The following is a 50,369-nucleotide window of genomic DNA, read 5'->3' as shown; positions in this document are numbered from 1 at the left end:
GTTGGGGGATAACGATGCAGCCTCACTGCTCTGCGGCCCGCACGACGCCCGCTGGGAGGCCGCCCTGGCAGCCCAACCGGCCGAGTTCGCGCTGGTAGACACGCTGGCCGACGACCCCGCTGTGCTGATTTACACCAGCGGCACCACCGGCAACCCCAAAGGGGCGCTGATTCCGCACCGCGCGCTGATTGGCAACCTCAGCGGCTTTGTGGCCAGCCAGAACTGGTTCGGGTTTGACGGCGTCACCAATCGCAGCTCCCGGGCGGTGTTCTGGTCGCCCGCAGACTGGGCCTGGACGGGCGGGCTGATGGACGCTCTCTTGCCCACGCTCTACTTCGGGCGGCCCATCGTCGCCTTCAGGGGGCGCTTTAGCCCGCAAGTCGCGCTGGAGCTGATGCGCGATTGCGGCGTCACGCACACGTTTTTGTTTCCCACCGCGCTCAAGGCCATGATGAAGGCGTATCCGGGGGCCACAGGCCGCACCGTGCGCCGCCAGTTCGGGTTGAAGCTCGACGCCATCATGAGCGCGGGCGAGGCGGTGGGCGATGCGGTTTTTGGCTACTGCGTGCAGCAGCTTGGCGTCACGCCCAATGAGATGTTTGGCCAGACCGAGATGAACTACATCGTCGGCAACTCCAGCCGCCACTGGCCCGCCAAGCCCGGCAGCATGGGCATGGGCTACCCCGGCCATCGGGTCGCGGTGATTGACGAGGCGGGCCGGGAATGCCCGGCAGGCGTGCCCGGCGACGTGGCGCTGCACCGCTTTGATGTGCATGGCGACCCCGACCCCATCTTCTTTTTAGGCTACTGGAAGAACCCCGCCGCCACCGCCGCCAAATTCACCGGCGACTGGTGCCGTACCGGCGATCTGGCGGTGCGCGACGCCGAGGGCTACCTGTGGTACCAGGGCCGCAGCGACGATGTGTTCAAGTCTGCCGGCTACCGCATCGGGCCCGGCGAGATAGAGAACTGCCTGGTGAAACACCCCGCCGTCGTCAACGCCGCCGTGGTGCCCAAGCCCGACGCCGAGCGCGGCGCGCTGGTCAAGGCTTATGTGGTGATTGCTCCTGATTTTGTAGCTGCTTGCGCAGGCAGTGAAAGCGCTACAGCCGTATTTCATGCCCAACTCACCCTGGACCTGCAAGCCCACGTCAAGGGGCAGCTTGCGCCCTACGAGTACCCCAAAGAGATTGAATTCGTGGACGCCCTGCCCATGACCACCACCGGCAAAGTGCAGCGCAGGGTGTTGCGTTTGCAGGAGGAGGCGCGTTACGCTGCTGCCCGCGCTTGAGCAAAACCCCGCAACCGAACCTCACCCCGCCACCCCCTAAACTGAACGCCATGAACACCATCCAACTCGGTTGCAGCGACCTGCACGTCACCCCCATCTGCCTGGGCACCATGACCTTCGGTGAGCAGGTGGATGAGCCCACCTCCCACGCCATCCTGAGCCGCTCTCTGGAGCGGGGCGTGAACTTTATTGACACCGCGGAGATGTACTCGGTGCCGCCGCGTGCCGAGACCTTCAACCTCACCGAAAAAATCATCGGCAACTGGATCAAGGCCAACCCCGGCGCCCGCGAGAAGCTGGTGATTGCCACCAAGGTCGCCGGCCCCTCGCGCGCCATGCCCTGGGTGCGCAACGGCAGCAGCAACCTCACGGCTGAGGACATCATCGGCGCCTGCGAAGGCAGCCTGCAGCGCATGAACATTGAGGTCATCGACCTGTACCAGATCCACTGGCCGGTGCGCCAGGTGCCGATGTTCGGCGGCATGTACTACAACCCCGCCAACGAAAACACCGGCCTCAGCACCATCGAGGAGCAGCTTCGCGCCATGGACACCCTGGTGCGAGCCGGCAAGGTGCGCGCCATCGGCCTCTCCAATGAAACGCCGTATGGCGTGCACGAATTCGTGCGCCTGGCCGAGCAGCATGGTCTGCCGCGCATTGCGACCGTGCAAAACAACTATGGCCTGCTGGCCCGCACGGTAGAAAACGGGCTGGACGAAACCATGCACCGGCTCGGCGTCTCGCTGCTGCCCTACTCGCCGCTGGCCTTTGGCCTGCTCACCGGCAAGTACGACGACGAGGGCCTTCTGGGCGACAGCGTTCCCCAGGAGTGGCGCCTGCGTAAGTTCGAGTCGACCCGCAAGCAGCGCTGGGGCCGCCCCGACGCCCTCAAAGCCGCCCGCCGCTACAACGCCCTGGCACGCGAATACGGCCTTACCCCCACCCAGATGGCGCTGGCTTTTTGCTACACCAAGTGGCAGGTAGCCAGCACCATCATTGGTGTGCGCACGCTGGAGCAGCTCGACGAAAACCTCGACGCCTGGGGCACCGTGCTGCCCGAGGAGCTACTGCAAAAGATTGATGCAGTGCGCTGGGAGATTCGCGACCCCGCGGTGTAAGCCACGACACCTGCGGTTCAAGCCACGGCACCTTCGGTGTAAAGCGCAAGCCAGCGCGCTGAGCGCAGCGCCCCGCCAGAGCGCGCGAACGGGTTTCAAATAGATTTTTTATTTCTTTGATACATTGGTTTGGTTCGTTCAAATGGGCTGGAGGCGTTATGAAGTTGAGTATGAAGCTGCCGTTGGCATTTGCCATCTCCTTGTTTCTGCTGTTTTCGGGGGGCATGTTCGGCATCTGGCGCCTGAACGTATCTGTCAACCAGTACCAGAACGAGGTGCTGCACCAGGTGGCGGGACACAAAAAGGCCGCTGAGATCTCTGCTCATTTCGCAACCGCCATCCAGGAGTGGAAGAACGTGCTCCTGCGCGGCAAGGAACAGAAGGAACAAGACCGGTACTGGACCGCCCACCTCAAAGAAATGAACGAGGTGCAAGTCCTGATTGACGAGCTTGAAGCGCTCTTGGTCAACGACCCCGCCAACAAAGCCGTGCTGGGTAATTTGCGGACGCAAATGCGCGCTGCGCAAGACGGCTACAAGGCCGCTTTTGACGCCTACAAGGCTGCAGGCAACGAATTCAGTGTCGGCGACCAGGCCGCCAGGGGCAAAGACCGCGGCGCTGCGGCCCTTCTGATGGAGCTGCGGGAGTCTCTCTCCAAGGCCGAAGTCACTGCATCCCTGGATGCCGCGCAAGCCGCCAAATGGGCCACCAAGCTCGCCTTGGTGGTCATGCTGGTGGTGACTTCGCTGGCTGTGGCCGGCAGCTTCTGGCTCACCCGCCAGATCGTCCATCCCCTGCAGCGGGCGGTGGAGGTGGCCGACCGGGTGGCCCAGGGCGACCTGACCTCACGCATTGAAATCAACGGCCGCGACGAGATTGCCGCTCTGCTCACCTCGTTGCAGTCGATGCAACAGAACCTGGTTTCGCTGGTGGACTCGGTGCGCGAAGGCTCCAACTCTGTGGCCAACGCCAGCTCCGAAATCGCCCACGGCAACCACGACCTCTCCCAACGCACCGAGCAGCAGGCCAGCGCCCTGCAACAAACTGCCTCCAGCATGGAGCAGCTCAACGCTACCGTGCGCCAGAGCGCCGACAACGCCCGTCAGGCCAGCCAGTTGGCCACCAGCGCCTCCCTGATCGCCACCCGCGGCGGCGAGGTGGTTGGCGAAGTGGTGGAAACCATGAAGGGCATCAACGAATCCAGCCGCAAGATCTCAGACATCATTAGCGTGATCGACGGCATTGCCTTCCAGACCAACATCCTCGCCCTGAACGCCGCGGTCGAAGCCGCCCGCGCGGGCGACCAGGGCCGCGGCTTTGCGGTGGTGGCCTCGGAAGTGCGGGCGTTGGCCGGCCGCTCCGCCACAGCCGCCAAGGAAATCAAGACCCTGATTGGCGCCAGCGTCGAGCGTGTGGAATCCGGCTCCTCGCTCGTCGACCAGGCGGGTGCGACCATGGCCGAAGTGGTTGCCGCGATCAAGAAGGTCAACGACATGGTGGCCGAAATCAGCGCCGCCAGCATCGAGCAAAACGCCGGCGTCTCGCAGGTGGGTCAAGCGGTCAATCAAATCGACCAGGCCACCCAGCAAAACGCCGCGTTGGTGGAAGAAATGGCCGCCGCAGCCAGCGGCCTCAAATCGCGCGCGGAAGACCTGGTCGAAACCGTCAGCGTGTTCCGCCTGGCCCAGGGTGGTGCGTCCTCCGGAGCTCCGCGACTCTCTGCCTCAAAAAGCCGGGCACTCGCCGCAGGCTGAACGATAGCCGTGGCCTGGTTTGCCCGATGGCAACGCGCGGCGCTGGCAGTACTGGCGCTGTGCTTGCAGTGTTTGATCGCGCCGGGCTCGCTCGCATCGGAGGCACTTACGCCGGCTGGCGCCGGCAGCATCGTTGATGTCAGCACAACGTCCGGGCGCTTTCAAATCACACCCTACCTCGAATTTTTCGAGGACACCGGCAGCACACTCACCTTTGCTGACATTCAAAAGCCGGACATTGCGGCCCGCTTTCAGCCGGTTGGCGCGGTGGAGTCCCTGAACCTGGGCCGCACCCGCAGCACTTATTGGGTCCGTTGGAGCTGGCGCAACGCCTCCACGCAGCCGGTCGACCGGCTCATTGAAATGGAGCCGCACAAAGAAGTTGACTTCTATATTCAGGCGCCCGACGGCCGGTTCGACTCCTTGCTGTTAGGCACCAACAGACCCCACGCCAACCAGCCCTACGCCAACCGCAAACCCGTCGTTCACGCGCATCTAGAGCCCGGTCAGACCCAGGCGGTCTACATGCGCGTTCAATCGAATTACGTCGTCCTCAGTGTCAATCTCTGGCAGCCCGATGTCTTTAGCCAAGAGCAGAAACTCGACTACATCTTTCACGCGCTGTACTACGGCATGGTGCTGGGCCTGGCAGCCTACAACTTGCTTTTGTTTTTGGTGCTGCAACGGCGCGAGTACCTCATGTATGTCGGCTATGTGCTGTCGCTGACGCTGCTGTTAGCCGCACATAGTGGTTTGGCCCGGGAGTTTTTGTGGCCCCATGAACCGTGGCCGGACGGCTTTGTGCTGGAGTTAGCGATAATTTTAAGTATGTCCTTGGGGCTGCAGTTCGCACGACAAATGTTGCAGACCGCCACCTTGTTGCCCAATATGGACCGGGTGATGAAGGCCGCTGCCTGGGGGATGGTGCTCCTCATGGGGGTGTTGCCGTTCGACGCTTCCATCATCATCCGCAACAGCACACTGATCTCTGGCGTGGGAATGCTAGTCATCTTGAGCGCCAGCGCGTGGTTGGTCGTCTTGCGCGATCGCGTTGCCGGGTTCTTTTTGGTGGCGTTTGCCATGCCGATTGTCGGCACAGTGCTCTTGCTTTTGCAGAACGAGAAGCTTCTTTCTGGCGGCTTTATCGTCGAAAACGGCTTGCAAATCGGCTCCGGGATTGAAATGCTTTTGCTGGCCTTTGCGCTGGCTGATCGCTTCAACACCGCCCGCAAAGAGAAAGAACTTGCGCAGCGCGACGCCTTGCGCGCCGAACAGGCGGCCTCGCGCATTCAGCATGAGGCCCTTCAGGCAGAGCAGCGGCTGGTTTCCGAACTCAAGGCCTCACAGGTAGAACTGGCGCGTGCCCTTGAGACGGCCGAGCGCGCCTCGCAGGCCAAGAGCGAGTTTCTCTCGCTCATCAGCCACGAGTTACGTACCCCTTTGGCCGGCGTGCTGGGTATGCTTAATTTGAGCCTGCGCGACACCATGCCTTCGGGGCTGCGCGAGCGATTGCTCACCGCACAAAGCAGCGCCCAAATGCTGCACCAGATCGTGGACGACCTGCTGGATATCACCATGCTCGACACCGGGCGCTTGCAGACCCAGGTTACGCCCTATCCGCTGCGTCCCATGCTGGAAGTGTTAAGGCAGACATTTGGCGAACGCGCGCAGGCTAAGGGTTTGTCTTTGCATGTGGAGATTGCTCCCGGCGTGCCGGCCTGGCTCGCGGGTGACGCGAAGCGCATCCAGCAAATCGTCATGAATTTGCTGAGTAACGCCGTCAAATTCACCGAGCAGGGCGCCATTACCTTGCGGGTCGCCTGCCCCGGCTTGCCCGATGGGGCGGAGCCGGGTACCGGGTTTGCCATGCACATCGAGGTGCGTGACACCGGCCTGGGCATGGATGCAGCCACACAGGCCAAACTGTTCCAGAGCTTCGAGCAGGCCGACCGCTCCAGTACCCGCAAGTTCGAAGGACTGGGCCTGGGGCTGGCCATTTGCCAGCAGCTGGCTGGCGTGATGGGCGGTCATATCGCGGTCAGTAGCGCGCCGGGTGAGGGCAGTGTGTTCACCGTAGTGCTACCGCAAACCTTGGCCGCCGAACCTGCCGGTGTCGCACCGGCTGCGGCCGAGGCCGGCCCGGACGTGGGGCAGGGGGCGACTCAGGGGTTGCGGATTCTGGTGGCGGAAGACGTGCCGACCAACCAGATGATTGTGGAAGAAATGCTTCGGGATTTGGGCCACCAGGTGATGCTGGCCGACGATGGTGAGCAATGCCTGAAGGCGCTCATGGCCGCCCCTTTCGATCTGATTTTGATGGATGGCCGTATGCCGGTGATGGATGGTTTGAGCGCCACCCGCCACATCCGGGCCGGAAACTATGCGGGCCAAACCATCGGGGATAAGACCATCCCCATCATCGCGCTGACTGCCAACGTGTCGGAGAAAGACCGCGCCAACTTCCTGCAAGCCGGCGCCAACGACTTTTTGGGCAAGCCGATTGACGAAGAGGCACTACGCATCACAGTGAACGCTGTGTTTGCCCAGGCCATGTCGGAGGGCCGGGCGCCTTGCGGGACGACACACCCTGAGGCGGAGGTGGCCTCCCCTGCTGCCGAGGCTGACTCTGAACTTGATGTCTTGGCTGATTTGGCGGGCTTAGATGCTTTGGCAGGATTGGATGCCTTGGACGCGTTGCTGGAGGGCACCCCAGCCGTAGCGCCGCCGCAAGTGACCAGCATGCCCGCGCCCCCATCCAGCGCTGACAGGGAAGCCAAAGCCGAGACCTTGCGCAACAAAATGCTCGCCGTTTTCAAGGCGCAGGTTCCGCTGCGCATCAGCGAGATCGAAGCTGCCATCGCCGACGACGACTGGAACACCGCCGCCATCGTGGTGCACGGCATCAAGGGCAGCGTGGCCTACATATGGCCGGATAGCGAGGTTTACCACCTGTCGGGCGAGATGGAGGTGCTGGCCGACGCGCGCAATGCGGCCGCGTTTGCCCCTAAGTTGGAGCGGTTGCGGCAGTTGCTTTTGGCGCTCACGCCTTAATTGCGCTCGTGGTTTGACCCCGCGCAACCTGTACAGTGCGGGCTCAAAGCGTCTTTGGAGAACCTGTCGTGAATTCTTTGCTTTCCCTCGTGCTGGTGGCTGTGGCGGCCTATCTGGTGGGTTCCTTGTCGTTTGCGGTGATTGTGAGCCGCGTGATGGGCCTGAACGACCCGCGCACCTATGGCAGCAAGAACCCCGGCGCCACCAACGTCCTGCGCTCGGGTTCCAAAGCCGCGGCGGTGGCGACCTTGCTGCTGGATGCGGTGAAGGGCTGGCTGCCGGTGGCTGCGGTGCAATGGTGGGGCCAGCCTTATGGCCTGGGCGAGGGGGCCATGGCAGTGGCCGGGCTGGCTGCTTTTCTCGGGCACTTGTTCCCGGTGTATTTCCGGTTTGCCGGTGGCAAAGGCGTGGCCACTGCGCTGGGCGTTCTGGTGGCAACCAGCGGCTGGCTGGCATTGGCCACCGGCCTCACCTGGCTGATCGTGGCTTATGCGTTCCGTTATTCGTCATTGGCGGCACTGGTAGCGGCCTTGTTTGCGCCGGCCTATTACGCGTTTGGCGACGGCGTGGCCTGGGTGGCAGATGGCAGCCTGCTGCTGTCGACGTCCATCATGTGCCTCTTGCTGATCTGGCGGCACGCGCCCAATATCTCCCGGCTGGTCAAAGGGACCGAAACCAAGCTGGGCGTTAAAAAAGACCCTGCCGCTTAGGGCGGCGCCTGTAGTCGCCGAGCGGCTTCGCCGCCCTGGCGCAGCAGCTCGACATGGTTAATCGGCGTGCGCACCGCAGACGCCGGCAGGGCAGATCGAATACGCGGGGCGCAGTGGCTGGTGGCGTGCATGCGCGGCGGGCGGTGCCACTCGCCGTTGGACTTGCCGATGATGCCGACCAGCGGCTGGTTAATGCTGGCGGTGCGCCGCACCACCAAAGCCAGTTCGTCGTTATCCAGCCGCACATAGGTGCCCGGCGGGCACAGCCCCACCGCCCGCACCAGCGCTTGCGCCATGTCGCTGCTGCCGCCCGTGCTACCGAGCAGTGCGCGTGCCGACTCCATGCTGCTGCGCCCCCCGCGGGAAGCGCGCGGACTGATCATGGCGGCGTAGCGGTCAACCAGCTGCAGGATGCCGGTGAGGCGCCGGATGCTGCCTTCGCTGGCGGTTGAGGGGTTTGAGGATTCTTCGTGGTGGCCGGTGACGATGTCCAGCCAGTCATCGTCCGATACGCCCAGATTGGTGAGCATCATGGAGCCTTGCAGCGGGTGGGCGCGAATGGCGGCCTGCTGGGCCGGGTCGGGACGGCTGGTCTGCTGGGCCAGTTGGTCCTGCAGGGCAGTCATGGCCACGTTCATCGTGAAGGCGGCGCGCACCAGGCTGTTGCGCTGCTTTGCGGGCAGGTCCAATTGTTGCGCCACCAGATGGCAAAGCACCGCGCACACCAGCGCGTGCGATGCGCTGTAGCCCACATGCGAAGTGCCGGCCAGCTGGAAGAGCAGGTACAGCCCCACATCGGCATCGCGCTGCATCAGGTCCTGCATCCAGCGGTCGTACTGCACCACGCGGCGGACAAATTGCTGTGCGCTGGCAGGCTTGCTGAGGATGATGCTCAGGCCGGATTCGAGGTCCGACCACTGGCCGAGCACGTCTTGGTAGTCGTTTTCGTCCTGCACGGCCTTCGGAGCGCTTAGCGCCGCTGGAGTCGGATCCGGCGGGCAGAGGGGCGCATTAGTCGCGGAAGTTGTTGAAGTCGAGCGGGATGTCGGTGATTTCTTTGCGCAGCAGGGCCATGGTGGCCTGCAGGTCGTCGCGCTTGGCGCCGGTGATGCGCACTTTGTCTTCCTGAATCGCGGCCTGCACCTTGATCTTGCTGTCTTTCACCAAACGCTGGATTTTCTTGGCCAGTTCGGACTCGATGCCGTTGCGCACCTTGATGACTTGCTTGACCTTGTCACCGCCGATTTTCTGCACATCGCCATAGTCCAGAAAGCGCACGTCCAGGCTTTGCTTGGTGAGCTTGTTGCGCAGGACATCGGCAATCTGGTCGAGCTGAAAGTCGGCGTCCCCGATGAGGGTGATGTCTTTGTCCTTGATCTCAATGCTGGCGGCAGTACCCTTAAAGTCAAAGCGGGTGCCGATTTCTTTGGCGGTGTTTTCTACGCCGTTTTTGACCTTGACCAGGTCGGCTTCGCATACGGTATCAAATGAGGGCATGGGCTTCGCTCTAAAAAGTGGCAGTGAGACAATGCAATGATGTTAGTCGAGAAAAACATTCCGCTGCAGGCCTTTAACACCTTCCGCATCGTGGCCAAGGCCCATGCCATGGTCCGCATCACCCGCGAGCAGGACGTGCTGGACGTGCTGGCAGACCCCGAGTGGGCCGACAGCCCGAAGTTTGTGCTGGGCGGCGGCAGCAATATCGTGCTCACCGGTGATGTGAAGCCCCTTGTCCTCAAGGTCGAGGTGCGCGGCCTGCAGGTGGTGGGCGAGACATCGAAGGCCATTATTGTGGAGGCCGGCGCCGGCGAAGGCTGGCACGATCTGGTGGCCTGGACACTGGACCAGAACCTGCCCGGCTTGGAAAACATGGCCCTCATCCCCGGCACGGTGGGGGCCTCTCCGGTGCAAAACGTGGGCGCTTATGGTGTGGAGTTGCAAGACCGCTTTGAGTCGCTCGACGCCATCGACCTGCACACCGGCCAGGTGTTCAGCCTGAACTCGGCCCAGTGCGCTTTCGGCTACCGTGACTCGGTCTTCAAACACGCCAGCAGTGCAACGCCGGATCTGCACCAGCCCCTGGGCCTGAAAGACCGCGCGTTGATTTTGCGGGTGCGTTTTGCGCTGCCCAAGGTGTGGAAGCCGGTGCTGGGCTACGCTGACATTGAGCGCAAGATGGAGCAGTACGGCGTGACCGCGCCCACGCCCCGCCAGATTTTTGACTGGGTCTGTGAGGTGCGCCGCGCCAAGCTGCCCGACCCGGCAGAAATCGGCAATGCGGGCAGTTTCTTCAAGAACCCCACCGTGACCCCTGAACAGTGCGAAGACATCATCGCCCGCGACCCCAAGGTGGTGCATTACCGGCTGGACAATGGCTCGGTCAAGCTGGCTGCCGGCTGGCTGATTGACTCTTGCGCCTGGAAGGGCAAGTCGGTGGGGCAGGCCGGCGTGTACGAAAAGCAGGCGCTGGTGCTGGTGAACCGCGGTGCCGGTGTGGATGGCAATGGCGCCACTGGCGGCGAGGTGATGACCTTGGCCAAGGCGATACAAACCAGCGTGTACGAACGCTTCGGCATCCTGCTGGAGCCGGAACCCGTGGTGATTTAAGCTCCCACAAGAAGCCCCAGCGTTGTGCCGGGGTTAGGCAGCAGCTAACCTGTGACTATGAAAAATATCTTTGTTCTTGGCGGCACCGGCTTTGTGGGCCGGCATGTGCTGCAAAAACTGGTCCGGCAGGGCTACAACGTGACCGTGGCAACGCGGCGCGCCATCAACGCCCGCGAGGTGCAGACCCTGCCCACGGTCACCGTGGCAGAGCTCGATGTACACAACCCCGCGCAGCTGCAGCTGGCCTTAGCAGGGCACGACGCGGTGGTGAACCTGGTGGCCATCCTGCATGGCAGCGATGCCGCGTTTCAAAAAGTGCATGTGGATCTGCCCGTCAGCCTGGCGCGCTGCGCTGCCGCCGCGGGCGTGGGCCGGGTGGTACACATCAGCGCGCTGGGCGCGGACCCGGGCGCGCCAGAGTCTGCGCCTTCGCGCTATTTGCGGTCGAAGTCGCGCGGCGAGCTGGCTTTGCGGCACTCCGCGCTTTCGGTGTCGGTGCTTCGCCCCAGCGTCATTTTTGGCGCGGAGGACAAGTTCTTGAACATGTTCGCAAGCCTGCAGCAGGTGTTTCCGTTTATGCCGCTGGCGGGGGCTGCAGCGCGCTTTCAGCCGGTGTGGGTGGAAGACGTGGCGGCTGCGGTGGTGTGCCTGCTGCAAAGGCGCGCCTCAGCGGGGTCGAGCGAAGTGTGGGAAGCCTGCGGTCCCAAGGTCTATACCCTGGGTGAGCTGGTTCATGGTGCCGGGGTCTGGGCCGGTATTGCTGAAGGGCGCGGGCGGCCGGTCATCCCTCTGCCGCAATGGGCGGGGCGCTTGCAGGCGGCCCTCATGGAGCTGGCCCCTGGCGAGCCGCTCATGAGCCGCGACAACCTGGATTCCATGAAGACGGACAACATCGCAAGCGGCACAGAAGCCGGCCTTGCGGACCTCGGCATTCACCCCGCCGCCTTGGAGCCTATCGCGATGGACTACTTGCAGCGCAGCCGGCCGGGCTACGGGCTACCGGGCTTGCGACGCCGGGTCTGACGTTCTGAGTTTCAGGCGCCGAATTGAAGCGGCGAATTTAAGCGCCGTATTCAGGCGCCAGCTGGCGCAAAGGCGTCTGGCAAGCAGGCTTGCATGGCAGCCTGCAATTCCCCCATCTGCACCGGCTTGGTGATAAAGCCGTTTACTCCTGCTGCCTGCGCTTGCTCGCGCGCATCCGTCACCACGTCTGCCGTTAAGGCAATCACAGGCACGCGGCCCATGGGTCCCGCCATGGCGCGCAGGGTGCGGGTGGCGGTGAGTCCATCCATTACCGGCATGTGGATGTCCATCAGCACCAGATCGAAAACCTCGCGCTCAGCCGCTTCGACAGCGAGCTGGCCGTTTTCGCAAAACGTAGCCACGCAGCCCATTTTGGCGAGCAGGATGGCAACAAATTTGCGGTTGACTGGGTGGTCCTCCGCCACCAGTACGCGCAGGGCAGGTCGCTCCGGGGTGGGGTTCGAGGGAGCGTGCGTGGCGGCATGGGGGCCAGTAGCGGGCTGCGGAATATGGGGTGTCAGCGGTGCCGCCTCCGCCGGGGGTACGGGCGCCTCGCAGGTGCTGAGTGGCAGGTACAGGGTGAATGTCGAGCCCTGTTGCGGCACGCTGGTCACCACAATCGAGCCGCCCATCATGCCCGCCATGGTCTGCGAAATCTCAAGCCCCAGCCCGGTGCCTCCGGTCTTTCGAGCCAGTCCGCCATCGACCTGGTAAAAGCGTTGAAACAAGCGGGACAGCGCTTGCGCATCCATACCAATGCCGGTGTCTTGCAAGGCAAAGCTCATGCACGGTGCGCCATCGCGGGTGTCCTGCGTGTTCACGGTGAAGGTGATCCCGCCTTGCTCGGTGAACTTGATGGCGTTATTCACCAGGTTAAACAGTATTTGCTTGAGGCGGGTTCCATCGGCCATGACCCACGGCGCATCCCCCTGCAGCACCAGGGCAAAGCCCAGCTGCCGCTCTGCGGCAAGCGGCTGCATCAGCGCATGTACCTCGTTCAGCAAGGCCCCCAGGTTCACGGGGGCGGGTTTGAGCGTCATCTTTCCGGACTCCAGGGCCGAGACGTCCAAGATGTCGTTCAGCAAAGTCAGCAGGTGCTGTGCCGAGCCCTTGGCGGTGATGAGGTAGTCCGACTGCTCGGGGCTGAGAGGTGTCGACTCCAGAAGGCTCATCATGCCGAGCATGCCGTTGAAGGGCGTACGCAGTTCGTGGCTCATGTTCGCCAAAAACTGGCTCTTGCCGCGGTTGGCTGATTCGGCGCGGAATTGCGCCTCGCGCAACTCGTGGGTCAGGTCCTCGAGGGCACGGCGCTCTTGCTCCATGCGGCGCTGGCGCAGGGCAAGGGCCATGGCAGCCAGCAGCAGGAAAATCAGCTGGCCAAGTGTCAGCCAAATGATCTGCTGGTTTTGCTCCACCAGAGCCTGTTCCTGACTTTCGACCAGCGCAGAGATCTCAGAAGTCGCCGACATGCTCAGGGCCTGCATGTCCCGACCGAGCCGGTTCAACTCGGCCAGCAGTTCGCGCAGCGCCTGCCTGTCGGGCCTCTCGGCGCCCAGAGCGGCATCGGCTTGCGCCACCAGCGGGTCCATGCGGGGCATGACATTGCGGTATTCAGGCCGGTGCGCAATCAGATCGGTGGTGGGGTTGTCGCGCAGCAGGTTGAGACGGCTGAGAAAAACGTCATAGCGCAGCTGGATGGCGGCGGTGTCTGGCGCACCGTTGCGTATGACTTCTGTCTCCACCGTCTGACGCAGGCGCAAAAACTCGCGCTCAAACTGGAACACCAGCGACGCGATGGAGTCCACCCGCAGCTCGTTTGCTTTTTGGATGGCACGCTGCTGCATCACCTGCAGCGCTAACAGGACCGCCATCGCCAAAGCCAGCACGCCCGTGCCGACCGCCAGCCACAACAGGTAGCGCTTGTTTTTGTTGACGCCAGCCAATAGAACTCCTTGGGGGATGCGAGAGGGTGTTGATTACGCCCGCAGGTTGCTCAACGACAGGCTTCTTTCCATTCCTGGTGTCATTCAGCCGGGCTTTACTGCAGCTGCCGGGTGATTATGGGTCAGGCTACGCCGCCGCGCCCCACCGCCTCACTGCGGTTAGGCCATCTCTCTGCGGAACACATCTTCCTGTTCGCGTCGGAACGCCACCGCCTGCTTGCTTGCGTCGCAGTCCACATCGTCCCAAGTGACCACAGCCCCCTGCGCAATATCGCGCTTGAGCACCATGTTGTGCGCAAGTCCAATGGGCAGTGCCTTGATGCGCAGGGAATCAGCGGTTTGCATCAATTTGCCGTACACCGTGAAGCCACCTTCCCCGTCCAGCTTTTCGCCTTTCTTGAGCGCACGCTTGGCCGTGGCGCCCACATCACCGAGCCATTCGCCTGTCGCACCGGTCGCCTCCTGGCGTACAGCAATACTCGCCACCGAAATACCCAGTTCCAGCCCAATCAGGTGATACGGCTTGTACACGGCGGCATATCTGCCGGTTGCATCGGTCTTCAATCCGTACTGCTGAAAGCAGTCCATCACATATTTGCTGGGCGCTTCAAACACGGCATACACGCCCCAACGAAGATCGCGAAACACGGGGCGCCCATCGCGCTCTATGGATGACACCACCTCGACCGTTCCCTTTTGCGACAAGATGCCGCCGTCAGAATGGGGACGCAAGATATGCGGCAAATCGTCCACCCCGCACGGCGGGAAATACAAGCCTTCTTTGGGTGGCATGAGCTCGCAACCATTCGCCACTGCCGCCATTTCGAGCGCAGACTTGGTGCCGTCCAAAAAGCTGTTGAACATTTGTGCATTGAAGTCGCCGCCGGCCACTTGCTCGGCACTAAAGCCGTAGTGGCCCCACACCGTGTCGGGGGTGCTTTGGTGATAGACCGGCAAATATTTGGTGCCCTTGCCGGCGCACACCACCTCCATGCCGATGGTCCGTGCCCAGTCCACCATCTCTGCAATGAGCGCAGGTTGGTCGCCCGAAGCCATCGAATAAATGATGCCGGCCTCTTTGGCACGACGTGCGAGCAGCGGCCCGGCCAACACATCCGCTTCCACATTCACCATGATGATGTGCTTGCGGTATTCGCAGCACAACAGTGCGTGGGCAATGCCAGCTGCCGGGCTGCCGGTGGCATCAATCACGATGTCAATAAATTCACTGGCAATCACAGCGGCCGCATCGTCCGTAACAAACGTGCTGCCGTCTCTGGCGGCTTGGGCAAGCGATGTTGCAGACAGCCGATGGGCGTCCCAGTCCACGCGGGCCAGAGAACCGCGCGCGCGGTCGGGGGACAGATCAGCCACCGCCACAACATGGATGCCCGGCGTGCGCGGCGCCTGCGACAAGTACATCGAACCGAACTTGCCCACACCAATCACCGCTACGCGTACTGGGCGGCTTTCGGCGGCGCGAGCCTTGAGTTTTTGAAACAACGACATGGGGTCTCTCTCTTGTGTTTTTGACAACGCCTCAGTGCATCAGGCCTTCAAAAGCTCGGGCACGATGTCGGTGTTCGCCATATTGACTATCAGTGTCTCTCTCGCCAGGTCGGTGTGTTTTTCCGACAGCATTGCCGCCAGGTCTGCATGGCCGTCGTGAATGGCCTGAACAATTGCGGCGTGTTCATCCCAGATGCCGGTGCGGCCGAGTTGGTATTGATGCACAGCCCCCATCACCCGGCGCAGGTGGATCCAATGCAACATGGCGGATTCCACAATGAAAGGGTTGCCCGAAGCCTCGTATATGGCTTTGTGAAATGCGGTGTCCGCGTCGATCAGCGCGTTGACATCATCACCTTCGGCGGCTTTACGGCCGGCTTCAATCAAGGACAGCGGGATCTTGGCTTTCCTGGTGGAGGCCAGGCGGGCGGCCAAGGCATCTAAGGAGCCCCGAACCTGGTAGAGGTGGCCAAAGCGGGTGGGGTCAAGTTGGGCGACGACCAAACCACGCCCTGGCGCCTCTTCGAGCAGCCCATCTTTTTTCAGAAGCCGCAGCGCCTGAAGGACAGGGGAGCGGGACACATTGAGCTTTTCTGCCAAATCTTCCTGGGTGATCCGCTCACCAGGCGCCAGGGTCCCTGCGCTGATGGCATCTAGCAAAGATTTGTAGACCTCATCCACATAGTCAGTGCGGCTCGGGATCTTGGCCAAACTCATGGGTAACTCCACTGCGTCAGAGCGCTGTGCCTCACGTACAAATACGCCAAGGCGCTCAGGCGAACATGTCCGGCTGGGTGGCAACCAAGTGCTCGTAAATCGGTTGGAAATGCAACCAACCGATGTACTCAGAGCCCACGTGTTCACGGCTGTAGCGGGCGCGCTCCGGTGCGACCAACACGGGTTTATGGCCGGAGGCCTCCACCAGCATTTGCTGGCGGCAGCAACGCTCCAGGGCGATGAACCAGAACGCAGCAGCCTCGATGCTGTGGCGGCTGGCCGTTAAGAGACCGTGATTCTGGTGAATCGCAGCCTTCACACCCTTGAACCAATCGCACACCGCCAAGCCCGCCTTCTCTTCGACGGCCACCTGGCCCGCCTCATCTTTGATCACGATGTGGTCTTCAAAGAAGGCGGCGGCATCTTGCGAAATCGGCTCCAGTGGGCGACCCAATGCCGCAAACGCCGTGCCGTAGACGGTGTGGGCGTGGCACATGGAAATGATGTCAGGGTGTGCCTCATGCACAGCGGCATGCAGCACAAATCCAGCCCGGTTGATGGCGTGGCGCCCTTCAACCACCTGGCCCTTGTGGTCCGCGAGGATCAGGTTTGACACTTTTACCTGTGCGAAGTGCACACACATGGGATTGGTCCAATACAGCTCCGGATGCTCGGGGTCGCGAATGGTCAAGTGCCCCGCAAATCCGTAATCAAAACCTTCGAGCGCAAAAGCCCTGCATGCCGCGACGAGCCGCTGTTTGCGGTGCTGGCGCTCTGCCGCGAAGTTGTCGAACGAAGGCATTTCGGGATAGATCAGCCCGCTTTGCGTTGGTTCATAGATGGACTTCTTCTGCGCATTCAACTGAGGTGTTTTTACTTTATCCAGCATAGGGTTCTCCTGATAAAAATTACAGATTCAATGACAAGCTTTTTCCTTTGGCTCGCGAGACACACACTGTGAGGCAATGCGTCCGCTCTTCGTCGTTCAGTATGTAGTCACGGTGATCCACTTCTCCGTCGACATAACCGACCTTGCACGCCCCGCACAAGCCTGACAGGCAAGACGTTGAAACCCGTCTTCCTGTCAACTCAATCGCACGCACGATGGTCTGATCAGGCCCGACTTGGATGGTGACGCCGCTTTTGACCAGGTGCACTTCAAAAGCGCCGTCCGGCATGTCCGGGGGTGCCACCTCTGGTGCTTTGAAGTGTTCGCAGTGCACCGCATCTTTGGGCCAGTGGCTGGTTGCCTCCGAGCAGGCAGACATGAAACCTGCCGGACCGCAGTAATACACGTGCGTGCCAGGCTGGTGGTCTTGCAGCAGGGCTTGGATGTTCAAGCCCTTGCCGGGGTCGCCCTCATCAAAGTGAAAGTGCAGCCGGCCCGCCGGAGCGATGGTTTTCAGCTCTTTCACGAATGCCGCATGGTTGGGGCTGCGCGCGCAGTAATGAAGCTCAAAAGAGGCACCGGATGCGGACAGCGTGTGCGCCATGGCCTTCAGGGGGGTGATGCCGATGCCGCCCGCCAGCAGCACCGAGTGGTGGGCCTGGTTGGACAATGCAAACGCATTTCGCACCGGCCCGACTTCTATCAGATCACCCACGCGCACCTGATCGTGCATTGCTATGGAGCCGCCCTTGCTCTTGGCTTCACGCAACACACCCAACAACCAGTGCGTCGAGTCCTTCGGGTCACCGGCCAGCGAGTAAGAGCGAACCAGGCCGCCGGACAGATGCACATCCACATGGGCACCGGCCTCCACCTCGGGAAGCGGGGCGCCGCTCGGGTCGGTCAACTCGTAAGAGCACACGCCCTGCGCCTGCCAACGAATGGCCTGCACCCGCAGCTGTGGGTTCGTCAACGCATTGCTCATGCGTTTCGCTTGGCCAGCACGTCTTGTTGCAACGCTTCCATCTTGGTGCGAACAAAATCTGCGCGCGCCTCGCCTTGGAGCTTGTCCGCTTCGGTGATGATGGCCACCACCTGTTTGGCCAGATGGCGGCGCAGGGTAACTTCTTCCTCGGTGGTTCGACCCACAGGCAGTTCGAAGACGTTGCCTGAGCAATAGCTATTGGGCTGGCCTGCGGAGTCACGCAGCCATTGCGCAAATTGCTCCGGGCCGGCGTTGGGGTTTGAACCACGCACGGCGTCACGCAGCAACTTGCGGAACATGTAGAGCCCGGCATCAAATTTGGTGGGGTTCTCCAAGGCGTGCACAGCAATCGGACGTTGGCTGATGATGGCCTCGTAGTCGCCCGGTGCGTATTGGCAATCTTTGTAGTTGGCACGTGCGCGGTGGTCGGTCGGGATAGGCGGCATGTCTTTGAGCTCGTACTTGCCAAAGCGCTCGGGCCGGCGCATCGCCACCTGGCCTTCCAGGAAGTCAATCGCTTCGTAGCCCACCATGCCCTTGTCGCCCACCCCGCGAGTATCAATACCGGGACCCATGACGCGCCAGCCCATCATCTTGCTGTTGTGGTCATCGACCGGCACGGTCCAGCGGATCATGTGGAAGCGGCTGAAGAGCTTCTTCTTTTTGCCATCTTCCGAGGTGTAGGCATGCAAGCTGAAGTTGGGCAGCACCTGGTGCTGCACACGGATAAACATGTGGCCATCATCTGCCCGGCGTGCGCCCGCGGCAGCCAAGCCCCGGCCTTGATGCACCGGCATAAAGTGCATATCGGGCGGCACCTCCATAGAGGCTGCGCCAACTTCGTCGAAGGTTGTGCCCTGGTAGTGTTCGCCTGTGACTTGGCGCTTGGCATGCAGGGCCATGGTGTGGTAGTTGTCGGCCGAGTTGTCTTGCACCTGCAGCCAGTTGCAATGTTGAAAGTTGCTGTAAGGCACCAACTCATCAGTCTCTGCCACGGTGAAGTTGGACTCCCACTCGGGGAATGGCGGCTCCTGGTCGGGCGGCCCCATGTAGGCGAACACCAGGCCATGGCGCTCAAACGCCTTGTAGGCGCCTTGCCGGATGGAGCAACGGTAGCGCTCGCCCTCTTCCTCTTCGCCTTGAGGGAACGGCACTCTCAGGCAGGTGCCATCGATGTCAAAGACCATGCCGTGGTAGCAGCAGGAGATGCCGTTGTGCTCAATTTTTCCGTACTCCAGCGACGCACCACGGTGCACGCAGTGCGCATGCAGCAAACCAATCCGCCCGGCTCCATCGCGAAACGCCACCAATTCTTCACCCAGGATTTTGAGAAAGCGGGGGGTGTCGGTGAGCTCCATCGACATGCACACGGGATGCCAGAAGCGCCGCATGTATTCGCCCAGCGGCGTGCCGGCTCCGCATTCTGTGAGTTCCGGATCGTGGCCGGGAACCCGGTTGGCGTAGTAACCGCCGAAGGGAACGAGCTTCTTCTCGGATGCTTCTTCAATATGGGATGTTTTGTCGCGCGTGTTCATGAGCTTGCCTTTCAACCAAAAACAGCGCCCCCGATGTGTGAACACTGTAGTCTGTATACAGAGATTAAGCGGAAGCGGACAGCGCCTGCCTAGGGGTTTACCCCAGAGATCAAAAAACCCGCCTGTCCAACGTGCGCCAGGGGCTGGCACCTAGCTTCCCCCCCGCTACAGCAGCAGTCAAGCTGCGGGATGATTTTGGCATCGTCACCGAGCTAACCGGGCAGTAGAAAAACCGAAGCTACAGTTACGTTGCGTACATTGCGTAGCTGGCTGAAAAAAGAGAAATTCCAAGAATTTGTGGTTTCATAGTTCGATGCATTGTTGTCAGCGCCGCGCCATCGCGGTTGCCTCGATCCAATTACCAGTTTCATAAATGACATTGATAGCAACAAGAGATTGCCTATGATCAACTGAGGCTTAGAAACGACAGACAGCCAGTGCTTCCCAGAAGGCTCGTTAACGCAGGCTCGTTCGCAACTGTCTGGAATTTGCGGCGCAGTTCATCCAGCGTGCTCGCTTGGTATTTGAAGGTCTTCTGCTGGAAAATCTGCCCGTTCATGGTCAGGCGGGTTTCCTTCTGCCCGGCATGGAACGCTTGGTGATTGGCCAGCATCCAGGGCAAAAAGCGTGTTGCCATTTCCTGTTTGAGGATGGGCGTGAGCGTAGCCTGCAGTGTCTTTAATGACTCAAAGGGACCTTCGGCCTTGGGCGTCAGCATGCGATGGATGTATCTGGTCAGGTTCGGTGCTTTTTGTTCGATGTAAGCCTTTGCGGTCGGGTCGGTCCAGGCTTCGTACAAATTGCACCAGAGCCCAAAATCTCCGAACGACGGCCGTCCACCCAGCAGATAAGACCGAGCCTGGAAATGCAAGTCAAGCATTGCAACGAGATCTTCGAACGATTGCTTGAGCTGCGGTATGTTCGTCGCATTGCCGCCCGAATAGGAAAGCCGGGGCACCATGCGCTTGACCATCAGATGCGCGACGATGGGTCCCGCAATCGCCGCATACCATTTGCCCTCCAGCCGATCCCGCGCCAGGCGTGCGCCCGTCGCCTTTGCGTCGGCCTCATAAAACCAGCGCTGGAAGAACATCAGTTTGTTGCACCACTCATCGCCAAATTCTTCAAAAAGACACGACAGGAACCACAACGTCTTGTCTTCCGGATGGATTGAAATGCCGCCCTTCTCCTGTTCAAGCCGTTCGATGATCAGAGTGGAGTCCTGCATCGTTTCCCCATTTGGGAAGAAAAGCAAAGGGATCAGCTGAACCTTCGCGTATTTTTGAAAGAGTGGCTCGTTCGCTAGGCTGCGCGTGATCCACTCAAAAGGCAAACCCTTGTACTTCAGGTACGACTTGACCTTCATCGTGTAAGGGGATGCCTCCAAGCCAAGCAGCTGGAAGGGAGATGTAACAAGTGCCATCAATATATCCTTAGGTCTCGGACGCAATTGGTCAGCGCTGCACAATCTTTAGCGCATCCTTGGCGAACTCGTCCGCAGCTTTCTTATCCTCAGTATTGGGCAGCACGAATGGCACCTCAATACCGCGGCGGCAAGCTGGGCGCTCCTTGATGGCATCTCTCCAGCGTGCCAAGTGTGGCAAACCTTCAACATTGATACCGGACCAACGGTAGGTGCGTACCCAGCACCAGTTGGCGATGTCGGCAATGGAAAAATCACCCGCCAGCCACTCGTTGTCAGCCAGATGCCCGTCGAGCACCTCGAACAGCCGCCGACTTTCATTCTGGTAGCGATCAATGGCGGGTTGGATTTTCTCAGGCATGTAACGGAAAAACACATTGGCCTGCCCCATCATGGGCCCAACGCCCCCCATCTGGAACATTAGCCACTGGATTACCCGAGAGCGACCCTTCGCATCCGTCGGTAGCAGCTTACCGGCTTTCTCGGCCAGGTAAATCATGATCGCGCCGGATTCGAAGACCGCGAAATTGTCGGCATTGCGGTCCACGATGGCAGGAATTCGGCCATTAGGATTAATCTTCAGGTAATCCGGCTTCTTCTGCTCATCTTTGGCGATGTTTACGAAATGCGTTTCATAGGGAATCGCCAGTTCTTCAAGGGTGACTGAGGCTTTCCATCCGTTGGGGGTCGGCGCTGTATAAAGATCGATCATTTGCCTCACTCCTTTTTGATAACTGCTTTATCCCGCAATTGCTGCGAGACGACCCGTGATGATGGCTCGCGCATCAGCAACGATGCGAGAAACAACCTCCTTGCAGGTGGGCACGTCGTTGACAAAAGCGCCGGACATTCCTGCAGTCACCATGCCTGCATCGATATTGCCGGTGCTCCAAGCCTCTTCCTGCTTTTCGCCGGAGACAAAGGCGTGCACATCCTTAAATTCGCCGCCAGCAGCTTCGATCTCAGCCACCTTCATAGCAACTGAGTTCTTGTAAACGCGCGCGGTGTTGCGGAACTTGCGAAAGATGATCTGGGTCTGGTTCTCATCCATCTCCACAATTTTTTGCTTGATGCCATCGTGGACTGGAGCCTCTTGCGTAGCCAGAAACCGGGTTCCCATGTTCACCCCCTCGCAACCGAGCGCAAGCGCTGCGGCTAGGCCCCGCCCATCAGCGATACCGCCCGAAGCAACCACCGGAATACTTAAAGCCTGCGCTGTAGCTGGGAACAGCACCAAACCGCCCACATCCTGCTCGCCGGGGTGACCGGCGCATTCGAACCCGTCAATGCTGACCACGTCTACGCCGACCCGCTCAGCGGCCAGTGCATGGCGCACGGTCACAGCCTTATGGATTACTTTGATTCCAGCGGCTTTGAAAAACGGCATAAATGGCTCAGGGCTGCGACCGGCAGTCTCCACAATTTTGACGCCGCTCTTGATAATGACCTCAACAATGGCGTTGTAGTCCACTTGGGTCGTAACAACACCGACCGTGATATTTACGCCGAAGGGCTTGTCGGTGAGCGCTTGGCATTTTTCGATTTCGGCCTTCAGGCGTTCCGGCGTGGGCTGTGTCAACGCCGTCAAGATGCCAAGTGCACCGGCATTGGACACGGCCGCAGCCAGTTCGGCCGTACCGACGCGCATCATGCCTCCACAAATGATAGGCACCTCAATGCCCAAGAGTTCAGTCAGTCTGGTTTTCATGCGTTTTCTCAGTTAAATGTTGAGGCGCCAAGCGTAAAGAACATTCTCAGAACCATTGAAGCAGCTGAATTCAAGCGGCGCCGATGGGGCCGATCAGCGTGTCAGCAAGCTTGCGGCGCTGGTACACACCGTCGCCGTACAGGGCCTGGTTGTGCATGTTGCGCTTGAAGTAAATGTGCAAGGCATGTTCCCACGTAAACCCTATGCCGCCATGCAGCTGAATAGCCCGATTGGAAATGAACGCTGCCGCGTCCGAGGCCGCACTCTTGGCCATCCGCGCCGCGGTGATAGCGCCAGGCGACTTCACATCCAACTCGGCCGCGGCGTGGTAGAACAACGAGCGGGCACGGTCGATATCAACCATGGCGTCCACCAGCGGGTGCTTCACTGCTTGAAAGAAACCGATCGGCCGGTCGAATTGAACACGCTCCTTGGCGTAGTCGACCGTAGTCTGCAAGAGCCATTCGGCCGCACCGCAGAGGTCGGCGGCCACCAGCGTCAGAAATGCGGGCCAAACTGCCTCCAGTACCCCGGCGGCATCGCGAGAGACGATGGCATCAACACCGACCCTTACCTCGTTGAAGTGCACGGTCGCTTGATCGCGGGTCAGATCGTGGATGTGGTCCTGCTCCAGCGTCAATCCCGGCGCATCCACCTGTACCGCGCACAGCACCACCTTGTCGTCGAGCCGGGCGCTCGCGACCAAAAACTGCACCTTGAATGCGTCTTGCACAAAGTGGGCGCTGCCTGAGAGAAGCAGATCCTGCCCGTCCTGACGGGCAGTCAGCGGCGCGTCGGCGGGCTCCCAGCTTCCATCGGCATTGGTCAAGGCAAGACTCGCCGTAGCGCTCTCGCCAGCTATCAAGGCCATCATCCGCTTTGCTACGTCGCCTCCGGCATGCCGCAACAAGAGACTCGCCGACAACGTGGGAATCAGCGGTGAGGGCAGCGCTGCGCGCCCAAGCTCTTCGGCAATACCCGCGATACCAACCATGGAAATGTCAGCCCCACCGGCCTCTTCGTTAACGGCGAGACCTGACCAGCCCAGAGCGACGATATCGGACCACAGCTCAGCGTCCCATGGCGCCCGTCCTCCATGGTCGTAGACCGGTTCGGGGGCTTTGGCCACCAGGCGGCTAAGTGTGTAAGTGGAGAGTTTTTCGGACAGGAACTTGCGCACCGCGTCGCGCATCATGGCTTCGTCTTCGCCGAAGCCAAAGTCTTTCGGGGCACTTTTTTGCTCGAGCATGATCTTCCCTTCTATTTAGATTTCGGCAGGCCAAGCACGCGCTCGCCCAGAATGTTGCGTTGGATTTCGTTGGTTCCCGCGGCAATCGTGTTACCGAACGAATTGAGATACGCCAGCGGCCAATGCCCGGCAGCGGGCGCACGCGGGTCGAGCTTGTACAACGTGGAGTGCGCTCCGGCAATCTCGAAGCCAAGGCGGGCATTGCCCTGGTCAAACTCAGTCACCACCAGTTTGGTCTGCAAGGCCAGGCGCATGGGGTTGTCGCACAAGGCTGGGACGCGCGCGCGCTTGGCACTTTGCCGCAAGCCCTCGGCCAATATTGCGCGCTGGACAATTGCGTCGCGGGTTACCGGATCATTTGCCGCAAGACCACCGCCGCGCTTGGTGCCGCGTGCGAGCTCAATAAGCTTGTGGATGGTCACAGCCGGATCGCCAAACCCGGACCCGGCGCTGCCAGCCCCTTCGGCCGCACCGCGTTCTGCTGAGAGCGTCGTCATCGCCACGGTCCAGCCCTTGCCGATGTCGTCGAGGCGATGGGCATCCGGAACCCGCACATTCTCAAACAGCACCTCATTGAAGCCTGTTTCGCCGGTCATCTTGATCAGCGGGCGAACCGTTACTCCCGGGTGGCCGGCGATGGGGCACAGGAAATAGGTCAACCCCTCGTAGCGATGTTCCGTGCTGGTGCGGGTGATCAGAATCATCCACTTGGCGAAGTGCCCCAGACTTGTCCAGACCTTGTGGCCGTTAACGATCCAGCCGTCGCCGTCGGGCACGGCCATCGTGCGTTGATTGGACAGGTCCGAGCCAGCGCCCGGCTCCGAGAAACCCTGACACCAGATTTCTTCACCCGAGAGGCATCCGGGCAGGAACTTACGTTTCTGCGCGTCAGTACCATGCTTCATGATGGTGGGAGCAACCATACTGAGCCCGACAATGTTGATCAGGTACGGCACCCCGGCGTGCTCGAGTTCCTGGTTGGCAATGCGCTGAAGGCCACTCTGCCCGTGGCCGCCGTATTCCACTGGGTAGTCGGTGCCGATAAGCCCCGCTTCGTAGCACTTGCGCTGCCAAGCCTGGAGATAGTCGCGCTGCGGCACCGTCATCACTTCAATGGGGGTTATCGGCAAGCGTTCCGGCGGCGGGGGTGGAGCATTCTCGGCGAGCCACTTGCGTGCATAGCTGCGAAACTCTTGTGGCTCCATTTTTCTATCAAATGCATTCATCGTTTTTTCCTCATCAAAACTTCAAACGTTGGCCATGCCAACGCGGCGGTTGTTCTCTCATTTGCAGTGTCAATCCGTGCGAGTGACAGCAACCTGCGTGTCCCAGTTAAGGTCATCACGCGGATCGGTCAAGTGACCGGCGGGAAATCGAATCGAGACTGCAGGGTCTGCGACATCGAGACAAAGTGCATGGTTGTTATCACCATCGCCAAGATCGGCCAGCGCCATTGGCTTCACTAAGCGTGTCTTTCCGTCCGGACCGATGACTGTCACCTCGTACAGCATGCCGACACCCGCATCCGCATCGCCACCAACCCGCTTTTTGACTCCCCCGTCCCAAGTAACGCGCACCACTTGCGCCGTCCCTACCGGACAGCCATCGCCGCCGCCCCAGGGCAAGCGCGTCGCTTTGCGCCCGAGCGCCCATTCCGCTTGGGGCACGCGCTCGGCCCAGACCAGGCTGGGGCCGTTCTCCAGAGGGGTGACTTTTACCGACGCGCCGTGGAAATTCACCAGATGATCCTTCGACAGCACATTGCCCACGATCTCTACACGTGTGGGCTGGTTTTTGGCGCTGCCGTACTCCCCAATCAGCAGGGCGGTACGCAATTCACCAGGATCGTCGGCGGGTGCCAGCGTGAGACAGACCACCTTGCCAACCTGGCCTGATGCGGTCGTTATACGGAAGTCTCCTGGCTCCAGTGTGGCGATATCAACTTCATGGGAAAAGATGACCGGCATGCCGTCCATGCCGCCGGCGCCTTTGCACGATGCCAGGCTAAACAAATGGGGCAGCCCGTTGTCGAGGCCGAAGAAAGCCGACACCATGCCAGCTCCCCGCCCACGCGCATCGGCCCGCGCGGTCACCTTCGTCACTGTGGTGTCGGTCTGGGCATAGGTATCAAGCGTGCGCTCGTAGCCTATGAGGAAAACTAGGTTGCGCACGACGACGTTTTGCGAGGCCAAGGCAGCAAGTCCTGCTGCAATGAGGGCAATGGCAATCAGCACATAGCGCTTGCGTGTGCCCATCTCAGGCGCTCTCTTGAATTTTTCGCGACACCAGCCAGAGCCGATCCTGGCCCCAGACGCTGAGTACCGAATGCCCATTTTTGTCGAGTAGTCGGTAGCTGGGCACGCCCCAGATACCACAGTTGTACATCGCCTGTTGGTTGTTTTCCACCATGCTCTGCCAGTTGTCGTCTGCCAGATGCTTTTGCGCCTCCTCCCAATCTAGCCCCGCCATCTCGACCACACGGCGCATACCCGCGCGGCTGTTGGTGTTGATGCCCTTGGCAAAGGCGGCTTGCAAGAAGGCCCCCAAGAAGTGATTGCCACGCCCCTGACCCAGCGCCCACATGTACAGGCTGTAGCCTTGCTCTATGGGTTTGCCGATCGGGTCAAAGAAATGCCCGAACTCGACGCCCAAGTCGCGCGCTTCCCGGCTGGCATCTTTCCACACATAAAAGGCTTTTTGGAAAGTCGCTGGAACACCGCGCATGACCATGGGCAAAACGGGGCGGACACTGAGCTTGACGCCAGAGGCGGCGGCCAGTGCCAAGGTCGGTTGCCAAGAGATGGCTGTGTAGGGGCTGCGCAGCGACACGAAATACTCCAGCGTCATTTCCGCCGCGCAGCTTGGAAATGTTGTTGCAATGCTGGGCTTGGGCGCGATGCGTGGGATGTGATCGGTTCGCACGGTCGATCCTGCACGCAAGCGTTGCTCAAGATGACTCAAGCGACCCACGCCCCAGTACCACTCACCTTCGTAATAAAACATGGCGCCGCTGTAGTGTTTTAGCTCAGAGCGGCGTGCCACACCTTTCTCAAGCGCAGCTGCCACAGCTTCCTTGGGGGCAATCCCCCATTTGATGGCCAGCGCACGCAATCCTGCTTCGTCTGAGCGCCAAAGGCAATCGCTGATGCGCACGCCATCAGTCATGAAAGCCTGCGTAGTCAGTCCGGTAAATATCGACAATGCCAAGTCAACCAACTGCTGGTTCGGAACTGAAGTGCTATCTGGAAAGCTGAGGCCGAAATACGGCGCAATAGCCGCTGAATCCCATCGGGACATGTCTTGGAGCAGTTGGGGTTCTGGAGTGTTGGCGTCATGCAGCCCCCGCACCAAATGCACCACCAAATTGATGTCGTAGGTGGCTGTCAATTTCTCAAGCACTTGTATGGCCAGATGGGAATAGCCGTCATCGACTTGGTGGAAGTACTCCACGACACGGCGGCGGCCTTGCCTTTGGCGCAGGTTTTCTGTGCGATTGCGCTCCCGCGCTTGCCGTCTATCGCTAACGAGGTGAGTCATCAGTTGCGACTGCAACCACCGCTTGAGAGCCGATGGGTTGCTGTCAGCCGCACCTTTTTGCCGCGTAATGTTCATGAACTGCCTTGTTCAAAAACCACCGCATTGCCATTGGAATTAGGGCGGGCAACCACATCTTTGTATTTCTTCTCTATCAAGTTGCGCTTGGTTTTCATGGTTGGCGTCAGCAAACCGTTTTCGATAGTCCAAGGGTCCCTAGCCACGAAGAAGTGACTGAGTTTTTCATGAGACTCGAGACGGGCGTTGACCTTTTTGAGGGTTTCTCCCAATCCAGTTAATTCTTCGGACATCTGCGCAACCTTTCCGGCTCCTGGGCCCATTACTACGACAGCTACAGGCTGAGGCAGACCGCTTCCCATGACGCAAATTTGTTCAACGTATGGGTTCTCTGCAATCAGACTTTCAATCGGCACTGGGGCAACATACTTACCTTTGGCAGTCTTGAAAAGCTCTTTGACTCGTCCTGTAATTTTGAGGCAACCGTCGGTATCGATCTCTCCCATGTCGCCTGTATGGAGCCATCCGTCACGGAAAGTTGCAGCTGTAGTTTCTGCCGCTTTGTAATAACCCTTAACGATGCAGTCGCCGCTGACCAAAAGCTCCCCTTCCTCAGAAATCTTGATCTTTGCGCCTTTTGCTGGCCCACCGACCGTGCCGATCTTGGAAAGCTGGAATGGATAATTGACCGTGACAAGGCCAGAGGTTTCGCTCATGCCGAAACCTTCTGTGATGTTGATACCAAGTCGCGCGAACCATGCCAATACGGCCGGCGAGATCGGCGCTGCGCCCGAGCCAGCGATACGCACATTCTTAAAACCCAGCAGCGTTTTAATCTTGTTTTTGACGACACTGCGCAAGATCGGGATCCGCAGCAGCCGATCCAGCTTTGCCTGCGGCATTTTTGCGAGAATACCGCTTTGGAACTTCATCCACAGACGAGGCACTGAAATGAAGATGGTAGGTGCGGCGTTGCGCACGTCCTCGGCAAAGGTCTCCAGACTCTCGACGAATGCGACCGAACAGCCATGGTAGAGACCCACGTGTTGCACCATAGCTCTCTCGGTGATGTGCGCGAGTGGAAGGTAAGAGATCAGTCGATCATGTTCGGTGTATTTGAGGGCCTCGACCGCCGTCGTTGAACTGTATCCAATATTGCGAAACGTGACCACAATACCCTTAGGCTCACCCGTCGTGCCAGATGTGTAAAGCAGCGAGAAGGTATCCTCCATTGTCGGGACATTGACGTCTTTCAGCGGCCCATGCTTAGCGATCAGATCCGTCATCTGGTGGTCGCAGGGCAAAGTTTTGTAGGGCTGAGCAATGGTGATGATGCCCTCGGGAATGCCCTCGCTTGCCGGTTTCAAATCATCCAGCTTGCCCAATATGATGGCTTTGGCCTCACTGTGCTCGAGCACATAACGAATCGTGTCGGCCCCGGCAGTGAAGTAGATGGGAGCGGGAATGAGGCCAGCGGCCGCGCAGGCGAAATCCGCGATAAACCATTCGGACGTGTTCTTGCCGAGAATGGCAACAACGTCGCCTTTCTTCAGGCCCAGCGCACGGAACGCAGAGGCAAGGCGCAGAACTTCATCGTGGACTTGCGCCCATGTTTTCTCGCGATACACGCGGTTCACGGGTTGACGGAGATAAACCTTGTTCGGGGTTTTCTGCGCCCATTGGCGCAGCATTTCATAAGGCACCGCGTAGGTGGTTTCAGCCATAACTTTGTCTCCTATGCATCGCCCGCTGTATGCGTCGATGACTGTTTTTGAAAAATTACCTTTCTATTGTTTTGTGCTGTTCGTCCCAAGTCTGTCCACAAGTGGACAGACTTGGTTCTAACCAGTCGATACGCTAGAAAAAAATTTAAAGGAAGACAAGCCCATGGTCGGACAACTCGAACAGGTGCTCTCGGCAATCGTCGTGGGTTTTGTAATGCTGGGAATGGGCGCATCGCTCTCGCTCGGTGACTTCAAGCGGTGCTTGCAGCAGCCGCACGGAGTCGGAATTGGCCTTGCCTGCCAGTATGGAATCATGCCCTTGTTGGGGTTTACCCTTGTCAAGACTTTGAACCTTCCAGACGCGGTGGCGGTTGGCGTATTGATCATTGCCTGCATGCCCGGCGGCACGACCTCGAACATGTTCACGTACTTTGCACGGGGAAATCTCGCACTGTCGGTGCTGATGACCGTGGCCTCAACCGTTTGTGGCGTTTTTGCGGTCCCGCTGCTCATTGGCATTTATGCCGGCGCGCTCAACCTTAAGATTCCGAATGAAAACATCGCCATTGCGCTGGTGATCATGTTGGTGCCGGTTGTCATTGGCATGTTCATACGGCACCGCAGTGCGCGGGCCGGCGAGATCACCGAACGGGCTGGCTCGATGCTGGGCATTTTTTTCATCCTCTTTTTGATTGGCGCTTGGGTGCCCCGCAACTGGCAGTTCCTCATGGAGACCCAAGGCGGCGTCTACGTTGCTGCCATCACACTGGGCCTCGCCGGCATCATCCTGGGGTACGGCGCGGCGCGGCTCTTGCGCATGAACCGCACTGATGCCCGCACCGTGGGCATCGAAACAGGCCTGCAGAACGGCCCGTTGGCTTTCAGCATCATCGCATTCACTTTTTCCGGGCCAGAACAGCAAAGTTACATGGCGGTGCCGGCGCTCTATTCATTTTTCATTGTGATCACTGCATCTATCGTGACTCTGTATTTCAGGGCAACACATAAGGAAGGTGCTGTGGCTGCATAGGTACAGGTGAACACAGCAGCTGTGACTAACGACGCGGGGCAAAAGAATGGGCAATGTGCATGAATTTCGGATCGTCGGTGTAGGCGCTTCGCCCTACACCCGAAAGCTGCGGGCTGCGCTGCGGTTTCGCAGATTGCCATTTCGATTTGTAGTATCCGGGAGCAAAGAGGCACGGGCCTTGCCGGACAGGCCTTTGCCATTGATCCCCTACCTGATTGCACCGGATGCCGACGGTAACCTAGCCGTGGCGAAGTCCGACACCACCCCGATTCTCACCTACCTCGATGATGCTTACCCGGAACGTCGCCTGCGGCCATCCGACCCCGCTCTTCGCCTCCTGGACCTTCTTGTGGAGGATTTTGGCGATGAATGGCTGACCAAGTGCATGTTCCACTATCGCTGGTCTAAAGAAGCGGATGCTCGTTGTGCAGGGGCCTATTTGCCGTTTTCCATGAACATGCAGATGACCGCCGAAGAAAGCGCCGCTGCCAGCGCCAGTTTCTCAAAGCGCCAGATTGCCAGACTGCGAGTGGTGGGGTCCAACGCGACGACCGCACCGGTTATTGAGGCAAGCTGGGGACGATTTCTCCAACTCCTCGATGCCCACATTCAAAACTCACCCTACTTCCTTGGGAATCGTCCAGGTGCAGGTGATTTCGGCTGCTTCGGACAAATGGCCATGCTGGTCATGAATGATCCAACGCCCGTGGCTCTGTCACGTTCGATTTCCCCGCGCACCTACGCATGGACGGAACGATGCGAAGACCTCAGCGGGCTCGATGTGTCTGATGCCGATTGGATAGACATCTGTTCACCGCCAGACACTTTGCGCAACATCTTGTCGGAAGTCGGTCGTGTGTACGTTCCGTATTTGTTGGCGAATGCTGCGGCGGTTCAACAAGGAGGCGTCACATTTCAATGCGAGCTGGACGGCCAACCGTGGGAACAGGACACCGTCACCTATCAGGCCAAGTGCTTGGTTTGGTTGCGGGATGCTTATGCAGCGCTTTCGCAAGCAGATGCGGCGAGAGTTGACCGGATTTTGAAGGGGACGGGATGCGAATTTCTTTTTTCGGGCTTATGAACCACGCAGGGCGCACTGTGTCGCAAGCCATCTTTCAGTCAACCCGGTTCCTTTGCGCACTATGCATGTTCGGTGCCTTCTCGGCAATGGCGCAAGATAAGCGACCGAACATTCTTCTTGTGGTGGTGGATGACGCGGGCTTCATGGACTTTGGAGCCTATGGCAGCGACACCGCAACACCCAATATCGACCGGTTGTCCAAATCGGGGGCAATGTTCAGCAGGTTCTACACTTCACCGCAATGCGGGCCAAGCCGGGCCATGTTGCTGACAGGGCAGAGCAATCACGCCATCGGCATGGGCAGCATCGCAGAGGTGATGAACGACCAAATGCGCGCGCTGCCAGCTTACCGGTTGAAATGGAAAGAAGATCAGAAAACGATTGCGTCGCGGCTGAAGGCGGCAGGCTACCAGACCTTTGCCAGTGGCAAATGGGGCATCGGGCACATCGGAGAAAACCTTCCCAACCGATTTGGATTCGACCGCTCCTGGGTGCTGGATTCGACCGGATCCGACAATTTCAGCACCATGTCTTACTTGCCGGTTTACAAGGAAATGAAGTGGTTTGAAGATGGCCAGAGGGTCTCGCTGCCAGAAGACTTTTATTCGTCGCGCAATATCGTTGACAAGATGATTGATTACGTGGACAAGAGCGAAGCTGGTAAACCATTTTTCGGCTACCTCTCTTTTCAGGCGATCCACATTCCACTTCAAGTATCGCGTGAGTACATCGACAAATACAACGGTGTTTTTGACCGGGGCTGGGACGAGATGCAAAAGGAACGGCTAAACAAGGCGGTGGCGCTGGGTCTGGTTCCAAAATCTACCCAGTTGCCGCAGGACACCTTCAACCGTCGCAAGTGGAGCGCATTAAGCGCCGAGGAAAAGAAATACTGGGCGCGGGTGATGCAGGTCAATGCCGGAATGATGGAGGCGGCTGACTTTCATCTGGGTCGCCTCCTCAATCATCTGGCAACCCGTGGGCAACTTGACAACACGATTGTGATGGTCGTGTCGGACAACGGGCCGGAGAGTGCCACGCTGGGCAAGACGTCTGAAATGCCCACCCTTCTTATAGAGAAGCTCTGGATGAAACAAGTCGGCTGGGATGTGCAGTATGACAACCTTGGACAGCGCGGCAGCATGGGGGCAATAGGCCATGAATGGGCTTCGGTATCTGCCGCCCCCTTGAACCTTTTCAAGTTCAATGCGAGCGAGGGTGGTATGCGCGTGCCATTCGTGGTTTCTGGCCCTGGTGTCAAGCCGCAGGGCATCCAGCATGCCCGGGCGCAGATAGCCGATATTGCTCCCACGCTGCTGGATGCAGCAGGGGTGGACTTTGCGAAGGAGTCATTTCATGGGCGCAGTCTTGTCCCCGTTCTAACAAAGCAGGCGAATCAGGTCTACGGCGAGCGCGACTCTATGCCATTCGAAGTCAGCGGCACCGCAGCGCTTTATCGTGGCAACTGGAAAATCGCCAGAATACCTGCACCCTACGGAAATGGCGAATGGCAGCTATTTGATCTGTCGGTGGACCCCGGCGAAACCAGAAACTTGGCGACAGCACAGCCGGAGTTGTTCAAGGACATGCGTGCCGAGTACCAACAATATTCTCAAACCGCTGGAGTTTACGAATTCGGTCCTGGTGAGAGCGCCCGCCAGCAGTTGATAAAGAACTCGATCGAGGTCCTCTTTTTCAGGTATCTCCACGTGATCATCGGCCTCGTACTGGCAACTATTGCGGTGCTCTATGGTGCCTTCAGGGCCGCTAGATTTTTTTATCGTCGCCGAAAAGCGTAATTCGTCGCCCATTACGTGCCCCGCACAAGACATACCAGCAACACCACTCTGAAATGACCAAAAAAACTATCTTGATCACGGGCGCCGGCACAGGCATAGGCAAAGATGCAACCAAATCTCTGCTGGCGCGGGGCCACACCGTTTATGCCACGACGTATTCCGAGGCTGAAGCTGAAAGCTTGCGATCCGAACTCGGGCCAAGCGCAAGGGTCTTCAAGCTGGACATTACCAACGCCGAAGATAGAGAGAAGATTGCTACGCTGGGCCTGGATGTGCTGGTCAACAACGCCGCACAAAACCTCTCGGGCTCACTGGCCGAGGTCAAGATAGACCGGGTTCGTCGCCTCTTTGAAGTCAACTTGTTCTCGGCGCTCGAACTAACGCAGATCGCCATCCGCAGCATGATCACTCGCGGCGGCGGCACAGTTATTTTTATGAGCTCCATCACCGGCCGCGTACCTGAGCCGTTTGTGATGCCCTATTCAATGACCAAATTTGCCATTTCTGCCGCGGCCGCTGGCCTTCGCGAGGAGATGAAGGAACTTGGCAAAGGCATTCATGTCTCGGTAGTTGAGCCCGGCCCCTACAACACCGGATTCAATCAGAAGTTGGTCGGTAGTCAGTTTGAGCATATAGAAAAAGAGGGTTCGATGTTCTCGCGCGAGCAGATTGAGGCGCGAAAGAAAGCGAGCGATGCGAGATTGCGTTGGCTTGAAGTCGGATCGACCGAAAGCATCGTCCGCAAAATCGTCGCGGCGGCCGAGGCGTCCAATCCAAAGCTGCGCTATGTGGCACCGTGGACTTTTGCGCTGCTTGTCCGCCTGCTGCGTATCTTCGGTGTGTGACCCAGATGAATCCTGCGGACAAAGGGACTGAGATAGGCCGGGCATGGACGGTGACTCTTGGGGTGATGGCTGCTCTATTTACATTGCTTGGGCTAGGGTGGCTTTTTGTGCCTGGAGTTGTATCAGCGCTCATGCGAATGCCACTGCTCGCCGGCGAAGGGTTGAGTACCCAGATTGGTGATCTGGCGTCCTTTTTTCTGGCGATGGGCGTATCGATCCTCATCGCACTCTTGAACCACAGTGCGATATGGCTCTACCCGGCTGTGTTGCTTTTGGTATTCGCAGCAGTGGGTCGTGTCATCGCATGGCTTTTTCACGGTGCTGGTTTACCTTTAGACATGGTGGTTTTCGAGCTTGTAGTCGCGGCTTTTCTAATCAGCGTGGCGAGCAAGTTGACCGCTGATCAAACCAAGAGTTGAGGGCGTCGCTTTAGCATGAAACATTGGGGCTTGACGACGCTCGGTCTTGTTGCCTTGGCCGCCACGGCCCTTCTCGTCACAGTTTCGGTCCTATGGAGGGACAGAGCGAATGAGAGGGCATCCGTTGACGTCTGTGCGCTGAAACACGCCGACCTCGGAAGCTTCATCGACATTCCTGGCGGAGGTTTCATTCAAGGCGCCGACTCCAGATATCCAGAGGAGGGACCGCCTCAGAAGGTGTTTTTGTCGCCTTTTCGTTTGCAGGCCCATGAGGTGACAAACAGCCAGTTCGCCGACTTCGTTGCGGCCACGGGATATGTCACCGAGGCCGAACAAAATGGTGGTTCGGCAAAGTTCACCGAGAGCAACACCCCCGAGAAATTCCTTTCCTGGTGGTTCCTCGACCGCGATGCGACTTGGCGCACTCCGGAAGGCGCCGGCTCCACGATAGACGGTCGGTCGCTCCACCCGGTTGTCCATGTCACGTTGAACGACGCGCGAGCCTATGCATCTTGGAAGGGCGGAAGAATACCAACCGAGGTCGAATGGGAGTACGCGGCCAGTCTTGGCCTGTTCGATCCTGCGGATCCTGAGTCTGGGGCGCGCCGCCCGGATGGCACATTGCGCGCCAACGTCTGGACGGGAGTATTCCCTGTGCTGAATTCGCGTCGAGACGGCTTTGCCGGTACCGCACCTGTAGCCTGTTTCGAAACCAGCAAAATCGGCGCTTATGACATGATAGGCAATGTCTGGGAGTGGACCGAGACGCGCTTCGGCCCAGCTGAGCCCCGTTTCACCATAAAGGGAGGATCCTACCTGTGCAGTGAGGACTACTGCCAGAGGTACCGCGTAGCAGCTCGGACAAGCCTTGAGGTGGATTTCAGCACTGCCCACATCGGCTTTCCCATAGCGCAAACTGTATCTCCGTAACCAACTGACGTTTGAACATGCCCTCTGCACTAGCTTTGACTTGGGGAGGGCCGCCACATCAATGGGTGGAGAGACAATGGTGCCAAGTCATCCACGTGTGCTGGTGTATGGGGTAGACCCGCGACGCTATACCAAAAAAGGTTACGTGATGCGTGTTGCGCCAGACCTGTATGGTGGCGACCTGCGCCGCAACCCCGAAGCGGTCAAACTGTTCACTGACCATGCCAAAGGCGGTGACCCGCACCGCTATCGTTACCAATTACTGGATATGCTTGGCTGGACCAGAATCTCCTGGATATGGCGGATGCGCCAGGCAAATCAGGTGCTTGTTTGACCTGCCCGCGTCATCGGGGACTTCTTGCGTTAGGCGCAATGACCAGCCACGCTTGCGGGAAATTAAACGAACTTTGATTCGTCCACCGGGTAGTAAGTGAGCCGCTCTTTTATCCAATTCTCAAACCCCTGCATGTCCAAAACATGTACCTTGCGGTATGAAAGTTTGATGAGCCCATGATCGGTGAGTTGCCCAAGTATCTTGTTCAAATACGGCCTGGTAACGCCAAGAAACATTGCAATGTCTTCCTGCGCGATGTCCATGTCCACCGCGTTAGACTTACTGTCTCCTCTTATACGCCAGGCATTCTTGAAGAGAATCCTCGCCAAAACGACGGTCTTGGGCAATGCCCTAACATCATTGAGTAACTCCACCAACTGATGTACTCGTTGGACGTTACTTATAAGCAGAGCCTGGATGATTTCCGGGTGAAGTTTCGCGAATTGGTAATAGGCTGTTTCGTCCAGCATCAGTAGTTCGGTGTCCCCAACGGCAATGGCGTCATGGGTTCGATCCGCCTGCGCGAATATAGTAACTTCGTTGAATTGTTGTCCCGGGCCCAGAATACTCGACAGCAACTCGGAGCCATCCTCGCAAATGGTCGTCATGCGGACATGACCACGCAGGACGATGACCAACTCAGCCGCATGGTCGCCCCGGCTTTGCACCAGTTGGCCTGTCGTGTAGTGCACCCGCCTACCAGCCGCAAGCAGGGCCTCTGCTACATGTGAGGGCAGCACATCCATCAGCCCGGCCGTGTAACTATTGAAACTGGAGATCATGTTTCGGTGGTTTGCATCCGTGCAGTCTAGTCCAAATGCATCGTAGTGGCGCCTGACCAGCTTGCGTGGCATTTGGCCCAGCTGGCTTCAGATCAAGGCGTTCCCAAGAACAGATAGACATTAGAGACGCCGGAGTCTCCCCGCGCGAAGCCGATATAGACGGGACCCAATGGGGTTTAGCCACCCACATAAAGGGTTACGGATTGGAGCGCACCGGTACGTGCCGTTTCCGCGTAAGGCACGCCAACCCTGCCTGCCTCCAACGCGAAGCCCATGCGCATATCGCCGCGCAGACCCATCGGCAGAGTTCCGACAATGCGCTCAACACGGACGTGGGAATAATGGATATCGTCACCGAACAATTGGCCTGGTGCATAGGCCGACATGTTCATGAACCCGCCCAGCGTGGCCGCTGCCGCCGGTGGCAGCTGGCCGCGGCTTGAGCCGGAGTAGGTAGCGCGAGCACCCAACACCCATTGCCCCACTCGCGTGGCACCCTAGCTGGAGAGGTTTACGCGGGTGTAGCCGGAATTGCTCCCATCTAAAATATCAGCATTCAAAGACCAACCGCCAGTCGGGATGCACAGGCGGTCGAGCTGGTCAAAGTCTATGCCCACAGCCCATCCACGAGTATCCAGCCTCTCCCCCTGCACCATCGGCGTTCCGGTTTCGACAGTGGTTGTGCGACGCTGGTCCCGCCAGCCCAGTCGTACTTGGCCCAGCGTTCCGATATTCAAGCCGGAATGCAAATCGGTAGTCGTGTTCTGAAGACCGTACTGGGCGATGCGCGCGTCGTTTTCGTACAGATCCGCCCGATTGCGCCGGTGGGCGATGCTAGTGCCGAAGAAAACGCGCTGCGCTTCGTCCAGCGGTTGACACCACTTTGCACCAGCGCCCATGGTGTTGCCTATCTGCCCGGTGAACAGCAGTTCACCACCTAATTGGTTGATCCATGTGCGGTGGTAGCCCACTCGCAGCGCATACGTAGACCCTTGGTCTAGGTTCGATTCCAAATTGAAGCCCAGCCGCAGATAGTCTGGGCCACAAGGCTTTTCTACAGGTGTAATGCGTAGCAATCGGCGGTCGCGCGTTCCCAGCAGAGCATAGTAAACACTGTCGAAACTACCGTCACCGTAGGCGCGCAGCAAATCACGATCCAGGGCATCGACGTCCAGTGGCGCGCCGGGTCGCTGGGTCACGTGTCGCGCCACGGCCTGGGGCGCCACATTTTGCATAGGAGCGATCTCCACACGATCTGCGATGGCTGTCGATGCGGACGCTGCCGTGCGCAGGCTGTTCTGCCAGGTGGCAAAATCGGCCTCAGGCAAGGCCAGGGGCTGCAGCGCGGAAACCTGCTGTTCTGCTGCGGCGAGGCCACCGAGCAGATGAATGCGGCGGTGTTTGCCTTTCGGCGGTATGAGGACGCCTCACTGCGTTACACCGGTATCCTGAGCCACAGCGGCCTGACACATTACGGCCTGTATGACACCGTGGTGGCTAAGGACTGAGGGTCTTCATGGCAGTTTGGAGCCCCCGCCTGCATAGCGGTATCGATCCCCTTAAACAACAAAGCCCGCGATTGCGGGGGTTTGTTGTTTGGGGCGCGTCAGGCTTACTTCCCTAACTTCAAAAAGTCATCCCCCTTGCCCAGCTCCAGCAAGCCAGCATTGCTGTAAATGCCGAGCTTGGCGCGCGTATCCGTGATATCTAGATTCCGCATAGTCAGTTGCCCGATGCGATCCAGCGGGCTGAAGGGCGCGTCTTCCACTTTTTCCATGCTCAGGCGCTCGGGCGCGTAGGTAAGGTTGGGGGATTCGGTGTTGAGCAGGCTGTAGTCGTTGCCGCGGCGCAGCTCCAGCGTGACCGTGCCGGTCACTGCTTTGGCCACCCAGCGCTGAGCGGTTTCGCGCAGCATGATGGCCTGGCTGTCGAACCAGCGGCCTTGGTACAGCAGGCGCCCGAGCTTGCGGCCGTTGTCGCGGTACTGCTCGATGGTGTCTTCGTTATGGATGCCGGTGAGCAGGCGCTCGTAGGCGATGAACAACAGCGCCAGGCCGGGGGCTTCGTAGATGCCGCGGCTTTTGGCTTCAATGATGCGGTTCTCGATCTGGTCGCTCATTCCCAGACCGTGGCGCCCGCCAATCTCGTTGGCCTTGAGGATGATCTCCACTAGGTCATCAAAGCGCTGACCGTTCAGGGCGACTGGGCGGCCTTCTTCAAAGGTGATGCTCACCTCTTCGGCTTTGACCGCGCAGTCTTCGCGCCAGAAGGGCACGCCCATGATGGGGTTCACGATTTTGATACCGCTGCTCAGGAACTCCAGATCCTTGGCCTCGTGCGTGGCGCCCAGCATGTTGCTGTCGGTGGAATAAGCCTTCTCGGCGCTCATCTTGTAGCCAAAGCCGTTGGCGGTGATGAAGGCGCTCATCTCTGCGCGGCCGCCGAGCTCGTCAATGAACTGTTGGTCCAGCCAGGGCTTATAGATCTTGAGCGCGGGGTTGGTCAGCAGGCCGTAGCGGTAAAAGCGCTCGATGTCGTTGCCCTTGAAGGTGGAACCGTCGCCCCAGATGTTCACATCGTCCTGCTTCATGGCGGTCACCAGCATGGTGCCGGTCACGGCGCGGCCTAGCGGCGTGGTGTTGAAGTAGGTTTGTCCGGCGGTGGTGATGTGGAAGGCGCCCGCCTGCAAGGCGGCAATGCCTTCGGCGGCCAATTGTGGGCGGCAGTCCACCAATCTAGCCTTGATGGCACCGTATTCCAAGGCCTTGCGGGGGATTTCTTCGTAATCGGCTTCGTCGGGCTGGCCTAGGTTGGCGGTGTAGGCGTAGGGCAGGGCGCCTTTTTGCTTCATCCACAACAGGGCTGCGCTGGTGTCGAGCCCACCGGAGAAGGCGATGCCGACTTTTTGGCCGGCGGGGATGTTCTGCAGAATGGTGTTTGACATGAAATAGGCTTCAATCGGGCTGTAGCGCCCGCAGCTGTTGCGCGAGCAGCTATTTAAAAGATAGCAAAAGCTGCGTTGTGTTTAGCCGAAGTGGCAGATGTAGTGGTAGGCCTCGAAGCCCTCGGTCACGCGGATCTGGAACTTCGCGTTGCCGGGCACGTTGAATTTTCCGCCTTCCGAGGACTGCACCCACACGTCGGAGCCGTCGAGCTTGTAGTCGCAGCTGCCGCCTACGCATTCCATGATTTCAGGCGCGCCGGTGTTGAATGTCAGGGTGGCGGGCAGGATCACGCCGACCGACTTCTTGGTGCCGTCGGCCAGGGTGAAGCCGTGGCTCACGCACTTGCCGTCGAAGTACACATTGGCTTTGGTGGTGATGGAAACGCCGTCGAAGTGGGTCGTGGTCATGGTGAAAGCTGAAAAAGTTGGGGAAAAGATAAAAATGTTCGGGGCGGCCGTCAGGTGTGCGGCGTAGCGCGCGATTTTAGGGCAGCGCTTTAGCGCGTCCGTTTCAGCCCACGCGGGCCAGAAAAGCCGCCTCCGAGAAGCCCACCGTCACCGTGCCATCGGCCCAGACCACAACCGGGCGTTTGACCACGCTAGGGTTGGTCAGCATCAACGCGGTGGCAGAGTCGGCGCCTTGCACGGCAGCTTGGGTTGCCGCGTCGAGCTTGCGCCAGGTGGTGCCTTTGCGGTTGAGCAGTGTTTCCCAGCCCACCGCGGATATCCAGCCGGGCAGCAACCCTTCGGGCACGCCCTGCTTTTTAAAGTCGTGAAAGCCGGCGTCAACGTGGTGGTCTTCAAGCCAGGTGCGGGCTTTCTTGACCGTGTCGCAGTTGGGAATGCCGTAGAGGATGGTTCGAGGGGCTGTCATGGCCTTATTGTCGCAGTGCCGGCGGCCTGCGCGACAATGGCTGCCTGTATGCAAAACCTGCCCGAAACCTTGCCTGAAAACCTGCCGCACGCGCGCGACGCGGCCCTGACCGCGCAATCACCCCTGGCTGACTGGCTGGCCCACTGTGAGCGATTGCATCCAATGGGGCCCAACGGCATCGACATGGGGCTGGAGAGGGTGCGCACTGTGGCGCAGCGCATGGGTTTGCGCTTTGACTGCCCGGTGTTCACCGTGGCCGGCACCAACGGCAAGGGTTCGACCTGCGCCATGCTGGAGTCCATTCTGGGCCAGGCCGGGTTCAAGACCGGCGTTTACACATCGCCCCACCTTGTGCACTTCGAAGAGCGTATGCGCCTGAACGGAGAGGCGGCATCTGCTACAAAAATTGCAGCAGCTTGCGCAATGGTGGAGGGCGCTAGAGCCCCAAAAGGCTCCGAAATTGCGCTCACCTACTTTGAGTTCACCACCCTGGCGATTTTGTGGGCGCTGGCGCAGGAGCCGCTGGATGCGGTCGTTCTGGAGGTGGGCTTGGGCGGGCGGCTGGACGCGGTGAACATTATTGACACCGACTGCGCCATCATCACCAGCATCGACCTCGATCACACCGAGCTGCTCGGGCCCGACCGCGAAACCATAGGCCGCGAGAAGGCCGGCATCATGCGCGCAGGGCGCCCCGTGGTGGTGAGCGACCCTATGCCGCCGCAAAGTGTGTTGGACCATGCCGCCGCGCTGGGCGCGGATCTGGGCCGCATCGGGGTGGACTTTCATTTCTCGGGCGACAAGCAGCAATGGGGCTGGGCCGGGCGCGCGGCTGCCGGGAACGACGACCTGCGTCGCTACAGCGGTTTGGCCTACCCCGCCTTGCGCGGCGCCAACCAGCTGATGAATGCCGCCGGCGTTCTGGCCGCGCTGACCGCCATGCGCGAGAAGCTGCCGGTCACTGCACAAGCGGTGCGCAACGGGCTGGCCTTTGTGGAGCTGCCCGGGCGCTTTCAGATTATTCCCGGCCAGCCCACCCTGGTGCTGGATGTGGCCCACAACCCCCACTCGGTTGCCGCCCTGGCAGCCAACCTGGACGCGATGGGCTTTTTTCCGACCACCCACGCGGTGTTCGGCGCCATGGCAGACAAAGACCTCGCTCCCATGCTGGCAAAGGTCAGCCCGGTGATCGACCGCTGGTATTTCACCGATTTGCCCAGCCCGCGCGCGGCCAGCGGCACCACCCTGCAGGCCCAGTGGTTGGCCCAAAACACCCGCAAAGACGCCACCTCTGCCACCTTCGCGAACCCCCAGCAGGCGCTGGATGCCGCCATCGCCGCCGCAGACCCCGCTGATAGAATTCTTGTGTTCGGCTCGTTCTACACCGTGGGCGGCGTTCTGCAACACGGCACGCCCCGCCTGCAAGCCAAGCACCTGAATTCTTAAGTCCTCCCCCATGGCCATTTTCAAATTCCGTAAAGGTGGCGACGAGCAACCCGCTCAGCCCGCCGCGCCCGAAAGCGTAGAGGCCATGCGCAAGCGCGCACGCCACCGCCTGATCGGCGCAACGGTGCTGATCATGCTCGGGGTGGTTGGCTTTCCGATGCTGTTTGACAGCCAGCCAAGGCCGATTGCGGTGGATATCCTGATTGAGATTCCCGATAGGGGCAAAGTGCGTCCGCTAGGTGCGCCCGCGTTGCCCGCAGCCACCCAGTCTGCCGGCTCCGTCATTGAAGAGCGCGAGGCGCCCGCCGCATCACGCGCCCCGGGGGCGCCGGCGACAACGGGCTCGGCCGCTCCGGCTGCCCCTGCCGCTGCCGCTGCCGCTGCACCCCAAGTGGCGCTGGCCGAAACCACCTTGTCAGCGGTCAAACCCGAAGCGAAGTCAGACCCAAAGCCCGAACCTAAACCCGAGCCCAAACTTGCAGCCAAGACCATCGAAAAGGCAGAGGTCAAACCGTCCGACAAACCGACAGACAAGGTGTCTGATGCCGCTAAGGCTCAGGCCTTGCTAGAGGGCAAAACGCCGGCAGAACCCCAAGCGGCAGAAACCGGACGTTTTGTGGTGCAGGTGGGCGCCTACAACGAAAGCCCCAAGGCGCAGGAAACCCGCATGAAGGTGGAAAAAGCTGGTTTCAAGACTTACACGCAGGTCGTCGGCCCCAAAGACAACCAACGTATCCGCGTACGGGTGGGGCCCTTTACGACCAAAGCCGAGGCCCTGAAGGTTGCTGAAAAAATCAAAGCCTTGAGCCTGCCGGCCTCAATTTTCGAGCTCTAACGCAGCATTCCCATGCCCATCGTGGACTGGATTTTCTTGGGTGTGTTGCTGCTGTCATTGGTGGTGGGAGCCTGGCGTGGACTGGTGTTTGAGGTGCTCTCGGTATTGAGCTGGGTGGCGGCTTTTGTGGCGGCGCAATGGTTTGCACCCCAGGTGGCAGCCCACCTGCCTATGGCCGGGGCGGGCGAACCCATACGTTACGCCGCAGGCTTTGTGCTTGTGTTTATTGCCGCCATCTTTGCGGGCGGCCTGCTCGCTTTTCTATTCAAAAAATTGGTGGCATCGGTGGGCCTGGGGCCGGCAGATCGGATGTTGGGCGCGGGCTTCGGGCTGGTGCGCGGTGCGGTGCTGCTGTTGGCGGTGACCGTGGTGGTCGGCATGACGCCGCTGCAGGCCAGCGAGCTGTGGGGCGAGGCTACCGGCCCGCACGTTGCCGGCTCGGTCCTCCAAGGCCTGAAGCCGTTTCTGCCGCAAGATTTCGGCAAACATCTACCTGATTGAGAAATACCCTATGTGTGGAATTGTTGGTGTTGTCAGTAACGCACCCGTGAACCAGTTGATCTACGACGCGCTGTTGCTTCTGCAACACCGCGGGCAGGACGCCGCGGGTATCGTCACCCAACAGGACCGCAAGTTCTTCATGCACAAAGCCAAGGGCATGGTCAAGGACGTGTTCCGCACCCGCAACATGCGGGCCTTGTTGGGCAACTCGGGGCTGGGCCAAGTGCGCTACCCCACCGCCGGCAACGCGTTCAGCGAAGAAGAGGCCCAGCCGTTTTATGTGAACGCGCCCTTCGGCATCGTGCTGGTGCACAACGGCAACCTCACCAACGCCAAAACTCTCAAGGCGGAGCTGTTCAACCTGGATCACCGCCACATCAACACCGAGAGCGACTCTGAAGTCCTGCTCAATGTGCTGGCGCACGAGATCGAAGTGGCCACCCGCGGTCTTCCGCTGCATGCGTCCGACCTGTTTGCCGCAGTGGCCCGTGTGCATCAGCGTATCAAGGGCTCGTACGCTGTGATTTGCCAGATTGCCGGCCATGGGCTGCTCGCCTTTCGCGACCCCTTCGGCATCCGTCCGTTGTGCATGGGCCAGGGGTCCGACGGTACCCACATGGTGGCCAGCGAATCGGTAGCGCTCGAGGGTACCAGTCACCAGTTTGTGCGCGATGTGCAGCCCGGCGAGGCGGTATTTATCGCCTTGGACGGCACGGTACATAGCCAGCAATGTGCGGCCAACCCGCAGCTCATGCCCTGTATTTTTGAGTTCGTGTACCTCGCGCGGCCCGACTCGGTGATGGACGGCATCTCGGTGTACCAGGCCCGCTTGAATCTGGGCGAGACGCTGGCCAAGCGTGTGGTGTCCACCGTGCCTCCGAGTGAGATTGATGTAGTCATCCCGATCCCTGAGTCCAGCCGCCCCAGCGCCGCGCAGCTCGCCCAGCTGCTCGGCTTGCCGTATCGCGAGGGGTTTGTAAAAAACCGCTATGTGGGCCGCACCTTCATCATGCCCGGCCAGGGCGTGCGCAAAAAGTCGGTGCGCCAGAAGCTCAATGTGATTGCCAGCGAATTCAAGGGCCGCAATGTGCTGCTGGTGGACGACTCCATCGTGCGGGGCACCACCAGCAAAGAAATTGTGCAGATGGCGCGCGACGCCGGGGCCCGCAAAGTGTTCATGGCCAGCGCCGCGCCGCCGGTGCGGTACCCCAACGTGTATGGCATCGACATGCCCACCAGCAGCGAGCTGGTCGCCCACAACCGCACAATTGAAGAGGTGCGCGACATCATCGGCTGTGACGCACTGATTTATCAGGATGTGGAAGGCATGAAAAAAGCGGTTGGTGCGTTAGGCAAAAACTTGGCAGGTTTTGACGCATCCTGCTTTGACGGTGTCTACGTCACCGGCGATATCTCGTCCGTCGACATTGCCGCCTTGAACGAAAACCGCGTTGGCGCAGAAGAAAACGGGGAAGACACTTCCCGGCTGGCACTACCCAACCACGCAGACTGATTGGCAGGTAAAAAACCATGAATTCCCACACCTTGCCCGAAGGCCTGCACAGCGACACGCTGGCGGTGCGAGCCGCTTTGGAGCGCAGCCAGCACGGCGAAAACTCGGAAGCGCTCTACCTCACCAGCGGCTACGTGCAGACCAGTGCTGCCACCTCTGCCGCGCGCTTTGCCATGGAAGAGGACGGCTTCACGTATTCGCGTGTCGGTAATCCCACGGTGGCGAGCATGGAAGTTCGCCTCGCCGCGCTGGAAGGCACCGAGGCCGCCATCGCTACTGCGTCCGGCATGTCCGCCATTTTGTTGCTGGGCATGGCATTGCTTAAGGCGGGCGACCATGTGATCTGCTCGCAGTCGGTGTTTGGCTCGGTGATTCCGATGTTCAGCCGCGAGTTTGCGAAATTCGGCATCGAGACCACCTTTGTTTCGCAAACCGATGTGCAGGCCTGGCGCGATGTACTGCGCCCCACCACGCGACTGCTTTTTGCCGAGACGCCGACCAACCCGCTGACCGAGGTGTGCGACATCCGCGCGCTCGCCGACATCGCCCACAACGCAGGCGCCCACCTCGCGGTCGACAACTGTTTTGCCACACCCGTGCTGCAACAACCGGCCGCGCTGGGTGCTGACTTCATCATCCATTCCGGCACTAAATTTCTGGACGGGCAGGGCCGCGTTATGGCCGGTGCCATTTGCTGCACGCAGAAACAGCGCGACGAGCTCTTTCTGCCCGTGATCCGAACCGCCGGTATGGTGCTGGCGCCTTTTAACGCGTGGGTACTGCTCAAGGGCATGGAGACGCTCTCCATCCGCGTCAAGGCCCAATCGGCCAACGCCTTGGCGCTGGCAAGCTGGTTGCAGGAGCAGCCGCAGGTGGCGCGCGTGCATTACCCCGGCCTGGCCAGCCACGCCCAGCACGCATTGGCCATGCGCCAGCAGTCCGGCTGTGGTGGTGCGGTCTTGTCTTTCGAGGTGGTGGCGCCGGATGTGGATACCGCACGCCAACGCGCTTTCCACGTGCTCGACAGCATGCGGGTTGTCTCGCTCTGCACCAACCTGGGCGACACCAAGACTCTCGCAGCCCACCCCGCCAGCACCTCCCACGGGCGCTTGAGCGAGGCACAACGCCAGGCCGCCGGCATCGGCCAGGGGCTGATCCGCGTGGCGGTCGGGCTGGACCACATCAACGACATCACCGCTGATCTGGCGCGTGGTTTGCAAACCTTTTGATATGAACAAAATCCGTACCCGCATTGCGCCGTCACCCACCGGTTTCTTACACCTCGGCACGGCGCGCACGGCCCTGTATTCGTGGGCGTATGCCCGCCACTACGGTGGGAAGTTTGTGCTTCGCATTGAAGACACCGATGTGGCCCGCTCCACCCAAGACTCGGTTGACCAGATCCTGGCTTCCATGCACTGGCTGGGGCTTGGCTACGACGAAGGCCCGGTCTACCAAATGCAGCGACTGGACCGCTATCGCGAGGTTGTGGACCAGCTGATTGCGCAAGGCAAGGCTTACCACTGCTACAGCACCCCCGAAGAGCTGGACGCCGTGCGCGAAGAAAAAAAAGCCCGCGGTGAAAAAGCGCTGTACGACGGACGCTGGCGCCCCGCACCGGGCAAGACTCTGCCCCCTGTGCCGGGGGGAATAAAACCAGTTGTGCGCTTTTGCAATCCCCAGGACGGCGAGGTGACTTGGAATGACCTCGTCAAGGGCCCCATCACCATCAGCAACCGCGAGATTGACGATCTAATCATCGTGCGCACCGATGGCATCCCGACCTACAACTTTGCTGTGGTGGTGGATGACTGGGACATGCAAATCAGCCACGTCTTTCGCGGCGACGAGCACATCAACAACACGCCCTGGCAGATCAACATGTTTCAGGCCCTTGGCGCGCCTTTGCCGCAGTTCGGGCATTGCCCGGTGATCCTGGGTGACGACGGGCAAAAGCTTTCCAAGCGGCGTGGTGCGGTCAGCGTGACCGCCTATGAAGAAGGCGGCTATCTGCCGGAGGCCATGCTGAATTACCTCGCCCGTCTGGGCTGGAGCCATGGAGATGATGAGCTGTTTACCAGTGAGCAGATGGTCAGCTGGTTTGATGGTAGCCACCTGAGCAAAAGCCCCGCCCAGTGGGACCCCGCCAAGTTGCTCTGGGTGAATGCCCACTACATCAAGGAGGCCGACAACGCCCGTCTGGCTTCGCTGGTAGCGGCGCAACTCTCGAAGCAGGGCGTGAGCCTGTCGGACGAGGCGCTTGCCAGGCACTTGCCGCAGGTGTGTGCACTTTTCAAGGACCGCTGCGAGACCACCTTTGCACTGGCTTCCTGGGCCGCTAAGTTTTATGCCGATGTGCGCATTGACGAAGCTGAGTTTGCCCAGCATGTGACAGACGCTGTGCGTCCCGCGATTACTATGTTGGCAGTCAAGCTGTCAGCCTGCCCCTGGGACAAGGCCAGCATTGCTGCGGTTATCAAAGAGGTGTTGGCCGCGCACAGCCTGAAGATGCCGCAGCTCGCCATGCCTGTACGCGTGTTGGTCATGGGCACTGCGCAAACGCCCTCACTCGACGCGGTGCTCGAACTCGCAGGCCCCACAATTGTTTTGGCCCGCCTTGCCAAGGCTTGAAAAACTTGTATATAATTTGAGGCTCGGAAGACGGGCGCCAGGCTATGAAAGTAGTGAAGCACTCAGGTAAATTGGGGGTATAGCTCAGCTGGGAGAGCGCTTGCATGGCATGCAAGAGGTCAGCGGTTCGATCCCGCTTACCTCCACCAATTCTTCCGAAACGGATACGTTCCAAGGTTTTGACCCTATCGTCTAGAGGCCTAGGACATCACCCTTTCACGGTGAGTACCGGGGTTCGAATCCCCGTAGGGTCGCCAAGTTTTACCGCAAGGTAAACGGCAACAAGTTGGTAACAACTTCTGCAAGGAAGCAACTTGACTCAAATGTCGCAGGACAGTGAGTAAACTGTTACCGCTACCAGGAGTGGTAGTTCAGTTGGTTAGAATACCGGCCTGTCACGCCGGGGGTCGCGGGTTCGAGTCCCGTCCACTCCGCCAAAATTAAAAAGCCGCTGCATGCAAATGCAGCGGCTTTTTTGTTGTCGTTCATCCACTTGGTGTCTAGAGTTGTATGCCGCAACGCCAGCGTGGCAACACCCCTCGATTCAGTGCATCGGAGCATTTTCCCTTGGAGCGCTGGTGGTGGCCTCAAGCAGCTTCGTCCCCCGGCGCCTTCCCCCACGCCAGCAAACCGGTCGAAAGAGAAGTGCCCAGCATGATGATCGCGCCGCACAGGCCCATCCAGAGTGTGAGCGATTCACCCAGCAAGAGCACGCCATACAAAATCGCGAACACCGGAATGGCGTAGGTCACCGACAGCGCCTTCGATGGGCCGGTTTGTTCAACCAGCCGAAAGAAAAGCACATAGGCCAGGCCTGTGCACAGAATGCCCAGCGCCGTAACTGCTCCCCAGGCCTCCGGTGGGGCGGGCTGGGATGGCCATGCCCACACCATCAGAGGGAACAACACAATGGAAGCCCCTAGTTGGCTGCCGGTGGCTAAGGCCAGCGATGGCACGCCCGCAAGAAAGCGGCGGGTGAAGCTGGCAGAAATGCCGTAAAAAAGGCAGGCACATAAGCACGCCAAGACCGCTAATGTGCTGGCCTCGCCGCCGCCTGTGTGTGCTGTGTCTCTAGAAAAAGCCAATAGCGCAACGCCTACAAAACCCACTACCAAGCCCAACACCCGCGAGCCCTGCAGCCTGTCGCCCAGCCACCACCAGGCAATGGCAGCGCCGAAGAGCGGCACCGTCGCGTTCAGCAAAGCGGAGATGCCGGTTGGAATAGACAGCAAGGCCCAGGCAAGGCACGCAAATGGAATTGCCGAGTTCAGAACGCCCACGGCAAAGCATAGCTTCCAGTGCTTGCGCAGCGCGCCCAGTTGGCCGCGCCAGATCAAAATAGGGAACAAAAACAAACTTGCGATCAGCACCCGCAGCCCCGCCGTGGGCAGGGCACCAAAGGCTTTACCGCTGGCCCGCGTAAACAGGAACGAGGCGCCCCAAATGGCCGCCAGGAGCACAAATCCAAACACCCAGCCGGACGCGCCGGTGGCGGAAGTAGCGGGGCTTGAAGCTGTCGCTTGGGAGGCCTCAGCCTGCAGGGAGCTTGGTTTAGTCATTCAGAGTGTGTGTTGTTCGAGTTGCAATAGGGCCGCCTTGCGCTCCAGGCCGCCGGCGTAGCCGGTCAGGCTGCCATTGCTACCCACCACACGGTGGCACGGCACCACAATGCTCAGCGGGTTGCGCCCCACTGCGGCGGCTACCGCGCGTGTGGCTGTGGGGCGTCCGAGTTGTTGGCTCAAGAGTGCGTAGCTGATTGTTTTTCCGGGCGGAATGCCGGCCAGCGCTTGCCAGACGGATTGCTGAAATAGGGTACCGCTTTGCAGGTCCAGCGGAAGGTCGAAGCACGAGAGGCGACTGTTGAAATAGGCTTGCAATTGGGCTTGCGTTTCGCGCAGCAGCGGGTGCGTTGGTTCATTGGCGCCAGATTCACCGGATTGCTGCAAGGCGGGGTAGTGCTTTTGCCCTTCGAACCAGACGCCCATCAAGCCCGCGTCGTGGGCAGCCAACAGCATGTTGCCCAGCGGGCTGGCCCAGGTTTTCACAAATGCGGTCGGCGGCAGGTAGTCGGGGCGAGGCGAAGGCTGGGCAGGCATGGTTGCGATGATACGCACCGCCCGCGACCTACAATCCAGCCCACTTGCCAACTGGCGCTCTAGGCTTTTTTTCTCGCACTGCGGCATGCACCTGTCTCCCCGAATTTTCAAAGCCTATGACATTCGCGGCACCGTGCCCGGCAGCTTGACGCCGGAGCTGGCCCACCTGTTGGGGCGTGCCTTCGGGGCGCTGGTGCGCGAGCAGGGCGGGAGTAGTGTGGTGGTGGGGCGCGACGGCCGCCTCAGCAGCCCGGCTTTGTCGCTGGCTTTGAAGCATGGATTGCGGGCCGCGCGATTGCAGGTCATCGACATCGGGCTGTCCACCACGCCCCAGCTGTATTTCGCGACCCACACCCTCTGCCCCCACGGCATTCAGGTGACCGGCAGCCACAACCCCAAAGACGACAACGGATTCAAGATGGTGTTGCACCGGCAGGCGATGCATGGCGACGCGGTGCAGGACCTTCGCGCGCGCATGGAGGCGATTCTGCATCGGGGTGCAGCAGCCACCGCCACAGAGCCTGGCACCCTTTCAGACGCCCGATCAGCCGATTGGCCTGCCTCCACAGTCCCCGCTGACTTGCAGGCCGCTTACCTCGATCGCATTGCCGGTGACATCCGGCTTGATCGGCCGATGAAAATCGTGCTCGACTGCGGCAATGGCGTGGCCGGTGCGAGCGCGCCCGCGGTGCTACGCGCGATTGGCTGCGAGGTCATTACCCTGTTTGGCGAGGTGGACGGAAACTTCCCCCACCATCACCCCGACCCCAGCCGCCCCGAAAACCTGCACGACCTGATAAGCGCGCTGCAGCACAGCGACGCAGAGCTTGGAATCGCGCTGGATGGCGATGGCGACCGGGTAGCGCTGGTGACCCGCGACGGCCGCACCATCCACACCGACCGCCAGCTTATGCTGCTCGCGCCCGATGTGCTGACCCGCCACCCCGGCGGCGCCATCGTGTTTGATGCCAAATGCAGCCAGGCCTTGGCCCCTGCGATTGAGGCGGCCGGCGGCGTGCCGGTGATGTACTGCACCGGCCACTCCCTCATCAAAGCCAAGATGCGCGAGCTGCAGTCCCCCCTGGGCGGCGAGATCAGCGGGCATCTGTTTTTTGGCGACCGGTGGTTTGGATTTGATGACGGAACCTATGCCGCGGCGCGCCTGCTCGAGCTGCTGAGTCGAAGCCCGGACGCCAACGCGGTGTTGCGCGGCTTGCCCGATAGTTTCAACACCCCCGAATTGCACATGGCTTGCGAAGAGGGCGAAGCGCACGCGCTGGTTGAGCAAATCCGCGCCACCTTGCTGCTGAGCGCGGAGCTGCACCAGGGGCCGGGCGCCAGACTCGATGCTTCAGCCAGCCTGAACACGGTGGACGGCGTGCGGATTGATTGGCCCGACGGCTTCGGGCTGCTGCGCGCCTCCAACACCACGCCGGTGCTGGTGATGCGCTGCGAGGGCCACACGCCGCAGGCGCTGGAGCGCATTCAGTCGCTCTTGATGGGCTGGGTGCGTGCCAT

The 50,369-nt window shown here is 59.9% G+C and carries 46 protein-coding genes and 3 tRNA genes; 25 read left to right on the top strand and 24 right to left on the bottom strand.

Annotated features, from left to right (window positions below; translation table 11 throughout):
- The 5 genes from Q0O05_RS02000 to plsY form a co-directional block, all read left to right on the top strand.
- The coding region (locus tag Q0O05_RS02000; RefSeq protein WP_293660189.1) for an AMP-binding protein at positions 1-1,291 on the top strand (1,291 nt) is incomplete at its 5' end.
- Between the two features lie 50 nt (positions 1,292-1,341).
- Positions 1,342-2,409: an aldo/keto reductase gene (locus Q0O05_RS01995; RefSeq protein ID WP_293660188.1), complete on the top strand. Its 1,068-nt coding sequence runs from the start codon at positions 1,342-1,344 to the stop codon at positions 2,407-2,409.
- A gap of 158 nt (positions 2,410-2,567) precedes the next feature.
- A complete protein-coding gene (locus Q0O05_RS01990; RefSeq protein WP_293660186.1) occupies positions 2,568-4,163 on the top strand; it encodes a methyl-accepting chemotaxis protein in 1,596 nt (531 codons plus the stop codon).
- 9 nt (positions 4,164-4,172) lie between these two features.
- On the top strand, positions 4,173-7,214 hold the full coding sequence (locus Q0O05_RS01985; protein WP_293660185.1) for a hybrid sensor histidine kinase/response regulator: 3,042 nt from the start codon (positions 4,173-4,175) through the stop codon (positions 7,212-7,214).
- Between the two features lie 68 nt (positions 7,215-7,282).
- Positions 7,283-7,924, top strand: coding sequence for a glycerol-3-phosphate 1-O-acyltransferase PlsY (gene plsY, locus Q0O05_RS01980; protein WP_293660183.1), 642 nt, complete (start codon positions 7,283-7,285; stop codon positions 7,922-7,924).
- Here plsY and Q0O05_RS01975 read toward each other — a convergent pair.
- Both Q0O05_RS01975 and Q0O05_RS01970 read right to left on the bottom strand, forming a co-directional pair.
- Entirely contained in the window at positions 7,921-8,880 is a 960-nt protein-coding gene (locus tag Q0O05_RS01975; RefSeq protein WP_293660182.1) for an HD domain-containing phosphohydrolase, read from the bottom strand. The genes plsY and Q0O05_RS01975 overlap by 4 nt on opposite strands.
- 55 nt (positions 8,881-8,935) lie before the next feature.
- Positions 8,936-9,421, bottom strand: coding sequence for a YajQ family cyclic di-GMP-binding protein (locus tag Q0O05_RS01970; protein ID WP_293660181.1), 486 nt, complete (start codon positions 9,419-9,421; stop codon positions 8,936-8,938).
- Positions 9,422-9,460: 39 nt separating this feature from the next.
- Here Q0O05_RS01970 and murB point away from each other — a divergent pair, with 39 nt between their 5' ends.
- Both murB and Q0O05_RS01960 read left to right on the top strand, forming a co-directional pair.
- Positions 9,461-10,531 carry a UDP-N-acetylmuramate dehydrogenase gene (gene murB, locus Q0O05_RS01965; RefSeq protein ID WP_293660180.1) on the top strand — a complete coding sequence of 357 codons (1,071 nt, stop codon included), beginning with the start codon at positions 9,461-9,463 and terminating at the stop codon, positions 10,529-10,531.
- A 57-nt stretch (positions 10,532-10,588) separates the two neighbouring features.
- A complete protein-coding gene (locus Q0O05_RS01960) occupies positions 10,589-11,554 on the top strand; it encodes a complex I NDUFA9 subunit family protein (RefSeq protein WP_293660179.1) in 966 nt (321 codons plus the stop codon).
- 50 nt (positions 11,555-11,604) lie between these two features.
- Here the strand turns inward: Q0O05_RS01960 and Q0O05_RS01955 are convergent, their stop codons facing one another.
- The 14 genes from Q0O05_RS01955 to Q0O05_RS01890 form a co-directional block, all read right to left on the bottom strand.
- Entirely contained in the window at positions 11,605-13,497 is a 1,893-nt protein-coding gene (locus Q0O05_RS01955) for an ATP-binding protein (RefSeq protein WP_293660178.1), read from the bottom strand.
- Between the two features lie 159 nt (positions 13,498-13,656).
- Complete coding sequence (locus Q0O05_RS01950; protein WP_293660177.1) at positions 13,657-15,006, bottom strand: SAF domain-containing protein; 1,350 nt, start codon at positions 15,004-15,006, stop codon at positions 13,657-13,659.
- A gap of 39 nt (positions 15,007-15,045) precedes the next feature.
- Positions 15,046-15,723, bottom strand: coding sequence for a GntR family transcriptional regulator (locus tag Q0O05_RS01945; protein ID WP_293660176.1), 678 nt, complete (start codon positions 15,721-15,723; stop codon positions 15,046-15,048).
- Positions 15,724-15,778: 55 nt separating this feature from the next.
- Positions 15,779-16,612, bottom strand: coding sequence for a class II aldolase/adducin family protein (locus Q0O05_RS01940; RefSeq protein ID WP_293660175.1), 834 nt, complete (start codon positions 16,610-16,612; stop codon positions 15,779-15,781).
- Between the two features lie 19 nt (positions 16,613-16,631).
- Positions 16,632-17,597: a PDR/VanB family oxidoreductase gene (locus Q0O05_RS01935; protein ID WP_293660173.1), complete on the bottom strand. Its 966-nt coding sequence runs from the start codon at positions 17,595-17,597 to the stop codon at positions 16,632-16,634.
- Complete coding sequence (locus Q0O05_RS01930; protein ID WP_293660171.1) at positions 17,594-19,132, bottom strand: Rieske 2Fe-2S domain-containing protein; 1,539 nt, start codon at positions 19,130-19,132, stop codon at positions 17,594-17,596. The genes Q0O05_RS01935 and Q0O05_RS01930 overlap by 4 nt, the downstream gene beginning before the upstream one ends.
- A 406-nt stretch (positions 19,133-19,538) precedes the next feature.
- Entirely contained in the window at positions 19,539-20,555 is a 1,017-nt protein-coding gene (locus tag Q0O05_RS01925) for a glutathione S-transferase family protein (protein WP_293660170.1), read from the bottom strand.
- A gap of 31 nt (positions 20,556-20,586) precedes the next feature.
- Positions 20,587-21,267, bottom strand: a complete 681-nt coding sequence (locus Q0O05_RS01920) for a glutathione binding-like protein (RefSeq protein WP_293660169.1) — start codon at positions 21,265-21,267, stop codon at positions 20,587-20,589.
- Positions 21,268-21,294: 27 nt separating this feature from the next.
- Positions 21,295-22,263 carry a nitronate monooxygenase gene (locus Q0O05_RS01915; protein WP_293660168.1) on the bottom strand — a complete coding sequence of 323 codons (969 nt, stop codon included), beginning with the start codon at positions 22,261-22,263 and terminating at the stop codon, positions 21,295-21,297.
- A 70-nt stretch (positions 22,264-22,333) separates the two neighbouring features.
- Complete coding sequence (locus Q0O05_RS01910; RefSeq protein ID WP_293660166.1) at positions 22,334-23,512, bottom strand: acyl-CoA dehydrogenase family protein; 1,179 nt, start codon at positions 23,510-23,512, stop codon at positions 22,334-22,336.
- Positions 23,513-23,523: 11 nt separating this feature from the next.
- Positions 23,524-24,738, bottom strand: coding sequence for an acyl-CoA dehydrogenase family protein (locus Q0O05_RS01905; protein ID WP_293660164.1), 1,215 nt, complete (start codon positions 24,736-24,738; stop codon positions 23,524-23,526).
- A gap of 69 nt (positions 24,739-24,807) precedes the next feature.
- Positions 24,808-25,767 (bottom strand): hypothetical protein, encoded by a 960-nt coding sequence (locus Q0O05_RS01900; protein WP_293660163.1) that lies wholly within the window; start codon positions 25,765-25,767, stop codon positions 24,808-24,810.
- A gap of 1 nt (position 25,768) precedes the next feature.
- On the bottom strand, positions 25,769-27,064 hold the full coding sequence (locus Q0O05_RS01895; protein WP_293660162.1) for a DsbA family protein: 1,296 nt from the start codon (positions 27,062-27,064) through the stop codon (positions 25,769-25,771).
- 56 nt (positions 27,065-27,120) lie between these two features.
- The gene (locus Q0O05_RS01890; protein WP_293660161.1) at positions 27,121-28,788 is read right to left on the bottom strand and encodes an AMP-binding protein; all 1,668 of its coding nucleotides are present in this window, start codon (positions 28,786-28,788) and stop codon (positions 27,121-27,123) included.
- 163 nt (positions 28,789-28,951) lie between these two features.
- On the opposite strand from Q0O05_RS01890, the gene Q0O05_RS01885 reads away from it, so the two are divergent.
- From Q0O05_RS01885 to Q0O05_RS01855, 7 genes are all read left to right on the top strand, one after another.
- Positions 28,952-29,818 carry a bile acid:sodium symporter gene (locus tag Q0O05_RS01885; protein WP_293660160.1) on the top strand — a complete coding sequence of 289 codons (867 nt, stop codon included), beginning with the start codon at positions 28,952-28,954 and terminating at the stop codon, positions 29,816-29,818.
- A 46-nt stretch (positions 29,819-29,864) separates the two neighbouring features.
- Complete coding sequence (locus Q0O05_RS01880) at positions 29,865-30,902, top strand: glutathione S-transferase (protein WP_293660159.1); 1,038 nt, start codon at positions 29,865-29,867, stop codon at positions 30,900-30,902.
- Between the two features lie 17 nt (positions 30,903-30,919).
- Positions 30,920-32,701 carry an arylsulfatase gene (locus Q0O05_RS01875; RefSeq protein WP_293660158.1) on the top strand — a complete coding sequence of 594 codons (1,782 nt, stop codon included), beginning with the start codon at positions 30,920-30,922 and terminating at the stop codon, positions 32,699-32,701.
- Positions 32,702-32,754: 53 nt separating this feature from the next.
- Positions 32,755-33,546, top strand: a complete 792-nt coding sequence (locus Q0O05_RS01870; RefSeq protein ID WP_293660157.1) for an SDR family NAD(P)-dependent oxidoreductase — start codon at positions 32,755-32,757, stop codon at positions 33,544-33,546.
- The gene (locus tag Q0O05_RS01865; protein WP_293660155.1) at positions 33,543-33,965 is read left to right on the top strand and encodes a hypothetical protein; all 423 of its coding nucleotides are present in this window, start codon (positions 33,543-33,545) and stop codon (positions 33,963-33,965) included. Before Q0O05_RS01870 ends, Q0O05_RS01865 begins: the two co-directional genes overlap by 4 nt.
- 15 nt (positions 33,966-33,980) lie before the next feature.
- Positions 33,981-34,895 carry a formylglycine-generating enzyme family protein gene (locus Q0O05_RS01860; protein WP_293660153.1) on the top strand — a complete coding sequence of 305 codons (915 nt, stop codon included), beginning with the start codon at positions 33,981-33,983 and terminating at the stop codon, positions 34,893-34,895.
- A 76-nt stretch (positions 34,896-34,971) separates the two neighbouring features.
- A complete protein-coding gene (locus tag Q0O05_RS01855; protein ID WP_293660151.1) occupies positions 34,972-35,229 on the top strand; it encodes a hypothetical protein in 258 nt (85 codons plus the stop codon).
- A gap of 62 nt (positions 35,230-35,291) precedes the next feature.
- On the opposite strand, the gene Q0O05_RS01850 is transcribed toward Q0O05_RS01855, so the two are convergent.
- From Q0O05_RS01850 to Q0O05_RS01840, 3 genes are all read right to left on the bottom strand, one after another.
- Complete coding sequence (locus tag Q0O05_RS01850) at positions 35,292-36,011, bottom strand: Crp/Fnr family transcriptional regulator (protein ID WP_293660149.1); 720 nt, start codon at positions 36,009-36,011, stop codon at positions 35,292-35,294.
- 176 nt (positions 36,012-36,187) lie between these two features.
- On the bottom strand, positions 36,188-36,403 hold the full coding sequence (locus Q0O05_RS01845; protein ID WP_293660147.1) for a hypothetical protein: 216 nt from the start codon (positions 36,401-36,403) through the stop codon (positions 36,188-36,190).
- 105 nt (positions 36,404-36,508) lie between these two features.
- Positions 36,509-37,210 (bottom strand): hypothetical protein, encoded by a 702-nt coding sequence (locus tag Q0O05_RS01840; RefSeq protein ID WP_293660146.1) that lies wholly within the window; start codon positions 37,208-37,210, stop codon positions 36,509-36,511.
- Here Q0O05_RS01840 and Q0O05_RS01835 point away from each other — a divergent pair, their 5' ends adjacent.
- A complete protein-coding gene (locus Q0O05_RS01835) occupies positions 37,211-37,519 on the top strand; it encodes a hypothetical protein (RefSeq protein ID WP_293660145.1) in 309 nt (102 codons plus the stop codon).
- A 104-nt stretch (positions 37,520-37,623) separates the two neighbouring features.
- On the opposite strand, the gene argG is transcribed toward Q0O05_RS01835, so the two are convergent.
- From argG to Q0O05_RS01820, 3 genes are all read right to left on the bottom strand, one after another.
- Complete coding sequence (gene argG, locus Q0O05_RS01830) at positions 37,624-38,955, bottom strand: argininosuccinate synthase (RefSeq protein WP_293660144.1); 1,332 nt, start codon at positions 38,953-38,955, stop codon at positions 37,624-37,626.
- An 81-nt stretch (positions 38,956-39,036) separates the two neighbouring features.
- A complete protein-coding gene (locus Q0O05_RS01825) occupies positions 39,037-39,363 on the bottom strand; it encodes a pyrimidine/purine nucleoside phosphorylase (RefSeq protein ID WP_293660143.1) in 327 nt (108 codons plus the stop codon).
- A 103-nt stretch (positions 39,364-39,466) separates the two neighbouring features.
- Positions 39,467-39,829: an ArsC family reductase gene (locus tag Q0O05_RS01820; protein ID WP_293660142.1), complete on the bottom strand. Its 363-nt coding sequence runs from the start codon at positions 39,827-39,829 to the stop codon at positions 39,467-39,469.
- Between the two features lie 162 nt (positions 39,830-39,991).
- Between Q0O05_RS01820 and folC the strand changes: the two genes are divergently transcribed.
- The 9 genes from folC (at position 39,992) to Q0O05_RS01775 (ending at position 47,192) form a co-directional block, all read left to right on the top strand.
- On the top strand, positions 39,992-41,275 hold the full coding sequence (gene folC / locus Q0O05_RS01815; protein ID WP_293660190.1) for a bifunctional tetrahydrofolate synthase/dihydrofolate synthase: 1,284 nt from the start codon (positions 39,992-39,994) through the stop codon (positions 41,273-41,275).
- Positions 41,276-41,285: 10 nt separating this feature from the next.
- Complete coding sequence (locus tag Q0O05_RS01810) at positions 41,286-42,110, top strand: SPOR domain-containing protein (protein ID WP_293660141.1); 825 nt, start codon at positions 41,286-41,288, stop codon at positions 42,108-42,110.
- 12 nt (positions 42,111-42,122) lie between these two features.
- Complete coding sequence (locus tag Q0O05_RS01805; RefSeq protein ID WP_293660140.1) at positions 42,123-42,611, top strand: CvpA family protein; 489 nt, start codon at positions 42,123-42,125, stop codon at positions 42,609-42,611.
- 10 nt (positions 42,612-42,621) lie between these two features.
- On the top strand, positions 42,622-44,124 hold the full coding sequence (gene purF, locus Q0O05_RS01800) for an amidophosphoribosyltransferase (protein ID WP_293660139.1): 1,503 nt from the start codon (positions 42,622-42,624) through the stop codon (positions 44,122-44,124).
- A 17-nt stretch (positions 44,125-44,141) separates the two neighbouring features.
- Positions 44,142-45,353, top strand: coding sequence for an O-succinylhomoserine sulfhydrylase (locus Q0O05_RS01795; RefSeq protein WP_293660138.1), 1,212 nt, complete (start codon positions 44,142-44,144; stop codon positions 45,351-45,353).
- Between the two features lies 1 nt (position 45,354).
- Complete coding sequence (gene gltX / locus Q0O05_RS01790) at positions 45,355-46,755, top strand: glutamate--tRNA ligase (RefSeq protein ID WP_293660137.1); 1,401 nt, start codon at positions 45,355-45,357, stop codon at positions 46,753-46,755.
- A 73-nt stretch (positions 46,756-46,828) separates the two neighbouring features.
- Positions 46,829-46,904: transfer RNA gene (locus Q0O05_RS01785), tRNA-Ala, on the top strand.
- 32 nt (positions 46,905-46,936) lie between these two features.
- Positions 46,937-47,012: transfer RNA gene (locus Q0O05_RS01780), tRNA-Glu, on the top strand.
- 103 nt (positions 47,013-47,115) lie between these two features.
- Positions 47,116-47,192: transfer RNA gene (locus tag Q0O05_RS01775), tRNA-Asp, on the top strand.
- 150 nt (positions 47,193-47,342) lie between these two features.
- Here the strand turns inward: Q0O05_RS01775 and Q0O05_RS01770 are convergent.
- Both Q0O05_RS01770 and Q0O05_RS01765 read right to left on the bottom strand, forming a co-directional pair.
- On the bottom strand, positions 47,343-48,314 hold the full coding sequence (locus Q0O05_RS01770) for a DMT family transporter (protein ID WP_293660136.1): 972 nt from the start codon (positions 48,312-48,314) through the stop codon (positions 47,343-47,345).
- Positions 48,315-48,851, bottom strand: coding sequence for a methylated-DNA--[protein]-cysteine S-methyltransferase (locus tag Q0O05_RS01765; protein WP_293660135.1), 537 nt, complete (start codon positions 48,849-48,851; stop codon positions 48,315-48,317).
- A gap of 85 nt (positions 48,852-48,936) precedes the next feature.
- Here Q0O05_RS01765 and Q0O05_RS01760 point away from each other — a divergent pair.
- Positions 48,937-50,369, top strand: a 1,433-nt coding sequence (locus Q0O05_RS01760; RefSeq protein WP_293660134.1) for a phosphomannomutase/phosphoglucomutase, incomplete at its 3' end; no start/stop codon positions are given.

It is taken from the genome of Rhodoferax sp. OV413 (genome assembly GCF_945881795.1).
Taxonomy (GTDB): Bacteria; Pseudomonadota; Gammaproteobacteria; order Burkholderiales; family Burkholderiaceae_C; genus Allorhodoferax.
Note: the sequence above shows the minus strand (reverse complement) of the source record. Positions and strands in the feature narration are given on the sequence as shown.

What these genes read in the sequence shown, in the direction of transcription:
- Q0O05_RS01890 (WP_293660161.1), bottom strand. Translation starts at nt 28,788, where the DNA reads ATGGCTGAAACCACCTACGCGGTGCCTTATGAAATGCTGCGCCAATGG.
- Q0O05_RS01935 (WP_293660173.1), bottom strand. Translation starts at nt 17,597, where the DNA reads ATGAGCAATGCGTTGACGAACCCACAGCTGCGGGTGCAGGCCATTCGT.
- Q0O05_RS01905 (WP_293660164.1), bottom strand. Translation starts at nt 24,738, where the DNA reads ATGAATGCATTTGATAGAAAAATGGAGCCACAAGAGTTTCGCAGCTAT.
- Q0O05_RS01915 (WP_293660168.1), bottom strand. Translation starts at nt 22,263, where the DNA reads ATGAAAACCAGACTGACTGAACTCTTGGGCATTGAGGTGCCTATCATT.
- Q0O05_RS01995 (WP_293660188.1), top strand. Translation starts at nt 1,342, where the DNA reads ATGAACACCATCCAACTCGGTTGCAGCGACCTGCACGTCACCCCCATC.
- Q0O05_RS01870 (WP_293660157.1), top strand. Translation starts at nt 32,755, where the DNA reads ATGACCAAAAAAACTATCTTGATCACGGGCGCCGGCACAGGCATAGGC.
- Q0O05_RS01920 (WP_293660169.1), bottom strand. Translation starts at nt 21,267, where the DNA reads ATGATCGATCTTTATACAGCGCCGACCCCCAACGGATGGAAAGCCTCA.
- murB (WP_293660180.1), top strand. Translation starts at nt 9,461, where the DNA reads ATGTTAGTCGAGAAAAACATTCCGCTGCAGGCCTTTAACACCTTCCGC.
- Q0O05_RS01850 (WP_293660149.1), bottom strand. Translation starts at nt 36,011, where the DNA reads ATGATCTCCAGTTTCAATAGTTACACGGCCGGGCTGATGGATGTGCTG.
- Q0O05_RS01770 (WP_293660136.1), bottom strand. Translation starts at nt 48,314, where the DNA reads ATGACTAAACCAAGCTCCCTGCAGGCTGAGGCCTCCCAAGCGACAGCT.
- Q0O05_RS01810 (WP_293660141.1), top strand. Translation starts at nt 41,286, where the DNA reads ATGGCCATTTTCAAATTCCGTAAAGGTGGCGACGAGCAACCCGCTCAG.
- Q0O05_RS01925 (WP_293660170.1), bottom strand. Translation starts at nt 20,555, where the DNA reads ATGGCACTTGTTACATCTCCCTTCCAGCTGCTTGGCTTGGAGGCATCC.
- Q0O05_RS01880 (WP_293660159.1), top strand. Translation starts at nt 29,865, where the DNA reads ATGGGCAATGTGCATGAATTTCGGATCGTCGGTGTAGGCGCTTCGCCC.
- Q0O05_RS01805 (WP_293660140.1), top strand. Translation starts at nt 42,123, where the DNA reads ATGCCCATCGTGGACTGGATTTTCTTGGGTGTGTTGCTGCTGTCATTG.
- purF (WP_293660139.1), top strand. Translation starts at nt 42,622, where the DNA reads ATGTGTGGAATTGTTGGTGTTGTCAGTAACGCACCCGTGAACCAGTTG.
- Q0O05_RS01990 (WP_293660186.1), top strand. Translation starts at nt 2,568, where the DNA reads ATGAAGTTGAGTATGAAGCTGCCGTTGGCATTTGCCATCTCCTTGTTT.
- Q0O05_RS01820 (WP_293660142.1), bottom strand. Translation starts at nt 39,829, where the DNA reads ATGACAGCCCCTCGAACCATCCTCTACGGCATTCCCAACTGCGACACG.
- folC (WP_293660190.1), top strand. Translation starts at nt 39,992, where the DNA reads ATGGGGCCCAACGGCATCGACATGGGGCTGGAGAGGGTGCGCACTGTG.
- Q0O05_RS01960 (WP_293660179.1), top strand. Translation starts at nt 10,589, where the DNA reads ATGAAAAATATCTTTGTTCTTGGCGGCACCGGCTTTGTGGGCCGGCAT.
- Q0O05_RS01910 (WP_293660166.1), bottom strand. Translation starts at nt 23,512, where the DNA reads ATGCTCGAGCAAAAAAGTGCCCCGAAAGACTTTGGCTTCGGCGAAGAC.
- Q0O05_RS01855 (WP_293660151.1), top strand. Translation starts at nt 34,972, where the DNA reads ATGGTGCCAAGTCATCCACGTGTGCTGGTGTATGGGGTAGACCCGCGA.
- Q0O05_RS01950 (WP_293660177.1), bottom strand. Translation starts at nt 15,006, where the DNA reads ATGTCGTTGTTTCAAAAACTCAAGGCTCGCGCCGCCGAAAGCCGCCCA.
- Q0O05_RS01885 (WP_293660160.1), top strand. Translation starts at nt 28,952, where the DNA reads ATGGTCGGACAACTCGAACAGGTGCTCTCGGCAATCGTCGTGGGTTTT.
- Q0O05_RS01940 (WP_293660175.1), bottom strand. Translation starts at nt 16,612, where the DNA reads ATGCTGGATAAAGTAAAAACACCTCAGTTGAATGCGCAGAAGAAGTCC.
- Q0O05_RS01765 (WP_293660135.1), bottom strand. Translation starts at nt 48,851, where the DNA reads ATGCCTGCCCAGCCTTCGCCTCGCCCCGACTACCTGCCGCCGACCGCA.
- gltX (WP_293660137.1), top strand. Translation starts at nt 45,355, where the DNA reads ATGAACAAAATCCGTACCCGCATTGCGCCGTCACCCACCGGTTTCTTA.
- Q0O05_RS01795 (WP_293660138.1), top strand. Translation starts at nt 44,142, where the DNA reads ATGAATTCCCACACCTTGCCCGAAGGCCTGCACAGCGACACGCTGGCG.
- Q0O05_RS01930 (WP_293660171.1), bottom strand. Translation starts at nt 19,132, where the DNA reads ATGAACACGCGCGACAAAACATCCCATATTGAAGAAGCATCCGAGAAG.
- Q0O05_RS01845 (WP_293660147.1), bottom strand. Translation starts at nt 36,403, where the DNA reads ATGAACATGTCGGCCTATGCACCAGGCCAATTGTTCGGTGACGATATC.
- Q0O05_RS01825 (WP_293660143.1), bottom strand. Translation starts at nt 39,363, where the DNA reads ATGACCACGACCCACTTCGACGGCGTTTCCATCACCACCAAAGCCAAT.
- Q0O05_RS01945 (WP_293660176.1), bottom strand. Translation starts at nt 15,723, where the DNA reads ATGAGTTTGGCCAAGATCCCGAGCCGCACTGACTATGTGGATGAGGTC.
- Q0O05_RS01900 (WP_293660163.1), bottom strand. Translation starts at nt 25,767, where the DNA reads ATGGGCACACGCAAGCGCTATGTGCTGATTGCCATTGCCCTCATTGCA.
- Q0O05_RS01860 (WP_293660153.1), top strand. Translation starts at nt 33,981, where the DNA reads ATGAAACATTGGGGCTTGACGACGCTCGGTCTTGTTGCCTTGGCCGCC.
- Q0O05_RS01970 (WP_293660181.1), bottom strand. Translation starts at nt 9,421, where the DNA reads ATGCCCTCATTTGATACCGTATGCGAAGCCGACCTGGTCAAGGTCAAA.
- argG (WP_293660144.1), bottom strand. Translation starts at nt 38,955, where the DNA reads ATGTCAAACACCATTCTGCAGAACATCCCCGCCGGCCAAAAAGTCGGC.